The sequence below is a fragment of the Arthrobacter sp. FW305-BF8 genome (assembly GCF_021789315.1).
Lineage (GTDB): Bacteria > Actinomycetota > Actinomycetes > Actinomycetales > Micrococcaceae > Arthrobacter.
The window spans coordinates 56,903-114,573 of sequence record NZ_CP084562.1 but is presented as its reverse complement, the minus strand read 5'-3'; the positions used below and the strand labels follow the sequence as shown (position 1 = coordinate 114,573).

Genomic DNA, 57,671 nt, shown 5'->3' with positions numbered 1-57,671 from the left:
CAGGGCTCGGCGAACCTTATTTCCGGGTTGCTTGGCGGGCTCCCGGTGACCGGAGTGATCGTGCGAAGCGCCACCAACGTGGAGGCCGGCGCCCGGACCCGGAAGTCGGCGGTGCTCCACGGTGTCTGGGTGCTGGTGTTCTCTGCCCTGTTCGCCGGGCTGATCCAGCTGATCCCGCTGACTGTGCTGGCCGGGCTGCTGATCGTGATCGGCACCCGCCTGGTCAAGATCGCGGACATCAGGACCAGCCTGCGCACCGGAGAGATAATGGTCTACTCCGTGACGCTCCTGTGTGTGATCATCCTCAACCTCCTGGAAGGCGTCATGATCGGCCTGGCAGTGGCTGCCGTGTTTGTGTTGTGGCGTGTGCTTCGCGCGTCGATCCAGGCGCTGCCCTCACCCTCCGGCCCGGACGGCCTCTGGCGCGTCAGCATCGCCGGTTCCTGCAGTTTCTTCGCGCTGCCCCGGCTGAACAGGGTGCTGCACTCGGTTCCCGAAAGCGCGGACGTACTGGTAGAGCTCAGCGCGGACTATGTGGATCATGCCTTTCACGAGGCCCTGGTCGCCTGGAAGAAGCAGCACACCGCGACCGGAGGATCCGTCCTCATCGAAGAGCATGGAAACACGGCATTCCAGGATGCAGTCGACAACACCCCCCAACGCCAGGAGGCACTGGAACTTCCGCTGCAGCCCAGGGCAAGCCGGCAGCCTGACGGCATTGACGACGTCGAGCGACTCCGTCTGCGCTCCATCCTTCTGGGCGTCGACAAATACCACCGCCGCCATGCGGACAAGGTACTCCCGCTCATTCAGGACCTCGCGGAGGGTCAAAATCCCGACACCCTGTTCGTGGCCTGCGTGGACTCACGGGTCAACCCCAACCTGATTACCAGCAGCGGCCCCGGTGACCTGCTGACCCTGCGCAACATCGGCAACGTCGTGTGCAACGCCGGAGAGGATGCCTCCATTGAGTCGGCCCTGTCCTTCGCACTGACCGGGCTGCGCGTGGAGTCGATCGTGATCTGTGGCCACTCAAACTGCGGCGCCATGAAGGCCGTCATCGCAAACGCCGGATCCGGCGGTAATCCGGACGAACCCGGCTTGGGCGAAGCCTTCAATACCTGGCTCGACCATGCCCGGCCGAGTCATCAAGAGATGATGGACGGGCACCCCGTGGCTGCCGCAGCTGCTGCGGCAGGCTACAGTCAGCTGGACCAGCTGGGCATGGTCAACGTGGCCGTGCAGCTGCGAAAACTTGAAGACCACCCCCTGGCTGGCCCCGCACTGGCGAAAGGCCAACTGCAAGCCACGGGACTGTTCTTTGACATCGCAACAGCCCGCGTAGTCCTCATCACCACCGACGGAATCCAGCACCTCGACGGAGCAGCACCGTTGTCCCGAACAACCCTTCATGAGTGTTAAAGCCCGGATCCGAAGCGGCATGCGGTAAGGGTGAAAGGCCCGAAGATCGGGTCCGGCCGCCCGATGGTTCTCCCAACGCCGACATGTCCAGCGACCAGATCCAGAGCCTTCGTTCCGGTCAACTAATACGGTGGTGCAGGTCAACGGTTAGTGGCACTCTTAGCGGGCTCTACCCAGATCGACTCGCCAGCGGCCGGTCCAGGGCCAATCTCATGGCCGCATATGACTGCTGGTTGACAGCAGCGAATATGTCGGTGCGCAGAGTGGCGGTTCTTGTCAGATTCAGAAATCGATCCGCAATTCGCCCTTGGCCGTGGACGGCCGTTGGGGGGGCAGGCAAATGCCGGTGTCGCAGGCGAACCTGAGGCGTCCCATGTCTCTCTGATTGTATGGGTGCATGGATGCGAACGATCATACTGCTGAGCCGTTGGCCTGGGTGGGAGAGCCTGCAGCCGAGGCAGGAAGTGGAAGTCCGGGAACCAAGCCAAGCCGCCGGATCAGGTGTCACCTGACCTGACGCTGATGGCTCGGTCGTGTGCGGCTCCATGGGCAGTCTCCGCGCAGGATGTTCCTGAAAGGAGACCCACGAGTTATCCTCCCGGAGGTTTCTGACGCGTTCTAGCGCAGCTGGTTTCGCTAGGCGCTCTGCGTGCGTGAGGAGCCCGCCGGCCACGGTCCTTGGGTGAATGGACTCGCTGGCATGCCGGTCACGCGCAATGTTGGGGTGGCTTGTGAAAAAGTGACGCTAAGCTTTTTGTCGATTCGCCGTGCGACCCCAGAGAAGGGAGACGCCCCCATATTTTTCCAGCTTGGGCCGCTCAGATGGCTTGGTGATGTGCAGGGGAAACTCCAAGGCGAGAGTGCGGTTGATGCTCCTGCAGGAACGGGAGGCCGGGCATTGTTGAAGGCGTGCGCATCACACCAGTTCAGACGCAGCTAAAAGTAGCGTCCCTGCCGGTTGTTCTGGCTGTGGTTCACGGCGGAACGAGGCGCCTGATGGGCAGATTTCTGCCTCATTGGACCGGCTGTGACCCGGGCGATGGTCGGCCCTCGCCGGGGCGGTGTCAGGGACGCGGGGCGGTTTTGTTGACCCGTCGTGCACGTCTAAGGCTAGGGCCTTGGTGGTGGTGCGGTGATGACTGAGAGCGACAGGGTCTGATCCGGCCCGCCTTAAACCGCCTGTCTGAACCTGACGGCTACTGGTGGGAGTCTGCATTTACCCTTGCTCGGTCATGCAGGGGGTGGGTGCCCAGGCCCTTGGCGTGGCTATGGGGAAAACCTGCCTGGCTGGTTCTTTCTTCTCCGGGCGGTCCTGTATAGCGTGGCGGGAGCACGAAGTCCTGTGGGATTTGATCGGTTCCGGTGAATCGGAAAGGTTCGCTTCGTCGGGTAGGAGTCGGGGATGAAAGGGGTGCCGGTGTGAATCTCGTGACCCAGTCGTTATTGCTGGTTGGTTTTCCTGTCGCTGCGGCCGTCCTGGGCTCAATCGTTGCGGCGTTCAGGCCGCCGGGCCTGAAACTCTCCAGTGCAATCCAGCATTTCGCTGCCGGTGTGGTGCTGGCTGCGTTGGCCGGGGAGGTGCTGCCGGATTTACGGGCCGAAGGAAATCTAGGGTTCGCAACTGCCGGTTTCGCGGGAGGAACGGCTGTGATGCTCACGTTGGGCGCGCTCGGTCGGAAAATAGACAGGGCATCCCCGGTGACCGGTTCCCTGCCTGCAGGCCTGCTCGTGGCCGTCGGAATCGATCTTCTTTTGGACGGACTGCTCGTTGGGTTGGGAACGGTTCTGGGTGCCAGGCAGGCGCTGATCCTGACGATCGCCCTCACCATCGAAATCCTCTTTCTGGCTTTGTCCCTGACCGTCGGGCTCAAGGGCAGGGGTCTGTCGGGTGTGCGTGCTGGGTCTATAAGCAGCGCACTCGGGCTCCTGACGGCAGTCGGCGCGGTCGGCGGCGCCTTCTTCCTAGGTGGCGCCAGCGGCGAGGTGCTGGCTCTGGTATTGGCTTTTGGTGCCGCTACGCTGTTGTATTTGACGGTGGAGGAGCTGCTGACCGAGGCACACGAGCAGGAAGAGACGGTGCTCCTGGGCGCGACGTTCTTCCTCGGATTCCTCGTCATCTACGTCCTCGGCGCCCTTTAAAGACGGGCTGCGGGATGATGACGGGCTTCGGGACCGGTCACCCCGGGACTGTTGAAAAGGCCAAAAACCGGGAAATTGAGCCATCAGCTGTTATCTGATCAAATAACGGCTTGGTGGGTGCCGGAGCCGATCGCCGGTAAATTAGGGGGATGCTCCAGCTTTCTTCTCAGTTTCTGCGCGCCCTTTCCTGTGTGGCCGCCGCCGCTGCCCTGGTGGCCGTCTCCGGCTGTGCCGGGCAGGTCTCGGTGGGCAACGCTGACGTCCCCGCGTGGCAGGCTACCGCGCTTCCCGCTGGCTCGGGAATCGTGGCGGCGGACGCCGGTAAAATCCTCAATAGGCAGCCGGTGGTTCAGACGAAGGACGTGCAAGCAGGCACCTACATGTTGACGCTGGTGTGCGAAGGCGTCGGCAAGGCCTTCCTGACGGTGCGCTCGGCCGGCAACGACCTGGTGGAACTGGGGGCAGCCTGCAACGGCGCGAAGGAGACAACCAAGGTCAGCGTTACCGACCCGGGACCACTGGAATTACGTGCGTCCAGTGTGGATGCGCCCCTGCTCTACACCTACCAACTGGCGGCAGCCCGGTAGAGACCAATCCTGTCATTTCCGCCGATAACCGGCGCGACGCTGTGATTATGGCAGTTTGTTTTGGGACCGGGGTTTGAAGCTTCTTGTACACCGGGAATGTAGAACCCAGCTGCCGACATTCATGGAAGGACAAGATCAGGCAAGGCCACTGTCGTACCATTCCACCGCGACCACGAGGGCCCGGGACGGAAGTGATCTTCCCCATCCAGCATGCGGGACAGTGTCCGCACAGCCTGGCGCACGTCCTCGGGCACAGCCACTTCGATCCGCCCCTGACCCGGCTTCCGCTCCTGCGTCCACCTGGGAACCGCAGTCGGCGCGGCACCCGCGGGGGTGGTCCGGTCTTTGCCCGGGCCCGAGCTGTCGGCGGCGGTGCGGCAGGTCAAGGCAGTGGTGGTGGTCATGATACGGGCCTTTCCAGCACGAGGGGGGACGTGGCGGCGGCTCGGGCCTCTTCGGCCGGGTTGCCACCCCACACGGTTCCCCGGGGGAGGGTCGTCCCCTTCATCACGAAGGAGTCGGTGGCGACGACGGCACCGTCTTCTGCGGTCACACCGTAGTGGACAAGGCAGCCGACGCCGAGCGTGACGCCGTCCCCAATGATGCTGCGATCGGTCTTGAACATTCCGTCCTCCTGGGAATGGCACTGCACCGCGGAGCCGGCGTTCAGTGTGCAGCGGGAGCCGATCGTCACCAGGCTCCGCTCGGGGAACGCGCATCCATCGTCGAACACCCGGGACCCGATCCGCACGCCCAGCAGACGCCAGAGCAGCGGCTTGAACGGCGTCCCGTCGAGGATGGTCATGTACCGGCTCTGGATCTGCAGCTTCCAGTACCGCTCGTGCCACCAGAAGTATGGGTTGTAGATGGAGCAGAGCTGGGGCTGAAGTCCCCGGGACCGCGTCACGATGTGTTCGATGCCGCTGGGGACGAGCAAGCCGACCAGGAGCATCACGACGAAGGACGCGCTAAAGGCAAGGAAACCGAATTGGTCGGACAGTTCGAGAGCGGCGAACATGATGATCATGGCCAGCGAGATGTTGAGCCACCGCACCAGCATCACGAGGGCCATCGTGCGCAGGTTGTGCCTGTTCTTGGCTGCCAGGTCCCGACGGAAGTGCGCACGGTTCCTATGTTCCTCGGGGAGGGCGTCCCGGAGGACCGAGCGGGGGATCTCGAACGGCGGCGATCCGAGCAAACCCACGTCATGGCGCACCGGTCCGTCGATGGGGACCGCCACCATGGTCGCGAGCAGGCAGTTGTCCCCGGTTTTCGCCCCGGCCGGGTAGAAAACGCCGTTGCCAAGGAAGTTGTGCGCGCCGATCGCCGCCCGACTGACCTTGAACGACGTCGGCGAGTACTCGGCGTTCATAAACGACACCCCGTCGGCGATCATCGTGCCAGTGCCGATCGACGAAAGGAAAGGGTTGTCGTGCTTGAACACCGTGCCCATGTTCGAGCCTGTCTGCTGGACCTGCCCCAGGTCGTACCCGATGGCCCGCAGGTAGTTTACGACGTATGAGCTGTCGCCGAACAACCCTCCAAGCATGGGACTGTTGGTCAACTTCGTCACCGCCCGCGCCGCCGCGTCACGCAGTCCGAACAGCGGATACACCGTGTCGGGCTTCAGAGCGAGGTTGAGCAGCCGCGGCACGGTCGTGGCGATGACCAACGCGGCGACCGTTCCACCGAAGACGGTCAGGCCGGCGAGGGCAACAGCGTGGGCGTAGAAGGACCAGTCAGTGAACGCCAACGGCTGCGCCTCCAACAGCGCCGCCACGCGCGGCAACGCCAGGACGGCCAGGGCGATGGTTATGGTCAGCATGGCCCGGCCCAACCCGAGCGCACTCAAGAACTGGGTGAAGGCGAACCATCCCCGGCGCCAGGGCCGGTAGGGCGTGGCCTCCACCGTGCGGAAATCCGCCTCCGTGCGCCTGCCCGGCGTACCGTGCCAGCGCTCGTCCCCGGGCACGGCCTGGCCGGCGTACAAACTGGAGCGGTGGCCCAACTGCGAGCCGTCTCCCATAGCCGTGTTAATGTCCAGGATGCTGCCCTCGCCGACGACCACGTCACGGCCCAGCGTCACCGCACCGAACTGAATGACGCCGCCGTGGGCCCGGTAGCCGTTGAAGACCACATCCTGGCGGATCACCGTCCCCTCCCCGATGGTGAGCAGGTCGGTGCAGACCGGCAGGCGTTTGGTCAGGATCGTCACGTTGCGGCCCACCTTTGCACCCATGGCGCGCAGGTAGAAGGTTGTCAGCGGGGAACCGGCCATCAGCGAGAGGGGCGAGGTTCGCATCAGGGTCTTGACCAGCCAGAACCGGAAGTAGGCCAGGCTCCAGATATGGATCTCCTGGGGCCGGAAGCGCCCGAGGACGAGCCACTTCGCGGCCACCGGCAGGATGCACAGCAGCACGAACACCATTGCGGCGAAGCCGATCGACCGCAGGTAGATCTCCCAGACGGCCATTCCTTGGTTGCCTGGACCGGCGTTCGGGAACTCCCACTGGTAGCCCACGACCGCGAGCCAGCCAGCGAGGAGGCAGTAGCCGAGGTAGACGAGCACCTGCAGGGCGCCGCAGGCGACATACTCCCATGTCCGCGCGTCCATGGGTGCCGGAGCCTCCGGCACTGAAGCCGCGACCGGCGAGGGCTCCGCCTCCTTGTCCGGCTGCGGGGAAACCTGCAGGGCCGCTGCCAGTGCGAAGATATTCGGGTTGCTGTAGATCTCCTTCATGGATACCTGGGGCAGGTCCGGCTGCTTGCGCACCCGGGCGCAGAACTTTGCCATGACCAGCGAGTCCGCGCCCAGGTCCTGGAAGAAGTCATCGCCCACCGCGACCTGCTCGATGCCGAGCACGCCGGCGAGCACCCCGGCCAGCCGTTCCTGCACCTGCACCTGTGCCGTCGCCTCTTCCGCCGGTGCCAGGGCCGCGGCCAGCGCCGCGATCGTTGGGTTCTGGTAGATGTCCTTGATCGACACCACTGGCAGGTCCGGCAGCTTTCGCACCCGGGCGCAGAACCGCGCCATCACCAGCGAGTCCGCGCCCAGGTCCTGGAAGAAATCGGCTTCCACTGGCACATGCTCAATGTCCAGCACGCCGGCGAGCACCTCCGCCAACCGTTCCTGCACCTGTACCTGTGCCGTCGCCTCTTCCGCCGGTGCCAGGGCCGCGGCCAGCGCCGAGATCGTTGGGTTCTGGTAGATGTCCTTGATCGACACGGCAGGCAGGTCCGGCTGCTTGCGCACGTGGGCGCAGAACTGCGCCATCACCAGCGAGTCCGCGCCCAGTTCGTAGAAGAAGTTGGCGTCCACGGAGACATCATCCCTTTTCACCACCGATGCGAGAAGATCCGCCAGCCGGCGCTCCAAGGCGACGGCCGTACCCGTGGCCGGAGTGGCTGGTGAGCCGTTCCCGGCCGGAGCCGTGGTTGTCTCAGGAATGGGGGGATTGATGGGAGATGTGGAACGCGGAGCGCCCTGCAGGTTGTCGAGACGCATTTTCACTGCAGGAAATTCCCTAGTGCGGCTGTGGCGACATAACCGGCCACGGGTACGCGTGCCGGGTGCTGTGGCTCCGACACCGGGCGGGGACGGCCCATGTCCGGGGAGATGGCCACCGCCGTTAGGTCCCGGGCGTCGTGGTCGGCGAGCCAAGACATGGCGCCGTGAACCGCCTTGCTGGCGGCGATCATGCTCAGCGCGACGTCGAGGTTGCCCGAGGAGGACTCCACAAGGACGGAGCCGGGGCAGATCAGCCCCTCCCGCTCGGCGCGCTCGACCACCTCCCGCGCTGGTTTGAGCTTGATTGAGCTGCCAGCGAAATTGAACACCTCGTTCTTCAGATACAGGGGGCAGCCCAGCACCCCTATCAGGTCGACGAACAGGCTCTGCTCGTTAAACAGGTGCGGATCCTTGATAAGCGGCATGTTTTCCCTCGTTCCCCTGCCGCAAGCTTGGTCAGGGTTTGGGGGCTGTTCCTGCCAGCTTGCGGATTAAGGGTGGCGGACATCTTCGTCCGGACCAGTATCACTTTTCAAGAAGAGCCGCGCAGAGCGGCACGAACGGAACACTGCGGTCACCGCTATTTTCCCCAGCAGCGAATATCCGGCTTCCCCACCGCAAATAATCCGAGATGCAGTCGAGGCTTCAAACCTTTGGTTCGACAGTAGACAGGTTTCGTAGCCCAACACAACCACTTCGAGTACCTGCATCCAGGCCCGTGTGAGTACCTACTTACTCGCACGCGCGCCGCCCCCGCGCAGAGTCATAGTCGGCTCTTGTCAAAGTTCCGGACCGCGCACATGAGGCGGTACCTTTCAACCATGGACGCGTTCCGCTCGAAGCGATGACCGCGAAGGACCACAGCAGGAGCCCGATTTGCTGTGTCCTCATGTTTCTGGCGGCGTATTCGGCACCTGCGGGACGCCTTCGCGGTACCCGAGTCGCGTTTCTCGGCCCCCATGCTGCAGTGGCCGTTGCGGGTTCCGGTGGTCACGAATTCAGTATCAGAAGTTGTGCTTTGCTTCTTGAAGTGGTCCCTTGCGGGCGGAAGTTGCTGGCGGCTGGAGCCGAAGGGCCTCGGAAAATCCCCTGCAAAACGCTGGCTGTCCGCCCAAAATGCGGGGTGCCATCCGCGTAGGGCGTTCAAGTTTGGTCGTGATGCCGTCAGGGCACACGAGTCTGTCATTGAGAACCACACCCCAACCTGACGTCAGGTGATAGGCCAACTGGCGTCAGAATAAGGTCCAATTCCTCTTTTACTGACAACGGCTCGCGGAAGTCTTTGATGCCAACCTGACACTGGCACCTGTATGGGTCTGCTGTTGCAGTGCTGCTCGGTTGCCGTTCACCGTCTCTAACATGTCGTTCCTAGGCTGTTCAGCCAATCGAAGACTTCTGAGCGTCGTGACCGAGAGCCCGAAGTCTTTCGCGATCTGCGCCAGTGGCGCCTCGCCTTTCCGGGCCACATCAATAACGTCGTGACGGAACTCCGCCCCATACGGCGTGCGCGTGGTCAACATCCTTCCACGAGCACAAGCCCGCTGGGTCAGGGAGTCAACAAAACCGGGGGCAGTCCCATTTGGCGTCCTCAGCTCTCGAACGGCGCCTGGCAGCGGGCAACGATATGGAGCAGGATAAAAACCGGGGGGGCTGTATTTACCCGTCGACGCCGTTCGTCGTAAGAGTGTTCTAGGCTCTACTCATGGCTAATATTCCTGCTCCCAGGGCTTCCGCAATCGCTCAGCTAATCACGGAGTCGGAGGAGCTGGAAGAGCGAATGGCTTCCCTTCAAGAGGGCGAAGCTCCCCATCCCAAAGATGTCGGTTCTGTTCGGGCTGACTACCGCGTGTGGCATAGCAGAGCCAGTCGCGTCCTGCCGCCGGACATTAGAAAGAGGTTTGACGAGCAACGGGACGGCAGCATGGTCAAGCCCGGGATCTACCGCTTCCTGAGCGAGCCTCGGACTGAATCAGTACTGAAGGCAGCTGATGGATCATTTCCCTTGGGCCAGCGCTGGCAATACCCTTTCGCCAATGTCCGCAGCCGGCTGGAAAAGCAACGAAGTCTCCTAGCTGACGTCGAACCCGAAGAATCACCAGCTGCACTCGTAGCAGCGGATCTGGCAAAGGTCCTAAGGCGTTTCCCCGACTTCATTCAGGTTTTGCAACAGCGCCGGCCGGAATGGCCAATCGGAGAGGCATTAAAGGATGAGCGGGAGCTGCAGGTCCTGATAGAAGCCCTGCTGCGGACTCTCTTCGACGATGTCAGACCTGAAGATTATACCCCTTCGAGGGGAGGCGCGAACTCCAGAGTCGACTTCGTTCTGCCCGAGGTAGGGGTGGTCGTCGAGACCAAGATGACCAGAGAGAGCATGAGCGCAAAAAAGCTAGGTGAAGAGCTTTTAGTTGACGCAGGGCGTTACCCCGCGCATCCTAACTGTGAGGCCATCGTCGCTTACGTCTACGATCCAGACAAGCGTCTGCAAAACCCCAGAGGTATCGAACGCGATCTGACACAAACGACCGCAACGGGCATCTCATTTTTCTGTGCCATCTCCTGACTCAGCGGTGCTCCTGAAATCCGAGACCAACCTTTAGGGAACTCAATACGCCAGCCTTGCGGTGGCTCAGGCCAGGAGGACATACCCAGCCCCCTTATGGAGCTAGCGGACCCGGCCTAGCGCAACCCGGGGGATTACATAAGCGGCCCCGCTTTAATGTCTTGCGGAGTCCCGGAAAACGCAGGTTTTCCGCATTTTATCCGGCAGGCTTCTTGAGCGACAGGATGAAGGCCTTTCCCGGTAATCTCTCAGTAAGCTGTGCTATTTAGGGAATTTCCATTCCGTGGTTTATCTTTCTCCTTAGCTCAGTTAGCTTGGGTTCTTAATCGGGGAACTGCAGTCAGGCAGTGGTTTGCTGCCGTTTTGGTCTTGTGATTGTGGTTCTGACGCACCCGGGGTGCGTCAAGGGGGGATTTTTCATGCGCTCTTTTGTTCTGCCCGCCATAAGGCGGTCGCGCCTATGTTTTTCTGCCGGTGGAATGGCCGGCGTGATGTCCTTTGTAATCATCATGGTTATGTTGGCGGCACTGATACCGCCTCTTTTGTCGGCTACCCGCGCGCATGGAGCGACCGTGGGCACGGCCGGGCTATTCGTGCCCGTGCAAGGCCGGCTGGTCGATTCCAGGACGGGGACGGGGATATCGAAGGCTCCGCTGGCATCCTTTGCGCCGCGGACGGTTCAGGCGACTGGTGCGGCGGGAATCCCGACCGAAGGCGTGTCGGCCGTGCTGGTCACAATGACCGCGGTGGCTCCGACAACAGCCGGACAGATGTCAGCCGGCCCGGCTGATGGTGCATTGGCTGGTGTGATGCGGTATGACGCTAGCCCGTATACCTCGAACAGCGCAGTCGTGATGGTGTCCGATGCCGGTCAGATCCAGATTCAGGCCACCACGACGACGAACGTCATGGTGGACGTTCAGGGTTACTACACCGCCGGTAACGGGGTGACTGCCGCCGGCGGATACTCGCCGGTCAAGCAAACCCGAATCGTGGACACGATCAATGGTGTTGGCCTTCCGAAGGCGAAACTGACAGGTGGCAGCACTTCCACCATTCAGGTCTCGGGCAAAGCCGGTGTGCCTGCAGGAGCCAAGGCGGTGTTCGTGAACTTTCAGGTCGACAACACCAATACCCTGGCAGGGTACATAAATCCATACGCCACAAGTGCAACGTCCCGGCCGGGAACATCATTGAACTTCGACGGATCCCCGTTTACGTCAATCGGCGCTATCGTCCCACTGGCGGCCGACGGCACGATCAAGGTGTACCTATCAGCCGGTAATACGATCGACTTGCTGATGGACGTGGAAGGTTACTTCACGCCTGGCGGCAGTAGCTCCGATGCCGGGGTATTCACTCCGGCCGTAGCGAAAATTTATGACACCCGGGCGGCGACCCACGTGCCACCCGGAGCGACAGTCACGATCCCCGTAGGCGGGACAAACGACATACCTTCTGTCGGCAACGGGCTCTCTGCGATCGTGGCGAACCTGACCGTCGTCGATACCGGGACTGCCGGCGGATATGCCCGTGCTTATGCGTCCGGCACAACTGAGCCGACCAACGTCGGAACCCTGACCTTCAACAAGGGGACTGCCGGTGCATACACGACCAACTTGGCCACCATCCCGGTGGGCTCGGACAACGCCATCAAGATACATAACGTCTCGACCGATACCGTGGACTACATCCTCGACCTCAACGGCTGGTACACCAAAATGCCCACGGTTGCGTTTTCCTGCCCCACCCCGTTCGTCGGCGAAAATTGGACGGACGGCGTGACAACGACCATGGTCGATTGCACACTGGCGGCCACGAACCCCTACGGCTCGCCAATGACCGTTTCCGTTGCCTATGACGGCACCTCACACGGTCTTTACACGGTGCCGGCCAAGTCCTCCATTAGCCCCGCCCTTGCGGTTCCGGCGCACACCGGTGAACACGTCATCAGCGCTGAAACAACAACACCCGCCGGGGAACAGGTCATGACCTCTTACGAGTTCGCCCTTGGTGACTGGTCAACATCCCGCTGGGGCACCTCCCTACCTAACGGTTCCACCACGGATTTACCACCGACTCTCGACTACGCCCCCTACTACGGCTCGTTCCCCGACGACGGCACCCTGGTCTTTGCGCTGACGACCAATCCTGACGGGCAATCAAACCCGATCCAAATCTCCAACGGGACCACAAGAGACATGCCAGTGACCGCTGGACTGCTCGCACCTGGCACCACCTACTACTGGACGGCGACGGCCACCGGCCGAGTCGAGGGCCGACAAGAACTCATAACACGCACCAGCAATATCTACAGCTTCACAACCTCCGCAAACTACAGCAGGGAAGACCAACCGGCGTCCTCCTCCACCTGCGAGGACACCGCGAGCGACCTTGCCTCGCATGAATCAATCCAAGACGCGGTCGCCGAAAACGCGAATCGATCCATTGGATATACGTGCGTTGCCGACCTGGTCACGGTCGCCGTAGCTGATGACTCAGGGGATTCTGTTGCCGAGGTGGTGCAGGAAGCCCCAACCGAAGAACCGATCGACCTTACCGGCTTGAATGCGCAGGATCGGGCAGCAGTACTCCCGCAAATCGAACTGACTAATACCGAGATCGTCCCGGAATCACCTACGACCCAAGCAGGTGAAATGGAACCGCTCAGCACGACGATCAACACCCAATACCGAGCTTCGTCCAATGACACCCTCCGGTGGGGTCAAATGACGACAGCAAGGGTGGTCATCTGGCAGTCATCAATCAAGCTCAATACCTGGATTTCCCTTCAAAGGACGTACCACACTTTCAATGTCTCTTACACGTCGATGAACAAGCGGCAAATCTCAGTAACGATTCCGCTGCGCATGCGTGAAAGCGTCCCTTTCTGGTTTGACCACGATGTGGACAACCTCTGGTTTATGCCGTTTGCGTTTGGAACATCCTTCACTCAGACAAAGCATCCTATGACCCCAAAGAAGGCCGCCAAATTTTTCGCTGAACTGTACGACATCTCCGTCAATGATCGTAGTGCAGGGCGGGTCTTCAAGATCGGCGGGACCATTAAGCTCCCGCGTTTCCAGTGTTACCTCAACGCCCCATGTAAATATCCCTACGGCAGGGAGGCATAGCTGATTAGGCTTTGCCAGGACAAGAAGGAGCGTCGGGGTGTCATCCAGTTGTGGATCCCACACCCCGACGCTCTTTTGCGGAGCTATTCCCAGGAACTCTTGATGTCCTGAAGCGTTGTCCGCTCCCATGGCAACGTGAACTCCATCGCAACCCCCCACTGGAGGTCGATGGTTGCCTGGCCGAAAAGTTCAGCATCGTCTTTGTGCTGGAAGCGTAGATGCGCCTCCCCTCCGGAGACTGCTGCGTCGATGACCCTCCAGCCGTCCATCTGTCCACCCCAAATGGGGAGGGAGAGGGGGAAAAACAGGAGCATCTCCGGTGGCATCCAGTCATCCCGCTCTCTGGGTACATTCTCAACGGCTCCGTCGCTGTGGCTGATGGTCCAGCCGCTTTCCGGGTGAAATGCGGACGCCCCATTTTCGTCAGTGAGGGACCAGATCCGGTCGTTGAAATTAACTTGCGCCTTTGCCACGATTCGATCGCCTCCGCTGCGGGTGTTCTCCACCGTCGCCACCACAGGAGGACGGGTGCGAGCGTCACGAACGGCGGAAATAATGGCAAGCATCGCCTCAAAGGAATTCTGGTCGTTCATGACATCCTCAATGACAGTGGGCACCCGTTTGGTGCTCTCCTGAATAGACTAACGGGTGCAGGACTACGCCTTGGTTGGACTTCACGTTCACTGTGGACCCGGGTAAAAAGTCACCAGCACAGCCGGACCACCTAACCGCTTCGGCACGGGCTGCTTCGATTCGTCGCATATGTAACGTGTGCAGCGCCGGTTGAAAAGTGAGTCATTTCGTGGGCCTTGGTGTCTAGCGGTCATTGCGACACCTGAGCTTGTTTAGGAGTTGCAATTGGCAGAGATGAAACGACCACGAAAGTCACGGGGCGCCACTCCAAAGGACGCTGCATGGGCTCACTATGATCAGCTGATGAAACAACCGCCGATGGCAACACCTTCTGATGGTCGCTCAACCACCGGTACGCGGTCGGACGCGACACCCCGGCGGCCCGCGCCGTTGCGGCTACTGACAGCCTGGCATCCAGCCCCTCCCCGAACGCTAAACGAACACTCAACGGCGACCACGGTCTGCCCATCGACGACACCCCACAGAAGTCAGGGTGTTGCACTCACCGCCTGAACTCGCCGCCCCACTGTAAAGGAAATCATCTTTCTGCCGCCCTGACCTTGCAGAGGGCCGGCCTCACCTAAACAGGCAGAGCACCCACTTCGCCTGGCGATCTGTACCAGTAGGTGCTTACATCCGCGTCATCACTATGTGGAAGCGGAGAAGCAGTTCGGATCTTGCATGTAGTCGGGATACTAACCGACGTTCCGAACACCAGTGCGTGTTGCTTCGGCAGGGAGGCCAGCCGGTTCAGTACCGATTCCGATATGAACGGAGTCATCCGGCGTATGTGGTGAAGATCTTCAGGATTCTGAATGCGGTGGATCATGTAGTTCGAGCACTGGGACAGGACGGTTCCAGACAGTTCGCTCGGTCGCTGCGAAGAAAGGATGAGGAAGAGCCCATATTTCCTCCCCTCCTTGGCCACACGCTCGAAAATTTTCGTAGCTTCGAGAGTACTTGCAGAGGCCGGCTGGCTGGGGACATATCGATGTGCTTCTTCGAGAACTAGATTCACGGGGTAAGCGTTTCTAATCCTGCTTCGTCGGAGACGGTCGAACACGAGCCTGGTGACGACGGAAGACACAACCTCTACCACCTCGTCGTCTACGGTGCTGAGATCAAGGATGAATACCTGAGCGCACTTGATCAGCTGAGTTCCGTTCCGGCCGATGCCGAGAATATTGTCAACGAAACTGTCATGAGAATCGCTAATCAGGTCCTGGCCCGGATCAGCCCGCAGGAACTCAAATTCGTCGCGCGACTGCAGAGCTTTGACGCGGGTGAGAAGTGTTGAGCAGTAATCGCGGACTCGGCTGTTTCCATGGCTCTCTTCGTAGAGGATCGCCATGTCAAGAGCAGTTTCAAGGTCTGAGAACTTGAAAGGATGTTGCCTGTACCCCGGTATCTCCGCATCATGCAGTATGAACGACTTCAGCGTGCTCTCAATATCTGCGATGTCCCGATCGTCAAAAAGACCGTAGCGGACTTGCCTGTTATGCAGAACACCGTGAACGGAAATCTCATCCGATCCGTACACGTTCAGGAGGGAGCGCATGCGGTGTTTGGCTGAGGTGTGATTCTCAGTGTCACGCAGCAGATGTTGGAGGCAGGAAGCCAAAATGTGGTTCTTGAGATCCTTTAAGTCCCCAGCTGAGTCTTCAGCAAACAACGAGGTCAGTCCCAGAGCGTTGCGAAGCACCGGGCGTTGTACACGATCACTCGTCTGAAGTAGGAGCTCCCACTCCTCGGGGGTGAGGAGCCAATGCGGGAGCTGGAACTCCTGTGACTCTTCTCTTTCGCTGAATTGATCGGTCGGGTCGAGTGGCGCTGCTTGTCGGTGGGAAATTCGAGCATATGTGCGGTGGATCGGATCGGGTAGCTCTGACAAAGCCCGGCGGTATTCGCCGTTGGTATCGAACAGGATGAAAGTGCTTCCGCCTGCTGGAGCCTGAGTCGCTTTACCTAAGGATGCCTGCAAGAGGCTGGCAATAGTGCATGACTTTCCACTGCCTGTGTTGCCAAGGATGGCCGAGTGGGCACCGAAGAACTCATTGATCCGGATCTTGACCTCGTAGTCGTTGAACACGACCGAGGTACCAATCGTGAGGCTTCTAAGCTTCGTCGCGTGGGGAGAATCCGGAATCGCGATTTCCTGGTTGGCCACATTGAGAATTCGGTCGAGGTCGCGGTTTTCGACGTGCAGGACATCCGCATATAGAGGAGGGAACTCCGAAACGCCGAAGGAGAAATTTTCGGTCTCATCGAACGGAAGGCTGCCAAGAGGCGTGAGGGAAAGCTGGCGTGATGAGACTTGGGTAATGTCTTCCATCGACTTCGAGGCACTGGAAACCGGGCCAGCGTCAGGACGCTCCTGGAGCCCAGTTACTTCGGCAACCACGTAAAGGTTTGTTAGCGGAATCAGGACAAGGGAACCGATGCGCGCCACGTAATGCTGGTCATCGAAGCCGACCAGTGTATATCCGTCGGCAGCCTCGGTCATCTCCACCCTGAACCGCTCGGCGTTCACGTCGACTATCGTCCCAAGTCGCCTTCGGCGTGCATCAGTTGTCGCCATCGTTGCCACCCTTTTGGAAGGAAGCGAAGAGGTCCATCACGTTGCCGATGGCCTTCTCGGCGGGATCGTTGTCACCCGAAGGCATGATGTCTGCGACGAACTGGTTGAAGTAATGTGCTTTCCACGTCGAGTTTGAGTCCTCGGTCCCAATCACCCAGATGCGTGGATCGTTCAGATCCTGAAGCTTCCTTACGTGCTCATTCGACGTTTCAGTACCGAACTCAGGTTTGGCGAAGATCACGAGCCTAAAGGTCGGGATAGTGAGCGCCTGGTAGATGATGTTGTTGACGTGCTCATCGCCGAAGCCGTAGCCGAGAGTCACCAGGGCACTTTGCTCCTGTACCACCTTGGTTTGGAACTCCCGGAACATGTCCGAATAGGGAGCCGCGAAGCTTGCGTTTTGTTTTGCTGGCGTTGGGTAGATCAGCATGGCTTTGCCGTCTCCACTCTCGCTTAGCGGCCGCTCAGCCACGGGGAAGAGCCCTTTCTCCACTGAATGCCAGTTAAGAGAGCCATGGAGCTTCAGGAAGTAGACGAGGTTGTCGAGCGAGGTCCAGCGTTGGGAGGTCAGATCAAGTCGCTGCGCGATTGTGTAGCGAAATGACGCGGGGTTGAACCGTTTCTCTACGGAGCCAAGAAAACCATTGATATAAGGGACGCCGGCGCGATCCATTGCGATCTCGTTGAAGAGATCGTAATTTGTCGTCGCGATGGTAGGGCGAGGCAGAGAACGAGACCTCTGCGAGAGCTTCCGGTAAAAGATCTGGTAGAAGGAGACGACGGTTTCTGCGGAGGGTCCATCCTGCCCTGACTTGCACGCATCAAAGACGTATCTCTTGATCGCCTCAATCGCAATGTCTAGCGAGACTTTCGCATCGGATAACGCGCTGTTGCTCGTTTTCGCCAGAGCGAACTGAAACCCAAACAACACCTCCATGAGACGTTCAAGATTCCACGCGTAATCCTCATCGTTTAGGTCTATCCCAAGGTCGTCGGCCAACTGGTTCCTGACGACGTCCGTGAGGCCGTATCGAGCAGCCACCGATCTGTTGGTTTCGGCCAAGATGCCTTGAGCCAGTGGAGCCATCGTAGGAATGCCATGCTCGTCATTCCGATTCGGAGCATGAGACGAGCACCCAGAGCCTAAGAGGAACGTTAGATTCTTCGATGAGAGCACCTCGTTGAAGTCATTCTTAGCAATCTCAAAGGGCGAACGCCGCGCAGCATCATGTTCACCCGCCCTGTAATGAATACCACCTTTGAGGAAGGTGAGCGGACGGGCAATAGGTTCAGCAGTCAAAGGTCCCCCAGGAAAAGTTTCAAGCCGCAAGACGTGGGCATCGCGACGGCGTTGGGCGGAGCAGCTTTCATTGGTTGCAGAGCCGCCGTGGCGCGTCCGCTAAAAAGGTCTGTTGCTCTCGGGTGACATTCTAAGTTCCAAGGCGACGCCGGTTGTGCACACAGCTGTCATCGACGCCGGTGTCGTGGACAGCTAGACATTGTCCCTGCCCACATGCCATACGAGTTAGTGGCTTGTGGCGACTCTCCGCCGTGGACTCAGGCCCCAGCCGTTGATTAGCGATATCTAGTCGTTAGCGCACCCCGATAGGCTTTAGGCTTCCGATAGAGAAGGCAGGGCCCGTGGGGGGAATGCATGGTTTCGGCCTTACGGACAGGCCGTTGGCTGAGTTGTACCGGACGACTGCGGGGCCGGTGGCGTTCATTGATGAGTCCTACCGAGAGCCGCTGAATTCGGATGAGCGGCCCTTTTATTCGATGACAGCCGTCATCGTGGGCCGTGACCAGGGCGCGCTGGTGCGTGACGTGTTGATGGACATTCCGGGCAGCCGGTACTGGCACACCACTGACGCCTACCGCACGCCCGCCGGCAAGCGGGTCATCAAGAAAATGATCGATTACATTGCTGGGGCTGCAGAGTTCAACATCGTCACGGTCCAGACCCAGATCCGGCGGGACGATCCCGGCATGAAAACCGCGCGGCATGAATGCCTCGGAGCCCTAACGAAGGAACTGACCCGCGGTGCAAGCGAGAACGCGGTACGGCTCCTGGTGGTCGAGTCCCGGAACGCCAACGTACATCCGGGCGGAGACGCCGACGACGCCCGCGTGATCAGGCAGCTACGGTCCGCCGGCAGTATCGACCGTGCCGTGCACGTTCACCACACCTCGCCGGGCAAGTAACCGTTGTTGTGGGCGGCCGATCTGAGCGTGTGGGCTTTTAGGCGTAATCTTGCCGTCGGGGACCGGCAGTGGTTCGAACCGCTGCAGGGCATCTCGACAGTGCTGCACGTGGACGGCGCGGATGTGTCCGTTAAAAGAAGCAACCCCCATCTGCCTCAGCCAAGTCCGGGGGTCCAACAGACTGTCTCCCATGAATCCGGCCGTGACCGGGGCAGAGGGCCCGCTGTTGCTTCGCCCTCAAGTCTAGTGTTCGACGGGTCCGAAAGCGAAGCGCTGGCCCGGATCCGACGCCTCGCTGCGACCGCCGGGAAGAACGTTGACCAGGAAGTGACGCTGGCCGTGGCCACCAACGAACCCCGCCGGCTGGTGGCAGCGGCCAACGCCTACCTGAGACAGGCCCGGGAACCGGATCGGCAGCCGCGGCCGCGCACCGAGGACGCTATCACCCGGGCAGCTGAGGCGATCATGCACCCGCAGGGGGCAGGCAAGGTCAAAGCCGCCTTGGCTCAGCTGCGCCAACAGCGTGCTGCTGAAGAGGCAAGTACTCTCGCCGCCGAACGACCGGACCAACAAAGAAGCCACCGTCCCGGTTATCAGCGATAGCCAGGACGATGGCCTCTCCCCCTCCCCCAACTACGGGAGGGAACGGAGGACCGGCAAGAAGGTGGGATGGTTGCCGGCCCTCCGGGACTATGGGCAGCCTCATGCTGAGGGCCTCTCGTTAGGCGGGGAGATCTTCGGTGACGTAGTCGGCCACGGACCATGCCCCCTTGGCCTTGGTCAGGACCAGGAAGATGTTCCGTTTCCGCTCATCGGCCTTGAGGTGTTTGCCGTCGACGTCGCGCCAGGTCCAGGTGGCTGTGAAGTTCCGGTAGGCGGTGGTTTCGGTGTCGGTTCCTTCGTCGCCGTCGACTGGTACACCGGGCCCGATGGCCGGTGCGGAGAATGCCCCGAGGGGTGCGAGTTCCAGCCACAGGGCCTGGGAGGCGTTGCGTTGCGGTTCGACGGTGCGGGCCGCCAGCGCCGGAGTCATCAGCGGGCGGGCGCGGACCGCGGCGGCGGTTTCCGTCCGGTCTTTGGCGACGTCCCAGCTCGTGACCAGGGTGGCGAACGCGGTCGCGACCTTGTCGGGGTTGGCGCGATCCACCTCAAGCAGATGCTTCACGGTCGCGTCGAACGGCGCCGGCTTCGGTGTCGCCGTGACGGACGGGGCGGGGGCAGGTTGTCTGCCGGTTGCGCCCTGTCCGCAGCCGGTCAGTGGCAGGACTGCTGCCAGAAGGACAGCGGCGATGATCTTGGTGGGCCTCATAGGACGCCTTTGCCTTTCAGAATGGGGGTCGGGTCAATGGGTTTCACTTCGCCGAGTTTGGGGTCCACGGCGCCGAGGCGTGGATCTTTCGGGGCGCCTTGGTACATTTCGAAGTGCAGGTGCCTGCCAGTGACGTTGCCGGTGGCTCCTTCGGTGCCGAGCGGGGTGCCGGCGGAGACCGTGTCGCCTTCCTTCACGCGCAGGGATCCGGCTTCCATGTGGGAGTAGGTGGCGGTGAGTTTGCCGTCCAGGCTCACCCCGGCGACCCAGGTGCCGCTGCTGGACTGCAGCTCATGGGCGATGACGATCTTCATGTCCATCACGGCCACGACCGTCCCGGCGGTGCCGGGTGTGGCGAAGTCGATCCCGTAGTGGAAGTTCCCGCCGATGTTCAACGTCCCCGCGGGGGTGGGGCGTGGCCCGTACCCGGAGGTGAACGTGGAGCCGGGCAGCGGCCTGGACCATTTGCCGGTCAGCGCGCCGACCTCGACGTTGCCGCTGGCCGGGCACGAAGCGCCGTACTTCTCCTGGGCAGTGCGCATGATCTTGTCCACATAGTCGCGGGTCTCGGCAAAGGCCGGGATCCCTTTCGCCGCCTCAACCGCGCCGGGACCTGCGTTGTACCCGGCAAGGGCGAGACGGACGATGTCCTGCCCGCTGCTCCTGGCCACCGGGAGCAACTGCTTGATGAGGGCGGCCATGTAGCGGCCCTGGGCGGCGATGGCATGGACGGGATTCAGGATGTCACCCCCGTCGCCGTACGATGCCCAGGTGCCGGGCATGAATTGGGCCAGGCCCGCGGCTCCCACCGGGGATTTGGCGTTCGGGTTCCAGCCGCTTTCGGCTTCCAGCTGCGAGGCGAGCACGGAGGCCGGCACACCGGCGGTCTTCGCCGCCGCGGCCACGGCCCCGCCCCAGCCGTGGGGGATCTCCACCTGATTGAAGGCCTTGCCGTTGACACTGGTGCAGGCAGCCTGCGCGGGGGCCGTCCCGCCGCCGACGGAGAGAACGGCGATCAGCAGCAGGCACGCCACGATGAGGATCGGAAGCGCCGGCACCAGAAGCAACAGCCCGGCTTTACGCATGGGCAGGTTCCCCCGTGCCGGCCGCGGCGCCGGCGGTTTCCTGCCCGCCTGTTTCCTGGGCTGTGTTTTCCTGGTTGAGGAAGGCGGTGAAGTCGTCGCTGGCGGCGGTGAGTTGCAGGCCGGGGCTGGTGGCGTCGAAGTGCCCTTGGCCTTCCATGCAGTTTTTGAAGGTCATCCGCTGGGCCAGGGAGTCCATGGTTGGCCAGAGGGCGCGGGTGAACCATTCGGTGAGTTCGAAGCCGGGCTTGGTGTTCTTGGACCGGTAGGCGGCCTTGTGCGCGACCATCAGCGCGGTCAGCAGTTCGACGGCGTCGGGGTGGCGGTACCAGCACGCGGGGATCCAGCCGGCGGAGTTGGAGGAGTGCCGCAGGATCCTGTTCTGCAGCCAGACCACAAACCCGTCCAGCTCGGCCCACAGGTCCCTTGCCTGCTCCGGATTCAGGTCCGCCCAGTACCACGGGCCGCCGGCCGGGGCGCTGGAGATCTCTTCAAACAGCCCGGCGGCGAGTTCCTCCACGGCACCCATCCGCTCCAGGAGCTCCGGAATAGCCTCAACACCCGCTACGTCAGGTCCCGGCGACCGGACAGCCCCAGCCGCTTGGCCAGATTCATACGCCCGGGCAGGTGCCGGCGGGCCGGTGGATTCACCGGTCCTGCCGTCCGCGCGGGCGGGGACGGACGGTGCTGCGTTGTCGGGCGGGAGCCACGTGTCTTCGGGTGGGTACCAGGCGTCGTGGGGCATGGGGTCTTCTTCGGGGCCCGGTTCGTAGGTCATGAACCGGCGGCCAGTTTGGCTTCGGCGGCGTTTTCGTTGTCGGCGGCCTGGTCGGCGTTCTCGGCGGTGATGCCTTCCTGTTTCAGGCACCAGGTGCGGGAGGCCCTGAATTTTTCGCTGTCGGGCCGTTCCCACCAGGGCACGACGTTGACGACGGCTTCGATCTCGCGGTACATCAGCAGGACCTTGCCTTGGGGGAGTTTGCGGATCTCATCGACGCGCATCTTTTGGTCGAGCTGTTTGGACTTGGAGATGTTCACCGAGGCCACGCCGTCCTTGCCGGTCGAGGATGAGGTGGAGGTGTGTTCGACCCAGTGCCGGCCGATGAGGTCCGAGATCTTGGTCAGGAACTTCACGTCCGAGATCCCGCCGAAGATGGTTTTGGCGGCGGCGGAATCGAAGATCGTTTCGGCGCCTTCCTCGCCCCACCTGTTCACGAGCTGGGAGTAGGTCTGGACGAACACGGAGGTGTGGATGCCGTTGCCGCCGCCTTCGGACATGAGCGAGGGCAGGGACGGCAGGGCGCAGGTGTTCGCTGCTTCGTCCAGGATCACGGAGACGGGGACGTCCAGTTTCCCCGAGGCCATGGCGCCGGATCTGCGGATCCCGGCCTGCACGAGGGATTCGACCAGGGCGGTGACGATCGGGGCGGTGGAGGCGTTCATCGAGACCCGGGTCAGGCAGTACAGTGTGTTCGCCTCGTCGGTGAAGGTATCGACGTTGATGCCGGGGTCATCTTCGGTGGCGCACAGCATCGACAGGACGGTCTCGTTCTTCATCGGCCCGGTGATTTTGCCGAGGGTGGTTTTGGTGTTGCCGATCGTGTCCGGGTTGTTTTGCCGGCACCACTCATCGAGGTTCCCCGCCCAGGTCTTCACCGTCGGGGACTGTTGCCGGAGGATGTTCGCCGGTTCGTGTTCGGAGAAGTTCTGCGACCAGCGCAGCACGTCCCGCATCGAGCCCCCGGTCTTGAGCGCGGCGGCGTGGAGCAGGGCTTCGAGGATCATGACGCAGCCGGAGTCGAAGTACCGGTCGGCCGAGGACGGGGCGCCGGTGCGGGGCATGGCGTTGACCATGGCCGATGCCCGTTCGGAGGCGATCTGCGGGTCCTGGCAGCCGGCGACCATGTCCCAGCGGAGCTTGTCCGGGTACTGGCTGAGCCCGTCGAAGTCGGCGACGTAGACCTTCCCCGCGTTCTTGCGGACACCGGCGGTCAGGCGCAGCACGTCCGGGCGGGTGGAGGTGGTGATGACCGCTCCGGAGGCGTCGGCGACCATACCGGCGACCATGTAGGTGGTCTTTCCCCACTTGGGCGGGGCGACGGTGCAGGCGGTGTCTTCGAGGCGGATGGCGATTTCGTGCCCGTCCAGGACGTACACGGCCGGGGCGAGGGAGGACGCATCGGCGCCTTCGATGCGGGTTCTGATTCCCTTGGCGGTGCTCATGCCATTCTCCCCCGTCCGGGCCTTCCGGTACCGGGCCCGCAGCGCCTTCACCCCGAACAACGACCCAATGTAGGCCGCGACCAGGAGCACGACGAGGATGGCCCAGACGGTGACGGGCCAGCCCCACTCATCGCCCGGGTGACCGTTCACCGCCACCGGGGAGGCCGTCTTGGTGGGCGCGATCAGGCCGATGACGGAGTCGAGCAGGGCTTTCGAGGTCGCCGGCCAGTCCGCGAACGCCAGTCCGGTGGTCCAGACCAGGGCGACGTGCCACAGGAAGGCGGCCAGGACGGTGAGGACGGCGAGTTCGCGTTCGGTCCTTTTGACGGTGGAGCCGGACGGGTTGTGCTTGTCGACGGTGATGTTCCCGGTCATTGGTCTTGTTCCCCCTTGTTTAGGCGACGTCTGCGTAGGCGGAGTCGGTGTCGCGCAGTGCCGAGTCGGTGTCGGTCATGGCCACTTCCCAGGCGGAGCGGACGTGCTCGATCTCGACCTCGGGGACGTCGGCACCGGATTTGAGGAGGTGGTGGCCGTTGCGCAGGACCATGATGTCGTTGGCGGAGTCGGGGTTGAGCCCGAACGTCCTGACGCACCACTGCGCTGCTTCGGGTTTGTCCTGCCGGAAGATGTGCACGGTCTGGGCTTCTTCGATGACGGCCATGCCCGGGGACCCTGCCGGGACGTCGGTGGCGCCCTTGTGGATGTTGTAGATGTTGGACAGGCCCAGGCCGCGGGAGAGCTTAATGTTCGACCGCTGCTGCAGCGCCAGCGGACCGCCAAGGATGTGGCCGGCCTCTTCGTTGATCACGTTGGTGCGGATGCCTCGGTTTTCGGGGCGGCGCACGGTGCCGAGCAGCCACAGGTTCGCCAGGCCCATGACCATGGGAATGGCCGGTCCGGTGTCGGGCAGCTGGGAGATGTCGAACGAGGTCAGTTTCCGGTTCAGCCGGATACTGGCGGAGGTTTCGCCGTCGAAGATCGCCCCGTAGGTTTCCAGCAGTTCGTTGAAGCAGAACCGCATGGCGATCCCGGACCGGTGCAGCTGTTCCAGGGTGGCGTTGCTCATGCCGTGCAGGCTGGGATCCTTGGGGTCGATGACGCCCAGGAGGTCGTGCAGGTCCGCTGTCGTGGGGGTGCGGGTGTCTTCGAAGTTTTTCAGCATTGTCCGGTAGGCAAGGCGGAGGGCTTTGCGTTCCCATTCGTCGGGTCCGTGGCCGTCGCGCATGAGCGCGGGGATGGTGTTCAGGTACACGAGCTGGTTGTTCAGCCCGTCATCGTTCACCCCGGAAATGGCAGGGTCCAGGATGTTGAAAACAACACCAGTCCCGTCCATGGCGAATTTGATGTGGTCGCCGTTGAACTCCCGGACGATGGGCGAGTACTCGCCCTCGCCTTTTTCGTTTTTCTTGTCGAACACCACGGCCCGGCGCTGGCGCAGGATCAGCGGCCGCATGACATACACCGTTTTGGTGTAAGCGGACTTGCCCGCCCCGACATCGCCGACGACCAGGACGTTGGTCGAGGTGATCCGCCTTGGTGTGGAGTTGTAATCGGTGATCGGGTCTTTGCTGATCGCTGTCTGGGACAGCACGTCCCGGCCGGCCGCGACGCCCTCCACCCCGGTCGGGGCCGCGATCAGAGCCGTGTTCAGGATCTCTGCCTGACGGGTCGTCGTCGGAGCGCCCTGGAACAAGGGAGCGTAGAAGCCGTTCCGTGCCGCCCGTTCCCGGGCCCTGAGTCTGGTGCCCTGCTCCGCGTACGGCGGCCACTCCCCCGCTTCCAGTGTCAGAGCCGGTTCGATCTCCGGGGCGGCGAACACCCGCAACAACGGCACCCGCCGGATCCACGAGCCTTTGGCCTTTGTGTCTGTGACGACCACGGGCGCCTCTGCTCCAGGAGTGAGCGGAAAACGATCCTCACCCGGTTTCGTGCTCACAGGTTCGGTGATGGCTTGGTCGGCCGGTTCCTCGACACTGCGTGCGTCGGTGCTGGGCTTGTTTGTGGTGATTTCTTTGGTGGTGTCCATCAGGCGACCTTCTCTTCTTTTTCGCCGCGTCCGGCCAGCTGGTCCATCATCCTGGCGCCCAGGGTCGGTGTTGCCGGTTTCGTGCCGCGGTAGATCGGCCAGGTGGTCCCGGACGCGGCGGACTGGTAGGTGTCCAGCCATTCGAGTTTGCCGATGCCGGCCGCGGTGGCGGCCGACTCTTCCAGCCGCCGCGCGGCGTCGGTCAGGCCGGCCTGGGTGCGGGCGGAAATGGTGATGAACCCGACCCAGTTCACCCCGTGCTGGCCGGTGCCGGGCATCAGGTCCGCGCCCCGGGCACGGGCCGAGGCGAGGTTCACGTCCGTGGCCGGATCGACCAGCTGGCCTTTTTTCTGCTTGGAGATCACCGCGGCCATGTCCCGCACGACGTCTTTGGAGGCCAGCAGCCGGGCCTGGTCGGCCGGGACAGTCTCGAGCTGGAAGCTGAGCGTCCGCGCCCCGGACCCGGCGTTGTGCAGCAGGGACAGCAGCCAGTACGGGGTCCGCTCCCCCGTTTCCATGTTCTCGGCGCTGATCATCGCCGTCCGGTGCCCCCACACGACCTCGGCGCCGGTGATCGGGTCGGTGCCGGTGATCCAGGTGGAGTTCCACTCGTCCCGGGACGGCAGGCCCATCCGGTCGGCCCGTACTCCGGCGACCATCAGGGGCGGCCGGGAAGGGTTCTGCTGGTGCAGCATCATGGCCACGACGGCCCGTGCGGTCAGCGGCCGCACCTCGCCCAGTTTCGCGGCACGCAGGGACCGGGCCAGGGAGGAGATCTCCGCGGCCATCAACAGCCGCCACCCGTCCCGCCCGGTACCGTAGCGGGCGGCGGTGGCGTAGAAGTCCGGGGTCAGGGGCCAGCGTCCCACAATCAGGTGCCGCTGGACGAAGGTGTCCCGGCCGGTGCGTTCCAGCACCTCCTGGTAGGAGCGGACGGCTGCAGGGTTCGCGTCGGCCGCCAAGTGGTCCTGGACCCAGGCCTCGTTCAGGGCCAGGTCCGGCGGCAGCACCCGGGTGATGGACTGGATACCGCTGACCAGTTTGGACGCCGGCGCGAACCCTGCCAGCAAAGCCCCGAAACCGGCCTGCGCCTGCTCCTGCTTGCGCTGGGATTCTGCACCGCGCAGCTGCCCGGAGACCTCGAACGCGACCGACAGGTATGGTTGCTCGCCAGCGGGTGCGTGCCAGGCGATTCCGGGTTTCCCGGTCCTTGCGTCCAGCCAGCCCATCCCGTCTGCTCCGTCCGGACGTGACCGGACCGCTGCCATGATCCGTGCCTTCTCGGCACCGGACGTGGCGAGGTCTGCCAGGGCGGTGGCCTCGTCCCACACGGCGGTGCTGTAGGGGATGAACCGGTCAGTGCCGGCCTTCTGGCGTTCCTTCCACCGGGCACGCCGTTTCCGCCGCTCCCAGTAGGATCCCCGGTGCGTCGAGGCGGTAAGAAGGTAGACGACCACTCCGGAGAGCACCCCGGCGACCAGACCGGGCCACCCCGTGAACATCATCCCGAAGAACCCGATCAGCAGGCACCCGCCCAAACCGATCAGCTGGGAGGTGGACTTGATACCGCCGAAGAAGCTCCGGTGCCCCGATTCCCCGCCAATGAACCGTGTCGCCATCGTTTATCCCCCGTACCGTTCCGTCTCGTCGTCCATGCCGCCGGCCGCGTACTCTCCGCCTGCCGCCCCCAGCCGTGCCGCTGTCTCGCCCACGTCCTTGGCCTTCTCCGCCGCCGCCATCGCACCCGAGGCCAGGAGGGTAGGAATCCCGATCGCCGCACCAACACCGCTCGAGGACTCAACGGCACCCGCCGCAGCCATCGCTTCCGCACCACCGGCGCCCCCACCGGCCGCGGCCGCTGAGGCACCGGCTCCGGTTTCCGCACCAGCGGCGGCCCCGGCCTGCGGCCCGCCCCCGATGGGCATCTTGGGTACTACGGGTGCGCTGTCGGAGCTGGAGGCGGCATCGGCCTGGGAGCCGCCGTTCAGCTCGCGGAGTTTGCGGATCAGCGACCCATCCTCCCCAGACCCCGTCGGATCCTGTGACGCTGCACCCGAGCCCTGCGACCCAGCACCCTGGGACCCGGAGCCCTGCGTCCCGGGTTCACCACCGGCAGGGTCTGCCCGGTTCATGTCTTTCACGTCCCGCATGTTCTGCGGCCCGTATTCCTTCTGCGGAGGCGTCAGCGAAGGGCCGTTCTGACCGCCGGCACCCGAGGGGATGACCGGGGCGAACTTCATCAGCATCATCGGGGCCAGGCCGGCGATCATCAACGCGATGAAGGACGCGATGATGTTCATCAGCGTTCCCAGCCCGTCGCTCCACTTCATCCAAGACGCGGACGCGGCAATCATGTTGTACGCGATACCCAGCATGAAAAACAGCAGCGGATGGCAGGCGAGAATCCCCAACCAGAGCAGCGGAATTTTCCTGCCGAAGGAACCGTGCCTGGCCGAGGTGAACCAGACCATGCCCAGCGGTGCCATGACCCCGGAAAAGTACAGCGTCACCAGCATCACGGCCAGCATGATCACCACCACGAACAGGCCAACAATCATGCAGGCCATCAACCCGATACCCACGATCACCCCGCCAGGGAACGCAGCCGCGTCCGTCTTCAGCATCGAGTCCATCGTGGAGAGCATCCGCTCCGACGATGAAACAATCCCCCACGAGATCAGGCTCTCCGACAAACCCCCCAGCGCCTTCACCAACATCACGCCGATCAACGGCCCGAACAGGGCGCCGCCAAAGAACAACGCCGTCTTCGTGGTCAAAACCTCAACGAACTCCTGACCGGCCAGAGCTCCCCGGGCAACCGCGATGAACTGGAACAGCAGCAGGAAACCCCACACCACAATCGCCAATGCGAAGCTGATCGCATAGGCCTTGATGAACCAGTCCACCGACAGATCCGGCTCCGTGGCTTTGGATAACGCCGGCAGCAAATCATTCGCCAGCCCACGGGCGCCATCACGAGTCGCCTTGAAAATCGCCCCCAACGGATCAGAAGCAAAACTCACAACCCCGCCAACGGCATCCGCAGCAGGCTTAGTAGCCTTGACGACCCCAACAGCAGCGTCCACCAGACCCCCTACTAGGCCGCCCGGTTTCGGCTCGTCCTCCATAGGCACCAGCAACATCATGAATTAGCACCCTCCTGCAAAGGCAGAACCGCTGGCGAAGAGCTCATCAAGACTCCGCTCGGATCCATCACTGCGGACTTTCCAGACGCCGGATTCCCAAACCATCGTGAATGTGGAAGCAATGTTCTGATCAGTTGGTTTGCCGTTTTGAACTTCGGCGCCGCCGACGGTGACCCGCACCATATCTGGGGTGGCTGCCTCGACGATGTACCTGCCCTCTGAGAAGTTCAGTGAGCCGGAGTTGACGCCAGGCAGAGTCTCGGCTGACGCCATGTTGGCTGCCAAATGAGCAATCGTGCCCGTGGCGCCCTTCGCAAGAACTGCGGCCGCAACTGTGGACCCGTCCTTGGCGCTAGGCCGGGGATACTGCGCTATCCAGCGGAGGACTGCGGCGCCGAAGCCCACAGCCCCGGCCTGATTCTGCGGGGCGTCCCTCTGAGCCTGCAACAGGCCATCAGCGTCGTTCAGAGGACCTGCAAGGCAGCCGTTCGGCACCGCTGGAGCCCCAGCGGTCGGTGCAGGGCTGGTAGAGGCAGGTCCGCCTGGCCGTGGGTTCCCCTGGTACCAGGCGCTCACGCCGCCGACCAGAGCGAGCACGACGACGAGGCCGGTCACGATCCATGCCCAACGCGGGAGCCCGCGGCCGCCGGCGGCGGGGCTCCGACGCACCATCAGCCCGCCACCGCCAGGATCGCCCCGGCGATGACACCAAACCCGGCAAGACAGCCCAGACCAATACCCGCCCCCACGGCTTTCTTCTTGCCCTCAGCGTGGGCATGCGGGTTGTTCGAGTCGGCTTTGGCCATGGCGGTCAAACCGATGACGAGGTAGAGACCCGCCACGATGATCGCGATGCCCCAGGCCGCAGCGAAAAGTTTCTGCCACCACTCGGTGAACTTCCCACCCAAAGAAGTGAAGTCAGGGATGCCGGGGAAGGGGTTAGCGATCATTGGCGCCGGACCGGCCTGCACGACGGCGGAAGGGTCAACGTGCGTTGAGAGCTCTACGAGGGCGGAAAGAATGACGCTCATCGGTTCTGATCCTTTGCGAAGACGTTCTGGTTGGTTTGGGCGACGACACCGGCCGCGATGGCCGTCAATGCCTGACGGGTGGCCGGGGCCAGCTTGCCGAGCGTGAGCGCACCGCGCTCAGCCACGTGCGCGTCGTAGGGAACGGCGTAGATGTGATCCTCAGCGATGCCCTTGTCCATGAACTGCTTCTTCAGCCGGGAGGGTTTGAACTCCGGGCGACCGTCGGACATCATCACCACGATGGCCGTCCGGGCCAGCCTCGCCGCTTCCGGGCCCTGGTGCTCAAGAAACTCCAGCAGCTCCAGTGCCTCAGAGACGGCGTCCTGGGCAAGCATCGTCGGGATCACCAGCACGTCAGCGACGTCCACGGCTGCCCCGAACGGGCCCGAACTGTACTGGTTGCCCGTATCCATGACTCGGATCGTGAAGTGCTCATCCACGATCGAGGCCACATCCAGCACATTCTGTCGCGTCAACGGCGGACGCCACTGAGGCGTGGAACCAATCACCGAGGCAAAGCTCGTCTGCGTCACCGTATAGCCACGCAGCTGCGACTGCGTGCGGACATTGGAAACGTTCGCGACCAACTCCCCCATACCCAACTGCGGATCCCCCTCAGCCCGGTACGCCAACTGTCCCTTGTCATCCGACGTTTCAACAATTGCCACAGACCCGCCACGAATCGCAGCAAGAACCCCGCCCAGCAGGATCGATAGCGGAGTCTTCCCAGCAGTGCCCTTCTTATTGGCCACCAGCAGACCGACAGCCCGGGTCCAGCTCGACTGCCGGATCAAAGCCTCAAAACGGCCCCGCGATGCTTCAAGTTCACGCGCATGCAGTTCTTTTGCCGACGGAGCAAGCGTGAGTAAACCTCCAAAGAGCTGATTCAGGAGGCCGTTGAGACCGCTCTTGGCGGCCCCAATCGGCTCTATATCCTCCTCATCCGCGTCCTTCCTGGGAGCCTGCACGGGATCAGCCGCCTGGGCCGCCTCCGGCTCAACAAACGGATCCGCGGGTTCCTCCAAAGCCTTCGTGGCCACTGCTACCGGCTCGGGCCGTTCTTCCGTTTCTACATACATGTCCGAGCGTCGCGCGCCTGGAAAATTCACCTCAGTCATCGAAAGGTCCCACCTTCCTAGTTCCCCAAATCGAACCCCTTCGGGGGTCCGTCACCTTACAAACTCCACCGCAGGACACTTTGAGAAAGCCCACTTTGCTTTGTCAGTGGATTCACATACCGCTGCGTTTCATGTGTGCTGCCAGCGGGTTCTTCGTTATGCGCCCCTCCCCCAGTAGCGCCTCCAATCTGACTGTAGACCAAACATGATCATTAAGCGATACACTTTTCACTAGAACTCAGGGCCATGCAAAAAATCGGGCAAGATAGACGCATGCCGCGCCTCATACAGCCCAATCACCCGCAGGACGTTGAGGCGGCCATCGAAGTTCTCGGGAACCGAGCCCACGCGGCCATCCTGCGTTACCTGCATCAGAAGGGCCCGTGTACAACCGGCGAAATCCTGAAGGGAATCATCCTGAGCGGTAACAAGAAGCTGACTCGGCCCAGCCTCCAACACCACCTGGAAGCCCTTGAAGCCGCCGGCGCTGTCACGGCCGACTCGCCCTCGGGCGAACGGCGCGGCAAGCGCGTGAAGTATGAGGCCAATATTGATGGCGTGGAGTTCGAGTTGCTTCCTGCTTACATCAACTACCTCCGGGACAGATGACCACCCGCACGTCATAACAAGCCTGTCAAAGAGCAATGCCTCTTGATCACTAAAATAAGTTACACGCATGTAATGAACATGTGCAACGCTTGTAGTGGTCATAGATTATGCATGCATCCACTGGCCGCGGGGACGCTACGATGTTTGGGTTCCGTTGCTCTGCCTTGACCGGCGCTGGAGGATGAAGACCTGATGCTGACGACACGGCGCGTCCTAGCCTGCCTGGCGTTCCTCGTACCCGCTGGCTCACTATTCGGGTTCGCGGTCATCATGGCCCGCAAGATCGTTAGACGGGGCCCAAAGGATTACCGTCGCGCCGAGCTGACAGATGATGGCCGCAGAGTCCGCATCGACTTGGATGACTACACCAAAGCCCACGGCGACTTCGCCGTGTTCGACCCTACGGCCGACCGCTACACCAGGGTCGGCGAGGTCACCCTGATCGACGAGGATCAAAAGTTCGTGGAGCGTCGAATTCATCCGACGGGGTCCGGGCCGGTGACATTGGGACCCGTGGTCGACTGGACGCCCGACGTGTTCTTCGAGCCCTCCGCCGTGGCCGGGCGGTTTGAAGAGGTACACATCCCCACCGCCTACGGTGCGGCGCCGGCATGGCTATTCGAAGGTAAGAACGCGGACACATGGGTGATCCACATCCATGGCAGCTGGACCGACCGCTCGATCATGTTCCGCGACGTCCACGCCTTCAGCCCCTTGGGATTCACCTCCTTGGTGCCCTCATTCCGCAGCGACCTGGAGGTCAGCCCACCACAGGCCGAATCGAGCCACCTTGGTCAAACAGAATGGCGAGACGTGGAAAGCGCCGTGGCCTACGCCGTGGCTCACGGCGCGCAGCGAATCATCCTCTCCGGCTGGTCAATGGGTGGGACGATCGCCCTGCTCACAGCGGAGCGCAGCGCCTACCGTGACCGGATCTCCGGGGTCGTCCTGGTAGGACCGGTCACGAGCTGGCGTAAAACCATCACAGCAGGAGCGGAGGCCGCCGGCGTGCCCGCGGTAGGTGCCGGCCTTGTCATGTCCTTGCTGCAGGCTCCCCCATTCGCGAAGATGCTCGGGCTGGACGAACCGATCAACTTCGATGCCCTTGAATGGGTCGACATACCTAACCGGGTGTCAGTCCCGACCCTGGTCCTGCACTCGAGCGCGGATCAGGAGGTTCCCTGGGAAATCTCGGCGGCGTTCCAACGCGCTAACCCCGACACCGTCACCCTGATTCCCTTACCTGAGGCGCACCACACCCAAGAGTGGAATGTGTCACCTCACACCTTCACCAGCGAACTCACGAGTTGGATCAACAAAACGGTCCTGGCCGAAGACTAGACCCGCGCGTCCAGCTTGGCCTCGATCTGGCTGATCCTGCCCTGAACAGACTTCGGGAACGGGCACATGTTCCCCCGCTGGTAGTTGTGTAGAACAATGAGGCTTTTGTAGACCCCATTCTCCAGCGTTTCATTGAACAGGTCCCAGGCCGGACTAACCCGAGACTGACCTGCATTTAGCCGGATCCTCAGGGCAGTAAGCCAAAGCGCATCGATCATCCATAGCCGCAACCTCGGCAGCTGCTTGGACAGGAAAAGAATCAGCCACCCCGCAGCCGTCACCGAGAGGCCGGCATAGAAAAGACGGTCAAACCAGGCTCCGATCGCCTCTGCGAAGGCATCCCAGGGCGTGAAGTGGAACAACAGCACATATGCAATGTGGCACGAGACGGCCGCCGCAACCACCACCAAGCCCCCTGAGAATGTTGCGTACAGGCCCCTGGCCTTGTGCCGAAGCATGTAGATGATCCTAAGCACTGTGAATAGCAAAGCGAACATGTACGTGCCGCTGTAAGTCGCAGTCGCGAGTTGGTCCATGCGGTAATCAATGAAGTCCGCAGAGGTTGGACCTTTGTCCTCAATGAGGGCGAAGCTGACAATCATGATGGGAATGCTCAGCAACGGAGCATAGTAAGTCCACCTGACTGGTACGTTAGCTAACCGTCGCACACTGTCGTTGAAGAAGAAGATCGCCAACAGCGCGAAGATGGCTTGAAGAAGGTTTGTCACGTTGACGCCACCGAGGTAGCTGTCGATGGACGCCAGCGGCGTAACCGTTCCCAGGACATAAAGCGCCGCCAAACCGAACATCGATGCCACCCACGATGCTCGGGCTTCCGCCACCTTGACTACCGAGGGGATCCGAAGGAGGCATAGGGCACTCAGCAGCGCAAAGAGCAACTGTTTCATGGTCTATCAGAGGAAAGGATCAGTCTCGGAGGAGCTGCGCGCGCGGGTCTTCTTTGACATGGCGAATGCAAAATCCTCCACCCAGCGTTCTACGGGATGATTCTGAACAGAACAGCAGCTCATGCTTTTCGCGCCGGCAGCCTCCTTCAGCATCTCTTCAGAGAAATCGGGAAGAACCAAGTGGCCTTGGAAGCTCTCCAGATATATGTGTCCGAGCTCGTGATAGATGCAGTGAAGCTTGTACTGCTTCGAGTTTTGCGGAGGGACAAAGATCTTGAAGTGATCGTCAAAGTCCAATTTGAAAGCTGTCAGTGTTCCCCAAGATCCCTCTTGCTCGATCAGCTTGATCGGTTTCTCGCAGATTACGGCCAGACGTTCGAGGACTTCCGGCATTGACGTCGTGCCGTCGCCGCATAATTCCCGAACCTTGTCCTCAACCGGTGGGAGAGTCATTTCTTTTCCTCATTCATCGACGCATCGATGATTTCAGTGATTGTCCTCAGCGTTTCAGGCGACATGGCTCCGAGGTTTCTGGCGGCAAAGTTCTTCACCTTGAGCTTTCGCAACTGGACAAGGAAGTCCATGCGGGCCTCTACCTCAGGCGGGGTCTCACTATTGAGATCGCAGAGATAAGTAGCGGGCACCTTAAAAACGAACTCTGCGATGCCCTTCAGGAGTTCTTGATCTGTCACCAGGCTGCCAGTGCCATTGATCAGATAGGACCAGCGCGTCCGCGACAGGTGGATTCCGTGCGAGGAGAGAGCACTTTCGACGTGAGGGTACGTGAGCGCAGTGTTGTTATCTGACTCCCAGATATCCACCAGGATGCCCATTCGATCCGCTAGCCGCTCCTTCTTCTGTTGTTGCGTAAGAAACACGCTGCGGCCCCCATTTGCCATCGTTACAGCTCCTTCAGCCAAGCTCGGCCCTTGTGTAGACCGCCACAGAGAGAAGGCGGACAGCTGACTCAAAATGTTACCCGATGCCTGCCGGCGTACAGGCAATGGGTTGTACATGTGCAGAGCATGTATGTAGTCTGTCGCTTACTTGGTCTTTTGAAGGAGCAACGAGCGGCGCCGCAACACGGCCCCGCATATCGACAGATTCTCTTAACCGACGAGAGGGTGATGACATGGAGGAATACCTGCCAGCCAGCCTGACCGGTAAGAAGGCACCAAAACCGTTGTTGCACTGCTCTCATACTGGTTTCCAGCGACCACCGGCGAAATTATCCACGTCAACGGCAGTTACCACGTCATGGGGATGTGACCAGTTGGTTGCCACAAAGACGGAATGCTCGGTAAAGGCTGCGACACGCCGACGCCTCACCTCCCACTTAAATTATTTTTTAACGGCAAGAATCACTCTATGGTCCCTAACCTGCCTAAGCCGATGCCCCCAATGGTGCCGCAGTCTCAGGTGAGCTCAAAGCCGTGGACTGTTGCCCTTCAAATCGAGGACCCTGAAAAGGCTCGAAAGCTACGGCTCCTCAGCGCCCTGTTTGGGCAGAAGCCTGGCCCTTACCTGACCAACATGGTCCTCGAATGGTTGGACACGATAGACGTTGACCAGTTGCAGCAGGAGGCTTTGCCTATCGCAAAGGCCGGTTAATAACTGAAGGCCCGCACGTGGCGGGCCTTCGTTAAGTATGCAGTTCAGATCCTCATCTTGGCGGATCGGCGATCTGAACTTTTTCCAACACCCACCCGGTGGGTGGATTTTTCGTACCCTCCGGAGAGGAGTAACTGCTGTCTATGGTACAGCCCTACCCACCCGCGTCAACAACGACGCGGCCGAGTGTTCTTCCACACGCCACGCCGGCTCAGGCTTGGGTGCTTGCTCCGCTGATTGCCGGACAGCCCTCCTATAGGACAGGCCGATGGATCGGGACCCGTTTTCAGTATCCGCGGCCGACAAACCCTCCCACAATCACAGGGGCGCTGCCCCGCCGGCCCGCCGCCGTGATGGTACACGGCGCGGATGGCTCCGTTGCCACCCTGTGCTTGGACCTGGACACGTCTAAAGCGCTCCCCGGCGTCGTCAACGCAGACGCGGCCCGAATCCGGGAACTGCTGCATCGGTGCGCCGCGGCGTTCGTGGAGGACTTCTCCCCTAACGGCGGGCGGCACATCTACGTGCCCCTGCAGGACCGGCTGACAGGTGGCGAGGCCCGTGAACTAGTCGAAGCGCTGGCGGCCTTTGCCCCCAGCCTAGACCCCAGTCCCCACCAGAACGTCACGGACGGTTGCATCCGTGTCCCCGGCTCCCCACATAAGCGAGGCGGCTACCAAACACTCGTGACTCCCCTGTCGGTGGCGTACGACGCAATGGTGCGCCGTAACCCCTCCTCCGTGGTGACTGCGCTACGAAGCGCACTCGCACCCGAACTACGGAAAAACAGGGAAACGAAAGTCCGGCAGGCCAAGGCCAGCTCTGCGGCCAGCGGCATCAGGAAACCGCTGGCATCCGGGGCGGTCAGCGACTCCCCCTTGCGCAGTCTCGCCCGCACGGGCGTATACGACGTATCCCGTTACCCCAGCGCTTCCGAAGCCCGCATGGCCGTGCTCTCGCACTTCACGGGATGCGGCTGGTCACTCCAGCAGGTCCAGTCCCAACTCAGCGGCCAGTTCCCCGGCCTGGCGGCGCTCTACGGCTCACCGGCACGACTGGAGCGGCTTCTTTCCACCGAATGGGCCAAAGCTCAAGCCTGGAGCCAAAAAACACCCAGCTCCAAAGCACCGAATAGGACTAGCCGTATTAACAACACAAGCCCTCCTCTACTCACAGGGGGGGCAAAGAACTCTAGTCCAGCGGCGGTGCAGCAGCTGGTGAACGATCTGGAAAACGTTCTTTACGCAGTCCTTGACTACCGTTTGAAAGATTTGGGCCGGGAAGGACTAGGTCTACGCCAGCTGATCCGGGCCATTTTGGGATACATGCGGACCAAAGAAACAGACTTGCTTGACATAGGGTGCCGTTCGCTGGCCGTTGCCGTGGGAAAGCACCACACCACAGTCGCCCGGCTGCTCCCCGTTTTGGCTGCTGCATCAGACGGGATGTTGACTAAAGTTGCAGACGCCCGTGGCAGGGCAGCCGATGCGTACGTGATCCAGGTTCCGGATCAGTACGCGGCAATCGCAAAAGAACTCAGCTGGCGCAGGGGAAAGATCCATGGCATCCGGCCCGTATTCCGGGCGCTTGGTGACGCCGCGGCGCTTGTCTACGAGGCCATTGAGCGGGCACGTGTCTCCCCTGTCAGCTCAGAACTGATTCGGATTACGGGAATCAGCGCTACAGCGGTAAAAAAAGCCCTCAATGAAATGACAGCCCTGGGCATGATTCACCGCGACGGTAAGCAATGGAAGATCACAACTACAGCTAGTCTGACGCAACTGGCGATTCGTCTGGGAGTCATGGACGACTATCAGGCCCATATCAACCGAAACCGCCGCGACCGCGCCAACTGGCACGCCTATCTGGACAGGTTCCTCACCCCACCTATCCCGGAAAACCAAATCTACGACGAAGAGCGGGACGATTACTGGATCCCGCCTGATCCCGGGATTGCATTATGGGCTGCATAGATTCGGCATTTGGACCGAGTTATTGGTCAACTGTTGCCGGCCCGTATCCGAAGGTAAAGAGTGCCCGGCGGCGTGGGTGATCCCAGGTCCTTGGACAACGTCGTGGGAGTCGGTTTGTTGATTGATTGCACCGTTATAGGCGCGTCGTTATCTGTTGCACAGTCCCCTGTTCAGAAGCTGAAGCGTCTCTGCTCGATGGGATGCGATGGCGCCTGTGCTTCCAGCCTGTACAAATCAGTCGCCTTGCTGAGGTTACGTCTGCTGGACTACCGCTGAGAAGGAAAGTATGTCTTCCGTAATGGAGCTGGCCTTAGTCGCGGCATTCCCCTGGAGGATCTGGCGGTTGCAGTCCGTAGGGTTCCGATAGCACACGGGACGACGCGATCTTTACTGCTGCTCTACTGCATAGTGCACCTGTTTCAACTATGGAACAACTGCATTTTTGATCCATAGCTAGTTTTGTGCTGATGCAGAGTAGATATCTAGCTGATAACTTGCTGTCAGCACCATTTCATGGTTGCTGCTCGCCGGCTGAGTGCGCCACCGATGGGAGCACTCCTGGTGGCGACTCGCACCCCCAGGCTGATCTTGTTTGTACTACGCCACCTTGTGCTTTCGTCACTCCCCGTTCGGCTTGCCTCTCTCGCCGATAGCACCGTTAGCTTGGATCTCGATCTCGTGTCCGTCGATCATCGAAAGTGCTCACATTCCCCAAACGGTCCTTCTAGCTCTGAGCAGCTGGTTGCGGCATTCTTGACTGCTGGCCCCTACTGCAGCGATTACTGCTTTGTCCCACTGGACGGTTACTTGCGTGACTACATCTGGTGATAGTGCACTATGACTGCGTTCTACCTGCGCATCAACTGCGTAGCTACTGCGCATTCCTAGTGCGTCAAAAACTGCGAGTAACTACTGCACAGCTACTATTAAACTTAGTGTGTCGTTACTGCATATTTGCTTATGACTCAGTCCATAGCGCTAGTTCATAACTGAGTGCGGTTGAAAGCCGACGCTGATCAATACACGAGTGCGTAGTCAATGCAAGGAAAGTCCGCCACTACTGCATAGCTAACGCGCAACAACTGCACAGTTGCTATGTTGATGTTGTGGAGCGACACCCCACTGAATGTGCGTCTATATCGCATTCGCCGCACATAGGATGTGCATTATGGATACGGCAACTACCTCTCACGCTTTGGCACCCGACGTTCAGCTGGCTTCGCGCCGCACCATCTGTATCTCCAACGGCAAAGGTGGCGTCGGCAAGACAACGGTTACGACCAACTTGGCTGCCCTTTTAGCTGAAGCAGGGTACAAGGTGCTCGTCGTCGATCTCGATTCTCAGGGCGACACATCGACCAACTTGGGCATCATCAATGATGAGCGGTACGACCGTGGTGAGGCATTGGACATCGCGGTCCGGTACGACAAGGTTCCCGTGCCCATCAAGGATGTGCGACCGGGTCTGGATGTCCTCGCCGGCGGCAATCACACCGCACAGCTCATGGACACGTTCCAGGGCGATGCCTCCCGCCAGGGCAAGATGCGCGGGGGAGTAGCCCGCACCTTGGCCAAGATTGCTCCGAACTACGACATAGTTCTGATCGACACCCCTCCCTCCGAAGCTGGCTGGACCGCCATCGAGGAAGCTATGTTGGCGTCCCGGTGGATTTTGGCTCCGGTGAAGCCTGAGCCGAAGTCAATCCGCGGGCTCCAGTCGCTTGCCCGCCGCATAGTCAGTGTCCAAAATGACAATCCCTCTGTCGCGCTGCTTGGCGTCATCCTTTTCGGCATCCCTACAAATGCCAGGAACGTGGACAAGCAGGCCCGAACGCTGTTGCAGGACTCCCTAGACGGCATAGCACCCGTGTTCGAGGGCAGCATCCGTGACGTTGTTGCCGCTGACGCTGATGCGAGTTTCCGTGGTCTGGCGGCACACGAGCTGGCCGCCAGAGCAGCGACTCAGTCTCCGTTCTGGGAGCGGCTGCGGAACAAGGGTAAAAGCACTTCTGACGAACCACGTATCGCGCAGTCAGCAGGAAACCTCGCTGAGGATTACATGCGGTTAACAGAACAGATCGTCCAGGAGCTCCAGGCCCAGGAAGAAGCGTTTGACGAGAATCTTGAGGTGGCTGCAAAGTGAGCATGCCTTCCAGCCCGGGAAAGATGGACCTCAGTGCACTCAGCGGCTTGAAGAAGCGCGTGCTGCAACCGGTGCCGTCTGCTCCTCTTGAAGCAGTACCCGCCGAGCAGACATCTGAAACGGTACCCGAGTCTGAGCCGCAGGCTGTAGCCGGGTCACAGGACGCTCGTACGGCAGAAGCGACTCGGAATAGACAGTCTGGCACGGACGCGGAGTCCGCAGCAGATGCTGGGGTTACTGCTTCAGATCGGCTAGAAGGTCAGGCCGCACACGAGCCTGTGGAAGGGCCCAGGCCCACAGTCATTGCACAGGAGAAGATTGAACCCGCTGGAGAAGAGCATTCCGGCCATGTCACTCTCTACCTGCCCAAGGACCTTAACCGGTGGCTAGGGGAGCACCACGACAGTACTGATATCTCCTATCCGGGGATCGTTCTGAATGCGATTAGCTGGGCTGCGGGCGAGAATCGGTTTGGGGATATTTTTGCGCCGAAGGACAGCCTGATCCCAGCCAACGACATCTTCGGGCGAGCTCCGGCCATACCCAAACATGCCCGTGGGTCGCTCGAGCCGGAGACCAGGCCGCTGCGCTTCCGTAGGGACCACATGCGAGTGATTATCAGTCTGGCGCGCACCTGGACAGCAGATAACCGGAACGCCTTCTTCGTCGGAGTTCTGACCGCTTACAGAAATCATCAGAACATGAGCTAAAGGTCCTAGGGCCTTCGCCTGAAGATATACAGATGCCGGGTGTGGGCCGGGTAGCCGCAGCGCCCGGAGACTTTTCCGCACCTCGAACTGGTCGTCGTCGACGAGGCCCGGCCGGCGCCGGCTCAAGACCATCGGTTTGGAACAGCTCCGCGACCTGTACGGCCGGCACCTGTTCGGGCTTCGTCCTGATCGCCGTGCCCGCGCTGCAACGAGGCCCGACTCACTACCCGCAGCTGTACGGCGGCGCCCACGAATACCCACCCCCACTGGGCCAGAGCGAACTCCTAGACCTGCTCGGCCAGCACCCGCCACGACTCGGGTTCCAACATGCCGGCGCTTTAGACACCACCCGACGTCCTCGCCGCTATCGCCCATTTCACGGGCGGGGCAACTTCAGGCTCTTGTAGCGTCTGCTCGCGCCTTGGCGCCACAGCCTCTAGTTCGCCTCCCGCCAGCGGGCGGCGGTCCGGAGTCCGGAGGGGATCCGACATAGGTGCGGAGTGCCCAAAAGCTCGCCAAATTGCCCCCTAAATGTCGTTTTCGAAGTCGTTTGCACAGCGGGCCCTTGAGCTGTCGGGGTTTGTGCAGGGGAGTATGAACACTGGTTTGTTCATACTCCTCTGCACGAATGTCACCTTTGTTCGCGCCCGGGGCGCGGGAAGGGATGTTAGAACCATTTCGACTGGAGCGGGCCCAAGGCCTGACCATCCACATGGTCTGGACGATGGTGCCCGACCAATGCACAGACCGGGAAACCCCGGCTCGTATCGGCCGGGGACTTCCCGGCATGCAAAAACGCGCCTATCTCGCCGGCGGCTGGACTAACGGTACGGCCCGACGGGTGACCACTGTCGCCTGGTCAGTCCTTGCGCTGACACTCGTTGTGCAAGCGAGTACGAACATCTGTGCAGACGCCTTCCAAAAACGACAGTGCAGACCCATAACGTTTCGTTTCATCTTTCGTATTTCGTTAAGTTTCGTCTTGTGTTATGGTGACGCTATGAGTGAGCAACAGACCGAGGAGCGCATCTGCCGGTTTCCTGGGTGCCGACGCCCGGCGATGGCCGGTGAGGCGGGGACGGGGCGGCCGCCTGAGTATTGCGATGACCCCAGGCATAACCGTGCCGCCGCGTGGCGTGCCCGGCAGCGGCAAGGGGAGCATCAGGAGCGGGCCGAGGAGACACGTCCTGTGGATGCTGCGCGTCAGCGCGCCAGCGAGATCGGGGGCCAGGTTGCGGGCATGATTGAGCATCTGGGCCAGCAGTTGGCTTCACTTGTGGAGGAGCTGCGCACGGTGGGGGATCCGGACGCGGCAGAAGCACAGATCGAGTCGATTTCGACCGAGGCCGCCGAGAAGATCGCCGCTGCAGCGGCCCGTGCCACGCGCGCCGAGCAGGCCCAGCGGCGTGCGGAGGTCGAAAAGGACGAGGCCGACGCGGCCGCCGCAGAGGCGACGCAACAGGTCGAAGAGCTGACGGGGAATCTGGCTGGCCTCCAGGATGAGCTGTTGACTGCCCGGAATGCGGGGGAGGCCTTGGAAGAGGAACTTGCCCAGGCTCGCATGGCCGCCGAGCAGGACCGGGCACAGGCAGAAGCCGCCGCGGGGGAGCTGCGCGCCATCCTCGAGGCCGCCCGCGACCAGCTCGCCCGCACGGAGCAGGACAGGGACGCCGCCACTGCCCGGGCCGAGGCCACGGAACGGGAAAAGACCGGCGCGGAGAGCCGCGCGGCGGCCGAAGCGGAGCGGGCCCATCGCGCCGAAGCCGAAGCAGGGGAAGTCCGTGCGCAGCTCGAGGCCGTCAGGGGTCAGCTTGAGGCGCTCCGTGCGGATCTGGACGGCGCCCGCGAGGCGACAGCCGAGCTGCGAGGATCCGTGGCCGCGCTCACCGCCGAGCGCGACGCTGCCCGGGCCGACGCAGATCGCGAACGCGACCACGGTAACCAGCGCGTCGATGACCTCCGTACCCTGTACGAGCGCCAGATGGACCAGCTCCGAACCGAGGCCGCCGAAGCGCGCGCTGCCGTGGCCGAATCCCGGTCCCGCCGAGGCGGTCCGGCCGGGAAGACAGGGGAGGGGCCAAACCGGTAGAGCGGCCCGGTTTTCGCTGAGCCGCCCTGCGAAGCGGGCGAAACGCTGGCCACGACTTATCAGAACCGCTCCAGAAAACGGCAAGGGCAGGTAATGAGAAGAGTGATGATCGGCCTGATCCTGGCACTGTCGGGTTGGGCTGGGCGTGCGCGGGAATCTACCTGATCCTTACCGTTCAGGCGCTCGGGAACGCGGTAACACGGGCGAATGTGTTCCTCGTGGGTGACGCGGCACTGTCCTTTGTCACCGGTCTTGTGAGCTGGGCGGTGCTGGTTTATCTGGGAAGCCTGTTCGGCATCAGGCGTCCCCGGCTGCTGAGGAAGAAGAGCAAATGAGCCGCATTGAAACCGTGTACGTGGTCAGTGAGCCGCAGCCGACCGTCGAGGGCGCGGTCAGGCAGCTCGCCCAACGACTGGACAAGAACCTCAAAGACCTGGTGACCGTATTCCAAGAGGCCGGCGACCAGTTATGGACAGCAGAGCCTGCATCCCACACCGTCACGCCCGTGCCGTTCACCGAACGTCGACCTGCTGGAATCATTGGTCATGAGAACGTCCAGGTCACGCGCTACATCGCCTCGGCCGTGGTCATGGTCTCGTTCCAGAAGCGCATCGACTGACCCGAGAGGATCCGGGGGTGTTTCCCCACGATCGAGTCGCTTACCGCCAAAGGTGTACCGACCCGTGCCCGGATGAAGCCAAGAAACCCTTGTTGACTGGACTCCGGGGCGCGGGGGCAGGCGCGGAGGTTCAGAGGCAATGGGTCCGGAGCAGATTGGGATAACCTACCGGCCACTATGGGCGGAGCCTTGAAGTGATCCGCCCTGGCCCCGCAGCTGGCGCGTGCCATCCTTGGGGGTATGGCACGAACTTGGTTGTCGGTGACGGTGGAGCTGCTGGGTGGTCGTGGTGAGGAGCTGTGGCCATGGCCCGGGCGTGTTTTCGCGGTTGGGCCGTCGCACACCTTCATGGACCTCGCCATGGCCATCAACGATGCCTTCGCCCGCTGGGACCGCTCGCACCTGTCAGTCTTCACCCTGGCCGACGGCCGGGTGATTACTGATGAAGACACCGGAGCCGGGATGGCCGGATCGGTCAGGGGCCCGATCCGGCCACCCATCGACTTCGCTGCTGCCAAGGTCGCCCGCATGGTGGGCCCGGGGGCTGAGTTTCAGTTCACGTTCGACCTCGGTGACGCCTGGATGCACCGATGCGTGGTTGGCGAGGTCAAGGTCGACCCGCTGGAGGTCCTGGGTATCCGCCCGGACGTTCCCCTGCCGTATTGGGGCTGGGGCAGCATCCCGGACCAGTACGGGCGCCGGTGGGCTACCGACGATGGGGAGAGCCGGCCGCCGGCCAGGCCGGCCCGGCCGCACCCTATGCTGCTGCACTCGTGGCCCGCACAGGTGCAGGCACCGGTGCTCGACCTGTCCGAGCTGCGTGAAGCCATCGCGGCCGAAGACGCGGCCCGTTTCCTGGCTGCGGTGACGGGACGCGACGTCGATGATGTTCTCCAACAGGTAGGTGCGGGCATACCGATGGCGCTGGAGCAGCGGCGCCAGGACACCGAGCCGGTGGCACTGTCAGTGATTAACCGGCTGACGTGGCGTGACGGCGCTGGGGATGGGGTGCTGGCGGAGGACCTGCTGGCCGGGTTGCGCCGTGTGCCGCTGACCGGCCAAATGGTGCCAGTGGACCTGGACATGCTCAGCATCATGCTGGAAGGGGATCCGGACCTGTCGACCGGTGGCTACCTCGACCTGCGCACCGGGCAGGTGTACGACGACAGCGCCGCTGACCCAATCATCGTCGGGGAGAGTACCGCCATTGACGTGGAGGAGGAACCTGACCGTTGGCTCCGACTCGACCACACCAGCTCGCGGGACGGCTGGCAAGACATGGTGGCCTTCGCCGAACGGCAGCATGACGAGGCCCTCCGGGCGCGGCTGGAACGGGCGATCGAAGGCAAAGGAGCCTTCAGCCGATTCCGAGACCTCGTCCACGACGCGAACCTCAGCGAACAGTGGTACGCCTTCTCCACCGACCGCCAGATCGGCCGCGCCCGCGAGTTCCTCGCAGACAACGGCATCCGCGTGGGTTGACGCACTGGCCCGGGTCGACGCCGAACTCGTCACGGACATCACATAGATGCCCCCCTGCGGAGCCCGCCGACGCGTTGGATGCCTGAAAGTGAGAGGTTAGGCATGTGAACATTGAGAGAGCCACCACCGATGAGCTTTACCGCCTGCTTCTGGACGTCCAAGACCAGCTCAACGAGCTATTGGAAGATGACCGACTGACGCTAGCCAGAGACGCGGAACAGACGCACGGCACCGCCCAAAAAGCTGTCGGCCTGGCGCTGGAGCATCTGGACGCCACACGGCAGGTACTGGCCGTGCTTGAAACAGCAGACTAGCTGTCCGTGGCTCCCCGGTTCCAAACCGGAAGCCACCGCAACCCTATGCGGCCCGGCTGAATCGAGGCTCACTTTGTTCGACTTGGGTTTCGTGTCGGCCGTGCACGACAAACTCGCGAATCTGCGGAAACTTCATGCTAAGGTCTTTGTCGCTGCTCCGGGAAAAGCGAGACGCTGAAGCGTAGGCCGGACCCGAACGACTACTTGCGCGGGTGGCGGAATGGCAGACGCGCTAGCTTGAGGTGCTAGTCCTCGAAAGGGGGTGGGGGTTCAAGTCCCCCTTCGCGCACGCAGGTGATGTCTCGGAACATCGACGACACCCCGGTCTTCGGACCGGGGTGTTTCGTTTTTTAGACTGGTCGCCGCGGGGCAGACTAACGGTGAACTCTACGAGGATTGTCCATGCCGTGCGCGTGGTCATCTGGACAGGTCAAAAACGACCGTTTGATACCTAGTTGCCGCCAGGGTCTGTAAACCCGACCACGATGCCGGATCGTGCCGTCAGAACTCGTTGCCGGGGATCAAAGTGGGTCAGTCCGGGGAGGGGACGTTTTTGACCATTGATGGGGGGAGCGCCGGAGAGTACCGACTACGACCAATTAGCCGCCGGCAAAGCGTCCGATGGGGACCCACGGTCGCGGTATTCGGCGGCATGCCATCCCCTCCGCGGCGTTGCGTATGGTCCTCGTCAGGCCAGTTCGTCGCTTGCCAGTCGGAGGTAGCGGTAGACGGTAGCGCGGCTGGCCCCGATGACCTTCCCGATATCGGCCGGGGAGAGTCCCTGGGTATTTAGGTCGCGGGCGCGCTTGACTTTCTCATGAGCGGCGGTGACTTCCCGCCGCCCGGCCTTCCGTCCGTGTTCGGCGGCCGCGGCCATACCGGCCCTGGTCCGCTCGGCCAGCTGGTCGCGCTCGAGTTGTGCGAATGCGGACATGACTGTGAGCATGGCCCGGCCCATCGGCCCGGTTGTACTGATGCCTTCCGTGACGCTGCGGAAGTGCACCCCTCGGTGTTCCAGGTCATCGATGAGAGCCAGCAGGTTCCGGGTGTTGCGACCCAGCCGATCCAGCTTCCAGACCACGACTTCGTCACCGTCCCGCAGGTGCTCAAGCATTTTGTCCAGTTCAGGTCGGCTGGCCCTCGTTCCGCTTACGCCGTGGTCGGTGAAGATCCGCTGGCAGCCTGCAGTATGCAACGCTGCATGCTGCAGATCCGCGTTCTGGTCCACGGTGCTGACCCTGGCATAACCGAAACTCCCCATATGCCTGCCCCATCGCTCATCAAAGGCTAAGTTGCCTTTTGTTGAGAATAGCCTATGTGAGACACATTGATGGGACGAGGCCGTGTCAGGGGAGAGTGGCGGAAATCAAGGCTTTGACCAGCCGACGCCGGGCCGGCCCTCCCGGTCCGGATAAAGGATCCTTTGATGAAACCGGGATCTATTGTCTGGCTCAGTAGTAAGCGCCTTGGGCTGGGTACTGCGCATTACCTTCAAGGAGTCAGACACGCGCACCGTCCCACCGCCATCCAGGGATCGCGGGACAGTGCCAACAGAAGAGCCGGATCAATCGGCCCACCGAGTACGAAGGAGCTGCAATGAATCTTTTGTCCGTCATCCTCAACGGAGACCCGCTAGCCGCCCTGCCCTTGCTGGCCTTGCTCGTGCTTCTTCATGAGCCAGCCAACCGCCGTGCTGTGCGGTTGCTCCGCGCATGCAAGCGCCCAGGTGGGAAGTGACCTCCGTCAAAGCGGGCAGTGCGGGGAGACTAAGTTGTTAGCGGGAGCCCCTTGCTTGGGAGGCCAGACGCTAGGATTCCTTAGTGGCTGAACAGCAGAAGAACAAGAACGGCATGGTTGAGAGCTCTATTGCGGGCGCAATAGGTGGAGTCGTAAGTACTGCAGGCGTTGTCTATTTCGGAGCACTTTGGGCCGGGACAATTTCCGGACCTACAAATCCTGCATTCTGGCAGCAGGCGGCCCCGCTCATCATCCTCGTACTGCTGGTCATCATCTTTGGGGTTCCGGCAATACGACGGTTTGTATTCAGCAAAATCAAGCTTCTGAAGAAGCCTGGTATGTGGTTGCTCGGCCTTCGGATCACCGATAAACGGAGACGGAATGGGCTCTTTAAGGAAGGTGAGGAGGAGGCTCTCGCGGAGGTAGCTAAACGAAACGCCAAACCCGAAGCGTTCAACATCGCCTACGCATCTAGCTCCCCTGTGAATGGCCTCGATCGGTTCCTCCTGTCAGACTTCTCGGGCATAAGTGGTAGTGGGCCGATGAAGGACATTCACATCACCGCGCCCAAAGACGAGATAGTGATGGAGGACAAAGAGGGTCCCACTATCCCCGGAAAAGACCCCGATGATCCCTATCATTTCAGCGGCCAGGTAACGGACCGTGGGCACCTGAAGGGCATTGACTTCAGGGTTTCTTGGAAAGATCGAGACGGCTATCCACGATGGGATTTCTATCATGTCCGCCCCAGCGGTCCGCCGTTTAAAGGAGTCCGGACAGGACCCTTCGGCGACATCAAATATGGAGAGCTTGTCACCAGTCCCAATATCAACGACGGATCGCTCACTGTTAAATGGGCCTCCACCAAACAGGTTATGGGCAGGCTTGTCCCGAGCGGTAAGGCCTGGAAGGTCGAAATCGGGCGGCGCGAGGGGCGGGTAGGCCCCTACTTCATAGTGGAAGATGAGTTGGGCGTGGTCAGCACCCCCGAAGAGGGCGTCGAACTACTAAGGATCCGCGCCCATCAAGAAGAAGAGAGCTACCAGGCCTGACGGAAACAGCCCGATAGGAAGACGCGGTTCCGGCACGTTCAGCGAGCTCTTTATGTTTTCCCAGTCCCCATGGTCTGTGAAGCCTGGCTGCGTTGTTCATGCGCCATCTAGCAGAGGCATCAGGCAGAATGGCCCCATGTGCGGCAGATACGTGATGTCCAAGGCCACAGGCGACCTGCTCCGCCACTTTGAGGCCAAAGAGGTCGAGGGGAGCCCGCCGCCGCCGAGCTGGAATGTGGCGCCGACCCAGAGTGTGCCTATCGTTGCTGAGCGTTTGGATGAGGGCGCGATTGACCGGCATCTGCTTATAGCCCGTTGGGGTCTTGTCCCGTCCTGGGCGAAGGACGTCAAGGTCGGCTCCAAACTGATCAACGCCCGCAGTGAGTCCATTTTGGAGAAGCCGTCCTTCCGGAAAGCTGCTGTGAAGCGTCGCGCGATCGTGCCGGCTGAAGGTTATTACGAGTGGCAGAAGACTGAGGACGGGAAGAAGATCCCAAACTACCTGTACTCCGAGCAGGAGCCGTTGCTGGGCTTCGCCGGGTTGTACGAGTGGTGGGCGGATCCTTCCCTTCCTGAGGAAGACCCCGGCCGGTGGCTGCTCAGCTGCACGGTGCTCACCACGACGACGCAGGACGCGTTGGGCCACGTCCATGACCGTTCCCCGGTCATCATCCCGCGGGATCGCTTCGCGGAATGGCTGGACCCGGACCTGACCGACAAGGATGAAGTCCAGCACCTGCTTGACTCCCTGCCGGAACCAACCCTGACACCTCGGATCGTCAGCCCACGCGTGAACAGTGTGCGGAACAACGGACCCGAGCTCATCGAGCCCGCCGAGCCTTCAGCCACATAGACTCATGCCGTGAAACTCACCGGCACCATCACCAACCCGGACGGCAGCTACGGATATGCCGACGTCGAAGGCGCCACCTACGACGAGGCGCGGGAAAACCTCTACGCGCGTCTGGGTGAGGGACAAACTCATCACCATCCGCACCGACCGCTAACCCGTATGAAGTTCGGGCAGGATCACATCGGCAGGGGACAGTTCCGGTCTGGCCCGGAGCAGGCGGAGGGGATGCCGGAAGGACCGGCCCGACCAGGCGGTATCGGCGGAGACTTCCACGACCACCGGTTCCACCAGGGTGAGCGTCACGGGTTCCTTGTCCCGGTTGAACCTGTCTAGGGTCGTGCCCTTCACAGTGGCGGGCCAGGGATGCTGACCCTTTGGCAGTTTCAGCCATCGGGCCAGGTCCCGGGCGTCCGCGGTCTTCAGCGGGGTGGAACGGCCGACAATCCGCAGTTCACCCTCCAGGACCAGGCCGGCGACGACCTCTGAGGGTTGGGTGATCGGTCCGATCACGGCACCGCAGATGACGTCTATGGTTTCCCTGTGTTTCAGCTTCCACCAGGAGCGGACGCCCGGGGTGTACGGCTCGTTGGTGTTTTTGATGATGAGCCCCTCGACTCCTGTGTGGGGCAATTCTTCGAACCAGCGGGCGGCCTCATCGGGGTCAGTTGTGGTGGGGGAGAGGGACAGTGGCGGCTCCCAGCCGGTGGCGAGCTCTTCCAGGAGGGCCCTTCGCTGGTGCAGCGGCAGGTCGCGGGAGTCGTGTCCGGCTACGGCGAGGACATCGAACGCGACGTAGTTGGCCGGGGTCTGCCGGACCAGTCCGGGGAGGGTTTTCGGGCCGGCGCTGAGGCGCTGTTGCAGGGCGGTGAAGTTGAGCCGGCCGTTGGCCCAGATCACGGCCTCCCCATCGATCACGCACCCGGGAGGGACAGCAGCCTCCAAGACCTGAATCAGCTCGGGCAGGTACCGGCTTAGGTCTTTGCCCTGCCGGGACCACAGCGTGGCCCGGTCATTGTCGCGGACGACGATACAGCGGTAGCCGTCCCACTTTGCCTCAAACAGGAGATTCCCGGGCCGGGCGCGGGGCATCTTCGTGACGGCCCGGGCGAGGGCGACCTGCCGGCGGGGCAAGCCCCGCCGGCAGGCCGGTCCCGGCAGAGTGCTCAGCAGTCCCCATCGAGGCCTTCGAGCGTATCGACCTCGACGGCGTCCAGCAGTTCGGCGGTGCTGTTCCCGGTCCTTCTGGCCAGTTCATCGACGGCGATGAACCCGGTCCGGGCCAGGGCGATGGCCAGCTCCGCCAAATACCCGGCCCCGTTGCGCTGCACGAGGTCGCCCATGACCGCGTGCATGCGGCCGGTCATCCCAGAGGGGCCCTCGGCTTCCTCGGCAGCGATGCGCAGCAGGGTCAGGGCGGCCAGCCGCGGATCGTCGTACATCAGTCCCATGGCCCAAAGGCTACGCCAGGCACCGCGCGTGTGAACCCGGTCGTGGTCCGGATGCTCCCTATTTGTCGGCCCAGCGTTCGTGCGCGGCCTGGCGGGTGATTCCGGCGGCGCGGCCGATCTCGGCCCAGGTCGCCCCGGCGGCTTTGGCGGCCGCGACGGTTTTGTCCAGCCGCTGTCCGGCCTGGGCGTAGCCGCGTGCGGCGGCCACGACACCGTCGACCGCGCCCACGGACGCGAGGTATTCGAGCCATTCATCGCCGATGGCATCATCGACCGGTTCCGGGGCATGGGCGGACTTTTCACGGGGCCTGCAGGAGCCGGACGAGGCGGCTGGTTTCATCCAGGCGGTCCACCGGGCGCGTCCAGGACAGCTCCCGGGCGGGGGTCATCATCCACAGGGCGAAGTAGTTGTGCGGCACTTTCGCCTCCAGCGCCGCCCGGAACAGCGCTGTCACCCGGGGATCGAGCTGGCCGCCGGCGGTGAACTGGAAGCCGGGGCAGAAGGTCCCGTCGTCGATGAACACCCGGACCAGGCTGCGCAGCACCGGCTCCACATCCGGCAGCGCGCTGAGCCGGGCGTGCACCTGTTCCAGGGAAGGCAGTCCGAACTCACGGCGCAGCGCCGCCCACATCTGGTCCGGCACCGGGCCGGAGAACCCACCCACGATTGCCCTTACCCGTCGGTAATGGAAACCAGGAGCCACTGCTCCGACAACGGGTCGCGGCGCAGCTCGAAGGTCCGCAACGGCGCGGAGGTGCTATCACGGACCTGGACGCGCCAGTGTTCGACGCTGACCAGGTCCCCGGAGCCGATGGCAGCCCGGGTGCCGGTGTGCCACCAGTCGCAGCGTTCGAACCAGTGCACCGGTTCGGCTGCGACCGCCCAGATCTGTCCGTCGTGGCGGACGGCCAGGGGAGTTCCGGCGGCGTTGAATCGCACCTGTACCGGCACGCCGGGCTTCGTCGATGCCGTTGTGGGGGCGGTCTTGGGCGTGGGGTCGGCAGGGCTGGTGCTGCGGGGTTCATGGGTGATGGTCATTCGTTTGTCTTCCGTGTTGGTGCTGGTCTGGGGGTGGTTGTTAGGCGGCTTTGACGAGGGGGAGTTCGTCCCAGTGGGTGGTGTAGCGGGGGGAGAGCATGTCGCGTTTCATGGTCCAGTCCAGGCCGGTTTTGATGCCGGCGTGGCCCAGGCCGATGGCACCGCGCCCATACCGGCGGGTCACGTCTTCGAGGAGGGTGCCGATGTGGCGTTCCTCGTGCGGGTTCTCGAAGGGCTCGAGCGGGGATTGGTTGCCGGTGGGGCGCAGGTCGGTGACCATGATCCCGGCGCGGGCGTATTTGAGGCCTTCCTGGATGGTGGGCAGCAGCGCGTGCGCGGCCCGGGTGAGCAGGACCGGGTCCGCCGTCGGCATCGGCAGCGCCACGCACACCGACGGGTAGGACTTCTCGTATTGGTTGTAGTGGCTGGTGCCGGCGAACGCGGTGAGGACCTTGGCCTGCAGCCCGTGCTTGCCCAGCCGTGCTGAGGCCTGCTGCCCGTAGACGGAGAGGACCTGCCGGAGCCCGGCGGCGGTGGTGACAGGCGTGGCGAAGGAGCGGGAGAAGATCAGCTGGTCCCGGCCGATGCGTTCTTCCTCCATCGGGATGCAGGGGGTGCCCTGCAGTTCCAGGACGGTGCGCATCATGACCACGGAGAACTTGTCCCGGATCGCGACCGGATCCGCGCAGGTGAGGTCGGCGATCGTGTGGATGCCGATGACGTTCAGTCGTTTGGTCAGCCGGCCGGCGATCCCCCAGATTTCCTCCACGGACAACCTCCCCAACAGTGCCTCCCGTGCAGGTGCGGGCACGGTGTCCCAGTGGCAGACCCCGCCGAACGCCGGGTTGTGTTTGGCCCACTTGTTGCACAGCTTCGCCAGGGTTTTGGTGGGGGCGATCCCGACGCAGACCGGCACGCCGACGTGCCGGCGGACCGCGGCTTTCATGGCCCGGCCCAGGGCGAGCAGCTCGGCGGGGGAGCCTTTGACGCCGAGGAAGGCCTCGTCGATGCTGTAGACCTCGAGCCAGGCCGAGTACCGGCCCAGCAATTCCATCACCCGGGCGCTGATGTCCCCGTAGAGCTCGTAGTTGGACGAGAGCGCGACCAGGCCCCATTCCTTGGCCCGCGGGGCGAGTTTGAACCACGGTTCGCCCATCGGGATGCCGAGGGCTTTGGCTTCGGGGGAGCGGGTGACGGCGCAGCCGTCGTTGTTGGACAGCACCACCACCGGCCGGCCCTCCAGGGACGGGTCGAAGGCCCGCTCGGCCGAGGCGTAGAAGCAGTTCACGTCCACGTGCGCGATCTGCGGCATCCGCCGCATCACGGCCGGCCTAGACATCAGATCCCCCAGGCAGTTCGCGTTTAACGGAAAAGCGCGCGTTAGACATGGTGCAGGCACCTCGTGGCGACGCCCCACACGCTCAGCTCGGACAGCGCAGGAACGCGGATGTCCGGGTACTTGGGGTTCTCCGCCTGCAGCACCACGCCCATGGGGGTGATGCGCAGCCGCTTGATGGTCAGCTCCCCGTCCAGGACGGCGATCACGACCGACCCGTCCGTGGGTTCCAGCGCCCGGTTGACGATCAGTTCGTCCCCGTCGCTGATGCCGGCGCCCTCCATCGAGTCCCCGGTCACCCGCACGACATAGGTGCTGGTGATGTCCTTGATCAGGTGCTCGTTCAGGTCGATCCGGCCGTCGAAGTAGTCCTGCGCCGGCGAGGGGTATCCCGCCGCGACCGGCACCGGGGAGACCAGCACCGACAACAACGACACGCCCGCATCTAGCACACGGGGACCAACAATGACGCCCACAACACACCTTTTTTCGAATATATGTTCGATAGGTTTCAAGTGTAGACCCGGGGTCGGACAGTAAAGAATCCTCCAGGTGCATCGGGACGCAGAGGCCCTGGCCCCGGCGCTTGGACGGGACGGGTTGCACGCCAATGGGGACAGCTTTGAGCTGTGCGGAGGGCTCCACCTGCCCCCAATGGGCACAACCCGCCCACCCGCCAGGGGTGGTCTGTGCTGTCCGTGGGGGAAGTCGCGGTTACACCGTGCCGGTGCGGGGTTTGCGGCCGCGTTGCCGGCCGGAGCGCCAGCCCGGCAGCACCTCATCCAGCGCGCCTGCCTTGGCCGGCTCAAGTTCGCCGCGGCGTGCCTTTTGGCGCTGGACGTGCAGCCAGACGCCGAGGTCGTGTTCTTCCCCGGCCACGACGGACTTGTGCCGGGGCCAGTCGTGCCCGGCCGCCCGGTACCGTACCAGGGCGGCGAGCCGGTCCTGCCATCTGGCCTCATCGGCCACGGACCGCGGTGGCCGTTGCCATTCGGGGAGGTCGGCCAGCCCATCACGGTAGGCGGGTGCGAGTGTCCCGGCAGCGGCGTCGCGGCGGCGCCGCTCCAACCACGACGCCAGCCTCCGCTCATCCGCATCTTTGGCGGTGCGGGAAGGATACCGCCCGGTCTCCCGGACCAGGGCCACGAACTGGCGCATCCGCGCCAGCCCCTGCCCGCTCACCTGCATTGGCGGTGGGCCTGCGGCTTTCTCGTGGGCGGCCTGCAGCCCTGGGTCCATTCCAAGTGCCACGGACAGGTGGTAGCCGACCGTCGCGGCCGGCGCCCGGGTGAGCGCGGCGATCCGGGAGCGGGTCAGCCCGCCCCGGTACATCAGCACCCACTCCGCGTTCGGAGCCCGAGTACGCCGCCTGGTCGTCACGGCACCATCCTGCCACCCGCACCGCTCAACGACCTGCCGCGAAGTCCATCCTGCATGGCGTGCACGCGCGCATGGGGCCGCCCCTTTCCGCCGGGGCCGGGGTGCATGGGGGACAGCCCGGGCCCCGGGGTCAGGGCCGGCAGGCTTTGCCCGTGACTGCGGCCCGGTGGGGATGAGACAACTCTGTCTCGCCAACCTTGGGGAAAGCACGGATCGCCTTGGGAGTCCATTGGCCGTCGGCTGGGATCAAGGACATGCTCGCAGGGCTCGCATCCATGCGGGCGTCCGCTGGCGCGGCCGGCTGTCGGGGTCCAGTGCCGGCTCCGCAGGGCTCCGCAGTCCCTGAACCCTGTTGTTCACGTCTTCGACGTTTTTTGGCTGCTGTCCTTCGGATCGTACGTGCCCGCTCCGTCCCGTCTAGCCCCTCCGTTCCTCCGGGGCCTGCGCCCCGGAAAAGTCTTCTCCGGCGCTCCTTCGTCGCTGATTTCCTCCGAAGATTTTCCGTGTCTTGCCCTCACGGGTAGACGGGACTCCACGGGCACAGCTCCGCAAGCTTCGCCAGCAGCCAAAAAACAACGGGGGGAGAGGGGAGCTGGCCGGTCACCTGAGCCGCCCCACACCCCCACGTCTCTGCAAGGACAAAAACCATGACCGCAGTAAGCAATAAGACCGTGACCCTCGCGGACACCGGGGAAACCATCGACGGCGTGACCGTGCTGGGTGATTACCACATGAACGGTGGCTACGACTGGATGGAACTGATCGAAGAGCACGGCTGGGCCGTGCTCTCCAGCTGGGGCTGTGACGGCTGGGACCTGGGCCAATGGCCCTATGTCATGGTCGCCGTTACCCGCACCGCTGACAGCATCGGCAACCTGTTCGGCATCGCGACCTACTGCGAGGGTGACGTGACGTGCACCTACTTCCGGACGAAAGCCCGCCTGTGGGACGCGATCACGGAGCAGGCATTTTTCCACTGGAAGAACGGGCAGGCCCAAGGCCCGGCAGACCTGCCGGAGGCCGCCGCCGAACTGCCGAGCCGGTACCGGATGCCCTACGTCGTGCGGGATGCCGCCTAACCAACACAAACAGGCGCTGTACTGCCCGGCCGGTGCCGGGCAGTACAGCGCCCACAACTTCACAGGAGCCAGCACATGAGCAACGACACCGCCAGCCCCAAGGGCATCACCGCCCTGATCTACCGTGACGCTCCGGGCGCGGACTTCTCGAACCGGGGCATCTCTGCCAGCGTCATGGAAGTAACCGTCATTGGCGAGGGCATCGACCCGGTTTTCGAGGCCACTGAGGAACGACCCGCCGTCCGGCTCGTCAAAAACGAGCACCCACACCGCGAGACCGTGGTCCACGCGGAGCCGGTCGCCCCGGAAGGTGAACCCGCTCCGTGGTACATGTTCGGCGGCACGTTCATCTTCAGCAGTGACGGCCGGTTCCGCCGCGCGGCCGGGCACTACGGAGCCGTCCCGCTGCACGACCGCCGCGAATAGGGCCGCCGGTGGCCGGTCTTTCGGGGCCGGTCACCGCGGGCGGTCCACCGTCGTGGCCGGCTTTCGCTGGTGGTCGCCCGCGGCGGACCGCCAATCCCGCAGTAATCAGGTGCCGGGCGGCGGCCGCCGGCGGCAAGCCCGGGCCGGCAGTCTCGTTGGGTTGTCCGTGGCCCGGAGCGAAAGGCAGGCTCGCAAGGGCTCGCCCTGGTTTCCGCTGCGCTCCAACCAGTTGAAGGGCGTCCGCTGGCGCGGCCGGCTGTCGGGGTCCAGTGCCGGCTCCGCAGGGCTCCGCCGTCCCTGAACCCTGTTGTTCACGTCTTCGACGTTTTTTGGCTGCTGTCCTTCGGATCGTACGTGCCCGCTCCGTCCCGTCTAGCCCCTCCGTTCCTCCGGGGCCTGCGCCCCGGAAAAGTCTTCTCCGGCGCTCCTTCGTCGCTGATTTCCTCCGAAGATTTTCCGTGTCTTGCCCTCACGGGTAGACGGGACTCCACGGGCACAGCTCCGCAAGCTTCGCCAGCAGCCAAAAAACAACGGGGGGAGAGGGGAGCTGGCCGGTCACCTGAACCGCCCCACACCCCCACGTCTCTGCAAGGACAAAAACCATGAACGAAAAACTGACCATCACCGGATCCGCTGACCTTCTCGCCACCGTCCCGCACCTGCTGGGCAACCAGCCCAAGGAGTCCTTCGTCGTGCTGACGACACGTCTCGGATCGCTGGGGGCAAGCCTCCGCATGGACGCACCGGCAGAGGCCGCACCACTGCACTACGCCCAAATGATGGCGACCTACGCGGCCAACGACGAGAAGGCCACCGGCAGCTACGTGATCGTCTACACCGACGAGAAACCAGCCTACGGCTTCCCCTACGCCGCCCACGTCCTCGCACTCAGCAACGAGCTGGCCACCGCGCGGATGCCCGTCAAAAAGGTCTTCCTGGTGACGGGGACCTACTGGGCGACCTACGGCACCACGGAGAAGAACTCACTGAACGAAATCCGCGACAGCAACGCCAACGTCACCCTGACCTACTTCGGGTCCGCCCCCGACATCGACGTCTACAACCCGGAACTGCTGGGCACGTGGGCGCTTCCGGTGCAGGCGCCCGAAGGCACCGACGAGGACCTGAACGCCGCCTGCGCGACATGGGCGACCGTGCTCGACGACGAAGGTACGCCGGACAAGGAAACCGCCCGCCAGCTGGCCGCAGCATTCCAGCACCGCCACATCCGCGACTACCTGTTCCGCGACACCATCACCACGCACAACGGCAACTTTGGCGACACGCTCACCGGAAAGTTCACCGGCCGCCCCGACTGGGACCGCATCGACCGCGCCGAAGCCATTGCCTTCGACCTTATGAAGGTCGTACCCACCGGACAGCGGGCCCCCATGCTGGCCCTCATGGGCTGGCTGGAATGGCTCAAAGGCCGCGGAACCCAGGCCGACCGCTACCTGAAACTGGCCACCGAGGACGTTTCTGACTTCCGGCTCGCCGTGCTGCTGCGGGAACTCATCAACCGCGGAGCCGTCGCAGACGTCGCCCGCGACGAGGGCACTTCCTACCAGCGCCGCCTGATCTAGGACACTCGAGGCCGGGACGGATCACCATCAAGGTATCCGCCCCGGCCTTCCTGGTGGCGGGGCGGCCTCCCCCGCTGGCGCTCCTCCGGCCGCCGACGACGCTGGCGCGGGCGCAGCCACACCCAGTCAACGGCCAGAATCCTGGGCTACAGTGGGCACAGACGCCACAAACGGGAGGGACGCCGTGGGAACCGAATACATCTTGACCGACGACGACAAGCCAGCCGCTGACGCCAGCCTGGCCGAGGACATCATTGAGCTGCAGCTCCTCACGGCCGGCGAAAAGACGGGCCCGATGGACGTGGCGCACGCCCAGGAACACCACAACTTCTAAGCCCGACGCAGCGACGCTGCTGCGCTCCCTTGCAGAGGAAACAGGAAGAGCCGGCACCATGTGCCGGCTCTTCCTGTCTGTGCGCCAGGGTTCACCAAACCAGTGCATCGGTGTACCGTGCGGGTGAGAAGGGGCCGCCGTGGACGCACGGTCGATGGAGAGGATTGACTTCCGACCGCATCGTATGGGCCTCTTCTCCCGTGTAAAGACGGCCCCGACCTTCGCTGCGCTTCGGCCAGTTGATGGGCGTCCGCTGGCGCGGCCGGCTGTTGGGTCCAGTGCCGGCTCCGCAGGGCTCCGCCGTCCCCGGACCTGTTCCACGTCTTCGACGTTTTTTGGCTGCTGTCCTTCGGATTGTACGTACCCGCGGAGGCCGATCCAGCCCCGGCTCCGCAAGCTCCACCGGCGCCCGCGGGCGGGAAACTTTGCTCCGGCGCTCCTGCGTCGCTTATTTCCTCCGCAAACTCTCCCGCCCTTGCCCAAGGGTAGATCGGCCTCCACGGGCACAGCTCCGCAAGCTCCGCCAGCAGCCAAAAAACAACGGGGGAGAAGGGGGAGCTGGCCGGTCACCTTGATCGCCCCACACCCCACGTCTCTGCAAGGACAAAAACCATGAACGATCGCATTGCACGCGCAGCCCTGACCCGCCTGTTCGAACCCCACGACACCGTCGGGCGCACCCTTGTGGGCAGGCTCGGCGCGTACGCCGCGCTGCGGCTGGCCACCGGCGCCCAACCCGCCCACACCCTCCCGGACATGACGGGCGAGGAACTGGCCGACGCGCTGAAGCGCTGGGCACCCCGGGTACTTGATCTGGACCCGGAGAAGGACCTGGCTACCATCGAAGGCCTGGGCGGCGGTTTCCTGATCCCCGGCGATGAGCACTGGCCTACCGGCCTGGACGACC

Annotated in this window: 49 protein-coding genes, 1 tRNA gene and 3 pseudogenes (2 of these 53 running past the window's edge); 25 read left to right on the top strand and 28 right to left on the bottom strand. The window is 62.7% G+C overall.

The annotated features are described in order from the left end of the window. The 3 genes from LFT45_RS22830 to LFT45_RS22820 all read left to right on the top strand — a co-directional run. Positions 1–1,422: the 3' portion of a SulP family inorganic anion transporter gene (locus LFT45_RS22830; RefSeq protein WP_236809700.1), read on the top strand. The gene continues 906 nt to the left of window position 1, outside the view; only the last 1,422 of its 2,328 coding nucleotides appear in the window; its start codon lies off the left edge, out of view; its stop codon occupies positions 1,420–1,422. A gap of 1,419 nt (positions 1,423–2,841) precedes the next feature. Next, positions 2,842–3,561, top strand: a complete 720-nt coding sequence (locus LFT45_RS22825) for a ZIP family metal transporter (RefSeq protein WP_236809699.1) — start codon at positions 2,842–2,844, stop codon at positions 3,559–3,561. A gap of 149 nt (positions 3,562–3,710) precedes the next feature. Next, entirely contained in the window at positions 3,711–4,148 is a 438-nt protein-coding gene (locus LFT45_RS22820; protein ID WP_236809698.1) for a hypothetical protein, read from the top strand. Between the two features lie 400 nt (positions 4,149–4,548). Here LFT45_RS22820 and LFT45_RS22815 read toward each other — a convergent pair whose 3' ends face one another. Together LFT45_RS22815 and LFT45_RS22810 are read right to left on the bottom strand one after the other, a co-directional pair. Further along, a complete protein-coding gene (locus LFT45_RS22815; protein ID WP_236809729.1) occupies positions 4,549–7,653 on the bottom strand; it encodes a Pls/PosA family non-ribosomal peptide synthetase in 3,105 nt (1,034 codons plus the stop codon). 176 nt (positions 7,654–7,829) lie between these two features. Further along, a pseudogene (locus LFT45_RS22810) lies at positions 7,830–8,081 on the bottom strand (pyridoxal-phosphate dependent enzyme); the annotation flags it as partial. Between the two features lie 1,277 nt (positions 8,082–9,358). Here LFT45_RS22810 and LFT45_RS22805 point away from each other — a divergent pair. Together LFT45_RS22805 and LFT45_RS22800 are read left to right on the top strand one after the other, a co-directional pair. After that, positions 9,359–10,216 (top strand): hypothetical protein, encoded by an 858-nt coding sequence (locus tag LFT45_RS22805; protein WP_236809697.1) that lies wholly within the window; start codon positions 9,359–9,361, stop codon positions 10,214–10,216. Between the two features lie 419 nt (positions 10,217–10,635). Further along, entirely contained in the window at positions 10,636–13,350 is a 2,715-nt protein-coding gene (locus LFT45_RS22800) for a hypothetical protein (RefSeq protein ID WP_236809696.1), read from the top strand. Positions 13,351–13,433: 83 nt separating this feature from the next. Here the strand turns inward: LFT45_RS22800 and LFT45_RS22795 are convergent, their stop codons facing one another. The 4 genes and pseudogenes from LFT45_RS22795 to LFT45_RS22785 form a co-directional block, all read right to left on the bottom strand. Continuing rightward, a complete protein-coding gene (locus LFT45_RS22795; protein ID WP_236809694.1) occupies positions 13,434–13,943 on the bottom strand; it encodes a hypothetical protein in 510 nt (169 codons plus the stop codon). Between the two features lie 341 nt (positions 13,944–14,284). Further along, a pseudogene (locus LFT45_RS23560) lies at positions 14,285–14,452 on the bottom strand (IS30 family transposase); the annotation flags it as partial. Between the two features lie 111 nt (positions 14,453–14,563). Further along, the gene (locus LFT45_RS22790; protein WP_236809692.1) at positions 14,564–16,561 is read right to left on the bottom strand and encodes an ATP-binding protein; all 1,998 of its coding nucleotides are present in this window, start codon (positions 16,559–16,561) and stop codon (positions 14,564–14,566) included. Further along, the gene (locus LFT45_RS22785) at positions 16,548–17,861 is read right to left on the bottom strand and encodes an SIR2 family protein (RefSeq protein WP_236809687.1); all 1,314 of its coding nucleotides are present in this window, start codon (positions 17,859–17,861) and stop codon (positions 16,548–16,550) included. Before LFT45_RS22785 ends, LFT45_RS22790 begins: the two co-directional genes overlap by 14 nt. 380 nt (positions 17,862–18,241) lie before the next feature. Between LFT45_RS22785 and LFT45_RS22780 the strand changes: the two genes are divergently transcribed. Continuing rightward, positions 18,242–18,763 (top strand): hypothetical protein, encoded by a 522-nt coding sequence (locus tag LFT45_RS22780; RefSeq protein WP_236809686.1) that lies wholly within the window; start codon positions 18,242–18,244, stop codon positions 18,761–18,763. A 246-nt stretch (positions 18,764–19,009) separates the two neighbouring features. Next, positions 19,010–19,366: a hypothetical protein gene (locus LFT45_RS22775; protein WP_236809683.1), complete on the top strand. Its 357-nt coding sequence runs from the start codon at positions 19,010–19,012 to the stop codon at positions 19,364–19,366. Positions 19,367–19,484: 118 nt separating this feature from the next. On the opposite strand, the gene LFT45_RS22770 is transcribed toward LFT45_RS22775, so the two are convergent. The 10 genes from LFT45_RS22770 to LFT45_RS22725 all read right to left on the bottom strand — a co-directional run bounded on the left by LFT45_RS22770 (position 19,485) and on the right by LFT45_RS22725 (position 30,698). Beyond that, complete coding sequence (locus LFT45_RS22770; RefSeq protein WP_236809682.1) at positions 19,485–20,072, bottom strand: hypothetical protein; 588 nt, start codon at positions 20,070–20,072, stop codon at positions 19,485–19,487. Then, a complete protein-coding gene (locus LFT45_RS22765) occupies positions 20,069–21,157 on the bottom strand; it encodes a peptidoglycan DD-metalloendopeptidase family protein (RefSeq protein ID WP_236809681.1) in 1,089 nt (362 codons plus the stop codon). The genes LFT45_RS22770 and LFT45_RS22765 overlap by 4 nt, the downstream gene beginning before the upstream one ends. Continuing rightward, positions 21,150–21,932, bottom strand: coding sequence for a DUF4913 domain-containing protein (locus LFT45_RS22760; protein ID WP_236809679.1), 783 nt, complete (start codon positions 21,930–21,932; stop codon positions 21,150–21,152). The genes LFT45_RS22765 and LFT45_RS22760 overlap by 8 nt, the downstream gene beginning before the upstream one ends. Next, positions 21,929–23,752, bottom strand: coding sequence for a type IV secretory system conjugative DNA transfer family protein (locus LFT45_RS22755; protein WP_236809675.1), 1,824 nt, complete (start codon positions 23,750–23,752; stop codon positions 21,929–21,931). Before LFT45_RS22755 ends, LFT45_RS22760 begins: the two co-directional genes overlap by 4 nt. Before the next feature lie 19 nt (positions 23,753–23,771). Continuing rightward, positions 23,772–25,403: an ATP/GTP-binding protein gene (locus LFT45_RS22750; RefSeq protein WP_236809671.1), complete on the bottom strand. Its 1,632-nt coding sequence runs from the start codon at positions 25,401–25,403 to the stop codon at positions 23,772–23,774. Continuing rightward, a complete protein-coding gene (locus LFT45_RS22745; RefSeq protein ID WP_236809670.1) occupies positions 25,403–27,022 on the bottom strand; it encodes a hypothetical protein in 1,620 nt (539 codons plus the stop codon). Before LFT45_RS22745 ends, LFT45_RS22750 begins: the two co-directional genes overlap by 1 nt. Before the next feature lie 3 nt (positions 27,023–27,025). Beyond that, complete coding sequence (locus LFT45_RS22740) at positions 27,026–28,309, bottom strand: hypothetical protein (protein ID WP_236809669.1); 1,284 nt, start codon at positions 28,307–28,309, stop codon at positions 27,026–27,028. A gap of 243 nt (positions 28,310–28,552) precedes the next feature. Continuing rightward, a complete protein-coding gene (locus tag LFT45_RS22735) occupies positions 28,553–28,834 on the bottom strand; it encodes a hypothetical protein (RefSeq protein WP_236809668.1) in 282 nt (93 codons plus the stop codon). Positions 28,835–29,220: 386 nt separating this feature from the next. Further along, positions 29,221–29,580 carry a pilin gene (locus LFT45_RS22730; protein ID WP_236809667.1) on the bottom strand — a complete coding sequence of 120 codons (360 nt, stop codon included), beginning with the start codon at positions 29,578–29,580 and terminating at the stop codon, positions 29,221–29,223. Beyond that, entirely contained in the window at positions 29,577–30,698 is a 1,122-nt protein-coding gene (locus LFT45_RS22725) for a MinD/ParA family ATP-binding protein (protein ID WP_236809666.1), read from the bottom strand. Before LFT45_RS22725 ends, LFT45_RS22730 begins: the two co-directional genes overlap by 4 nt. Positions 30,699–30,971: 273 nt before the next feature. On the opposite strand from LFT45_RS22725, the gene LFT45_RS22720 reads away from it, so the two are divergent. After that, positions 30,972–31,307 carry an ArsR/SmtB family transcription factor gene (locus LFT45_RS22720; RefSeq protein WP_236809665.1) on the top strand — a complete coding sequence of 112 codons (336 nt, stop codon included), beginning with the start codon at positions 30,972–30,974 and terminating at the stop codon, positions 31,305–31,307. A 192-nt stretch (positions 31,308–31,499) separates the two neighbouring features. Further along, a complete protein-coding gene (locus LFT45_RS22715) occupies positions 31,500–32,648 on the top strand; it encodes an alpha/beta hydrolase family protein (RefSeq protein ID WP_236809664.1) in 1,149 nt (382 codons plus the stop codon). On the opposite strand, the gene LFT45_RS22710 is transcribed toward LFT45_RS22715, so the two are convergent. The 3 genes from LFT45_RS22710 to LFT45_RS22700 are packed head-to-tail and all read right to left on the bottom strand — an operon-like array spanning position 32,645 to position 34,476. Beyond that, positions 32,645–33,556 (bottom strand): hypothetical protein, encoded by a 912-nt coding sequence (locus LFT45_RS22710; protein ID WP_236809662.1) that lies wholly within the window; start codon positions 33,554–33,556, stop codon positions 32,645–32,647. The genes LFT45_RS22715 and LFT45_RS22710 overlap by 4 nt on opposite strands. Positions 33,557–33,562: 6 nt before the next feature. Beyond that, positions 33,563–34,009: a hypothetical protein gene (locus LFT45_RS22705; protein WP_236809661.1), complete on the bottom strand. Its 447-nt coding sequence runs from the start codon at positions 34,007–34,009 to the stop codon at positions 33,563–33,565. Then, a complete protein-coding gene (locus LFT45_RS22700) occupies positions 34,006–34,476 on the bottom strand; it encodes a hypothetical protein (RefSeq protein WP_236809659.1) in 471 nt (156 codons plus the stop codon). Before LFT45_RS22700 ends, LFT45_RS22705 begins: the two co-directional genes overlap by 4 nt. Before the next feature lie 256 nt (positions 34,477–34,732). Between LFT45_RS22700 and LFT45_RS22695 the strand changes: the two are divergent. The 9 genes and pseudogenes from LFT45_RS22695 to LFT45_RS22655 all read left to right on the top strand — a co-directional run. Next, positions 34,733–34,825: pseudogene (locus LFT45_RS22695) on the top strand (enoyl-ACP reductase FabI); the annotation flags it as partial. A 734-nt stretch (positions 34,826–35,559) separates the two neighbouring features. Next, positions 35,560–37,140 carry a replication protein gene (locus LFT45_RS22690; RefSeq protein ID WP_236809657.1) on the top strand — a complete coding sequence of 527 codons (1,581 nt, stop codon included), beginning with the start codon at positions 35,560–35,562 and terminating at the stop codon, positions 37,138–37,140. Positions 37,141–38,308: 1,168 nt separating this feature from the next. Then, complete coding sequence (locus LFT45_RS22685; RefSeq protein ID WP_236809655.1) at positions 38,309–39,283, top strand: ParA family protein; 975 nt, start codon at positions 38,309–38,311, stop codon at positions 39,281–39,283. 2 nt (positions 39,284–39,285) lie between these two features. Further along, positions 39,286–39,993, top strand: a complete 708-nt coding sequence (locus LFT45_RS22680) for a hypothetical protein (protein ID WP_236809727.1) — start codon at positions 39,286–39,288, stop codon at positions 39,991–39,993. A 1,189-nt stretch (positions 39,994–41,182) separates the two neighbouring features. Beyond that, positions 41,183–42,082, top strand: coding sequence for a hypothetical protein (locus LFT45_RS22675; RefSeq protein WP_236809653.1), 900 nt, complete (start codon positions 41,183–41,185; stop codon positions 42,080–42,082). Between the two features lie 331 nt (positions 42,083–42,413). Then, the gene (locus LFT45_RS22670; protein WP_236809651.1) at positions 42,414–42,701 is read left to right on the top strand and encodes a hypothetical protein; all 288 of its coding nucleotides are present in this window, start codon (positions 42,414–42,416) and stop codon (positions 42,699–42,701) included. Between the two features lie 240 nt (positions 42,702–42,941). Continuing rightward, positions 42,942–44,183, top strand: a complete 1,242-nt coding sequence (locus LFT45_RS22665) for a UPF0158 family protein (RefSeq protein ID WP_236809649.1) — start codon at positions 42,942–42,944, stop codon at positions 44,181–44,183. A 104-nt stretch (positions 44,184–44,287) separates the two neighbouring features. Next, positions 44,288–44,497, top strand: coding sequence for a hypothetical protein (locus LFT45_RS22660; RefSeq protein ID WP_236809648.1), 210 nt, complete (start codon positions 44,288–44,290; stop codon positions 44,495–44,497). Positions 44,498–44,703: 206 nt separating this feature from the next. Further along, positions 44,704–44,786: transfer RNA gene (locus tag LFT45_RS22655), tRNA-Leu, on the top strand. A 399-nt stretch (positions 44,787–45,185) separates the two neighbouring features. On the opposite strand, the gene LFT45_RS22650 is transcribed toward LFT45_RS22655, so the two are convergent. After that, positions 45,186–45,758 carry a recombinase family protein gene (locus LFT45_RS22650; RefSeq protein ID WP_236809647.1) on the bottom strand — a complete coding sequence of 191 codons (573 nt, stop codon included), beginning with the start codon at positions 45,756–45,758 and terminating at the stop codon, positions 45,186–45,188. 559 nt (positions 45,759–46,317) lie between these two features. On the opposite strand from LFT45_RS22650, the gene LFT45_RS22645 reads away from it, so the two are divergent. Both LFT45_RS22645 and LFT45_RS22640 read left to right on the top strand, forming a co-directional pair. Continuing rightward, on the top strand, positions 46,318–47,286 hold the full coding sequence (locus LFT45_RS22645; RefSeq protein WP_236809646.1) for a hypothetical protein: 969 nt from the start codon (positions 46,318–46,320) through the stop codon (positions 47,284–47,286). Positions 47,287–47,422: 136 nt separating this feature from the next. Continuing rightward, on the top strand, positions 47,423–48,139 hold the full coding sequence (locus tag LFT45_RS22640) for an SOS response-associated peptidase (protein ID WP_272912849.1): 717 nt from the start codon (positions 47,423–47,425) through the stop codon (positions 48,137–48,139). Between the two features lie 150 nt (positions 48,140–48,289). Here the strand turns inward: LFT45_RS22640 and LFT45_RS22635 are convergent, their stop codons facing one another. From LFT45_RS22635 to LFT45_RS22600, 8 genes are all read right to left on the bottom strand, one after another. After that, on the bottom strand, positions 48,290–49,270 hold the full coding sequence (locus tag LFT45_RS22635) for an ATP-dependent DNA ligase (protein WP_236809644.1): 981 nt from the start codon (positions 49,268–49,270) through the stop codon (positions 48,290–48,292). 32 nt (positions 49,271–49,302) lie between these two features. After that, the gene (locus LFT45_RS22630; RefSeq protein ID WP_236809642.1) at positions 49,303–49,587 is read right to left on the bottom strand and encodes a hypothetical protein; all 285 of its coding nucleotides are present in this window, start codon (positions 49,585–49,587) and stop codon (positions 49,303–49,305) included. A gap of 58 nt (positions 49,588–49,645) precedes the next feature. Then, positions 49,646–49,927: a hypothetical protein gene (locus tag LFT45_RS22625; protein ID WP_236809640.1), complete on the bottom strand. Its 282-nt coding sequence runs from the start codon at positions 49,925–49,927 to the stop codon at positions 49,646–49,648. Beyond that, positions 49,887–50,252, bottom strand: coding sequence for a hypothetical protein (locus tag LFT45_RS22620; protein ID WP_236809639.1), 366 nt, complete (start codon positions 50,250–50,252; stop codon positions 49,887–49,889). The genes LFT45_RS22625 and LFT45_RS22620 overlap by 41 nt, the downstream gene beginning before the upstream one ends. Before the next feature lie 8 nt (positions 50,253–50,260). Continuing rightward, positions 50,261–50,626, bottom strand: a complete 366-nt coding sequence (locus LFT45_RS22615; RefSeq protein ID WP_336885619.1) for a hypothetical protein — start codon at positions 50,624–50,626, stop codon at positions 50,261–50,263. Positions 50,627–50,666: 40 nt separating this feature from the next. Continuing rightward, positions 50,667–51,965: a Y-family DNA polymerase gene (locus LFT45_RS22610; protein WP_442863639.1), complete on the bottom strand. Its 1,299-nt coding sequence runs from the start codon at positions 51,963–51,965 to the stop codon at positions 50,667–50,669. 41 nt (positions 51,966–52,006) lie between these two features. After that, entirely contained in the window at positions 52,007–52,438 is a 432-nt protein-coding gene (locus LFT45_RS22605) for a LexA family protein (RefSeq protein ID WP_236809638.1), read from the bottom strand. A 238-nt stretch (positions 52,439–52,676) separates the two neighbouring features. Next, on the bottom strand, positions 52,677–53,342 hold the full coding sequence (locus tag LFT45_RS22600; protein ID WP_236809637.1) for a helicase associated domain-containing protein: 666 nt from the start codon (positions 53,340–53,342) through the stop codon (positions 52,677–52,679). A gap of 647 nt (positions 53,343–53,989) precedes the next feature. Between LFT45_RS22600 and LFT45_RS22595 the strand changes: the two genes are divergently transcribed. The 5 genes from LFT45_RS22595 to dprA form a co-directional block, all read left to right on the top strand. Further along, entirely contained in the window at positions 53,990–54,421 is a 432-nt protein-coding gene (locus LFT45_RS22595) for a hypothetical protein (RefSeq protein WP_236809636.1), read from the top strand. A gap of 75 nt (positions 54,422–54,496) precedes the next feature. Then, positions 54,497–54,847 carry a hypothetical protein gene (locus LFT45_RS22590; RefSeq protein ID WP_236809635.1) on the top strand — a complete coding sequence of 117 codons (351 nt, stop codon included), beginning with the start codon at positions 54,497–54,499 and terminating at the stop codon, positions 54,845–54,847. Between the two features lie 602 nt (positions 54,848–55,449). Further along, positions 55,450–56,430, top strand: coding sequence for a DUF4192 family protein (locus LFT45_RS22585; RefSeq protein WP_236809634.1), 981 nt, complete (start codon positions 55,450–55,452; stop codon positions 56,428–56,430). Positions 56,431–56,614: 184 nt separating this feature from the next. Beyond that, complete coding sequence (locus tag LFT45_RS22580; RefSeq protein WP_236809632.1) at positions 56,615–56,764, top strand: hypothetical protein; 150 nt, start codon at positions 56,615–56,617, stop codon at positions 56,762–56,764. A gap of 612 nt (positions 56,765–57,376) precedes the next feature. Further along, a protein-coding gene (gene dprA / locus LFT45_RS22575; RefSeq protein WP_236809630.1) for a DNA-processing protein DprA crosses the window boundary here: on the top strand, positions 57,377–57,671 show its start. Its footprint extends 614 nt past the window's final position; the window shows 295 of its 909 coding nt (coding positions 1–295); the start codon lies at positions 57,377–57,379; the stop codon falls past the right edge of the window.

Bases quoted from the DNA above. Each gene is read 5' to 3' on its own strand.
- LFT45_RS22710 (WP_236809662.1), bottom strand. From the start codon at position 33,556: ATGAAACAGTTGCTCTTTGCGCTGCTGAGTGCCCTATGCCTCCTTCGG.
- LFT45_RS22715 (WP_236809664.1), top strand. From the start codon at position 31,500: ATGCTGACGACACGGCGCGTCCTAGCCTGCCTGGCGTTCCTCGTACCC.
- LFT45_RS22745 (WP_236809670.1), bottom strand. From the start codon at position 27,022: ATGGCGACACGGTTCATTGGCGGGGAATCGGGGCACCGGAGCTTCTTC.
- LFT45_RS22805 (WP_236809697.1), top strand. From the start codon at position 9,359: ATGGCTAATATTCCTGCTCCCAGGGCTTCCGCAATCGCTCAGCTAATC.
- LFT45_RS22790 (WP_236809692.1), bottom strand. From the start codon at position 16,561: ATGGCGACAACTGATGCACGCCGAAGGCGACTTGGGACGATAGTCGAC.
- LFT45_RS22615 (WP_336885619.1), bottom strand. From the start codon at position 50,626: ATGACCATCACCCATGAACCCCGCAGCACCAGCCCTGCCGACCCCACG.
- LFT45_RS22625 (WP_236809640.1), bottom strand. From the start codon at position 49,927: ATGAAACCAGCCGCCTCGTCCGGCTCCTGCAGGCCCCGTGAAAAGTCC.
- LFT45_RS22595 (WP_236809636.1), top strand. From the start codon at position 53,990: ATGACCGCAGTAAGCAATAAGACCGTGACCCTCGCGGACACCGGGGAA.
- LFT45_RS22585 (WP_236809634.1), top strand. From the start codon at position 55,450: ATGAACGAAAAACTGACCATCACCGGATCCGCTGACCTTCTCGCCACC.
- LFT45_RS22705 (WP_236809661.1), bottom strand. From the start codon at position 34,009: ATGACTCTCCCACCGGTTGAGGACAAGGTTCGGGAATTATGCGGCGAC.
- LFT45_RS22630 (WP_236809642.1), bottom strand. From the start codon at position 49,587: ATGGGACTGATGTACGACGATCCGCGGCTGGCCGCCCTGACCCTGCTG.
- LFT45_RS22770 (WP_236809682.1), bottom strand. From the start codon at position 20,072: ATGAGGCCCACCAAGATCATCGCCGCTGTCCTTCTGGCAGCAGTCCTG.
- LFT45_RS22665 (WP_236809649.1), top strand. From the start codon at position 42,942: ATGGCACGAACTTGGTTGTCGGTGACGGTGGAGCTGCTGGGTGGTCGT.
- LFT45_RS22765 (WP_236809681.1), bottom strand. From the start codon at position 21,157: ATGCGTAAAGCCGGGCTGTTGCTTCTGGTGCCGGCGCTTCCGATCCTC.
- LFT45_RS22610 (WP_442863639.1), bottom strand. From the start codon at position 51,965: ATGTCTAGGCCGGCCGTGATGCGGCGGATGCCGCAGATCGCGCACGTG.
- LFT45_RS22760 (WP_236809679.1), bottom strand. From the start codon at position 21,932: ATGACCTACGAACCGGGCCCCGAAGAAGACCCCATGCCCCACGACGCC.
- LFT45_RS22815 (WP_236809729.1), bottom strand. From the start codon at position 7,653: ATGCGTCTCGACAACCTGCAGGGCGCTCCGCGTTCCACATCTCCCATC.
- LFT45_RS22730 (WP_236809667.1), bottom strand. From the start codon at position 29,580: ATGAGCGTCATTCTTTCCGCCCTCGTAGAGCTCTCAACGCACGTTGAC.
- LFT45_RS22750 (WP_236809671.1), bottom strand. From the start codon at position 25,403: ATGGACACCACCAAAGAAATCACCACAAACAAGCCCAGCACCGACGCA.
- LFT45_RS22680 (WP_236809727.1), top strand. From the start codon at position 39,286: ATGCCTTCCAGCCCGGGAAAGATGGACCTCAGTGCACTCAGCGGCTTG.
- LFT45_RS22640 (WP_272912849.1), top strand. From the start codon at position 47,423: ATGTGCGGCAGATACGTGATGTCCAAGGCCACAGGCGACCTGCTCCGC.
- LFT45_RS22795 (WP_236809694.1), bottom strand. From the start codon at position 13,943: ATGAACGACCAGAATTCCTTTGAGGCGATGCTTGCCATTATTTCCGCC.
- LFT45_RS22670 (WP_236809651.1), top strand. From the start codon at position 42,414: ATGAGCCGCATTGAAACCGTGTACGTGGTCAGTGAGCCGCAGCCGACC.
- LFT45_RS22685 (WP_236809655.1), top strand. From the start codon at position 38,309: ATGGATACGGCAACTACCTCTCACGCTTTGGCACCCGACGTTCAGCTG.
- LFT45_RS22820 (WP_236809698.1), top strand. From the start codon at position 3,711: ATGCTCCAGCTTTCTTCTCAGTTTCTGCGCGCCCTTTCCTGTGTGGCC.
- LFT45_RS22725 (WP_236809666.1), bottom strand. From the start codon at position 30,698: ATGACTGAGGTGAATTTTCCAGGCGCGCGACGCTCGGACATGTATGTA.
- LFT45_RS22650 (WP_236809647.1), bottom strand. From the start codon at position 45,758: ATGGGGAGTTTCGGTTATGCCAGGGTCAGCACCGTGGACCAGAACGCG.
- LFT45_RS22800 (WP_236809696.1), top strand. From the start codon at position 10,636: ATGCGCTCTTTTGTTCTGCCCGCCATAAGGCGGTCGCGCCTATGTTTT.
- LFT45_RS22590 (WP_236809635.1), top strand. From the start codon at position 54,497: ATGAGCAACGACACCGCCAGCCCCAAGGGCATCACCGCCCTGATCTAC.
- LFT45_RS22755 (WP_236809675.1), bottom strand. From the start codon at position 23,752: ATGACCGGGAACATCACCGTCGACAAGCACAACCCGTCCGGCTCCACC.
- LFT45_RS22720 (WP_236809665.1), top strand. From the start codon at position 30,972: ATGCCGCGCCTCATACAGCCCAATCACCCGCAGGACGTTGAGGCGGCC.